This is a genomic window from Ruegeria sp. CF5, assembly GCF_056537325.1.
This window is the reverse complement of record NZ_JBQFRI010000002.1, coordinates 1-55,137: the sequence shown is the minus strand read 5'-3', so window position 1 is coordinate 55,137 and position 55,137 is coordinate 1. Positions and strand designations below refer to the sequence as shown.

At 55.1% G+C, this 55,137-nt stretch carries 61 protein-coding genes and 1 other RNA gene (1 of these 62 only partly in view); 33 read left to right on the top strand and 29 right to left on the bottom strand.

Annotation, left to right across the window (positions count from 1 at the left end):
- From ACR0NW_RS06485 to ACR0NW_RS06475, 3 genes are all read left to right on the top strand, one after another.
- Positions 1-1,018 carry the 3' portion of a hypothetical protein gene (locus ACR0NW_RS06485; RefSeq protein ID WP_480449689.1) on the top strand. The gene continues 197 nt to the left of window position 1, outside the view, so the window shows 1,018 of its 1,215 coding nt (coding positions 198-1,215); its start codon lies beyond the left edge, outside the window; it ends in the stop codon at positions 1,016-1,018.
- The gene (locus tag ACR0NW_RS06480; RefSeq protein ID WP_480449687.1) at positions 1,015-2,364 is read left to right on the top strand and encodes a cytochrome P450; all 1,350 of its coding nucleotides are present in this window, start codon (positions 1,015-1,017) and stop codon (positions 2,362-2,364) included. The genes ACR0NW_RS06485 and ACR0NW_RS06480 overlap by 4 nt, the downstream gene beginning before the upstream one ends.
- A 74-nt stretch (positions 2,365-2,438) precedes the next feature.
- Positions 2,439-3,320, top strand: a complete 882-nt coding sequence (locus ACR0NW_RS06475; RefSeq protein ID WP_480449685.1) for a fructose bisphosphate aldolase — start codon at positions 2,439-2,441, stop codon at positions 3,318-3,320.
- Between the two features lie 29 nt (positions 3,321-3,349).
- On the opposite strand, the gene ACR0NW_RS06470 is transcribed toward ACR0NW_RS06475, so the two are convergent.
- From ACR0NW_RS06470 to fumC, 4 genes are read right to left on the bottom strand one after another with little or no spacing between them, the layout of a single operon-like run.
- A complete protein-coding gene (locus tag ACR0NW_RS06470) occupies positions 3,350-3,958 on the bottom strand; it encodes a DNA-3-methyladenine glycosylase I (protein WP_480449684.1) in 609 nt (202 codons plus the stop codon).
- Between the two features lie 59 nt (positions 3,959-4,017).
- On the bottom strand, positions 4,018-4,239 hold the full coding sequence (locus ACR0NW_RS06465) for a ribbon-helix-helix domain-containing protein (protein ID WP_480449683.1): 222 nt from the start codon (positions 4,237-4,239) through the stop codon (positions 4,018-4,020).
- A complete protein-coding gene (locus ACR0NW_RS06460) occupies positions 4,236-4,412 on the bottom strand; it encodes a DUF4169 family protein (RefSeq protein WP_480449681.1) in 177 nt (58 codons plus the stop codon). The genes ACR0NW_RS06465 and ACR0NW_RS06460 overlap by 4 nt, the downstream gene beginning before the upstream one ends.
- Positions 4,412-5,806, bottom strand: a complete 1,395-nt coding sequence (gene fumC / locus ACR0NW_RS06455; RefSeq protein WP_480449680.1) for a class II fumarate hydratase — start codon at positions 5,804-5,806, stop codon at positions 4,412-4,414. Before fumC ends, ACR0NW_RS06460 begins: the two co-directional genes overlap by 1 nt.
- A gap of 266 nt (positions 5,807-6,072) precedes the next feature.
- Between fumC and ACR0NW_RS06450 the strand changes: the two genes are divergently transcribed.
- The gene (locus tag ACR0NW_RS06450) at positions 6,073-6,576 is read left to right on the top strand and encodes a hypothetical protein (RefSeq protein WP_480450160.1); all 504 of its coding nucleotides are present in this window, start codon (positions 6,073-6,075) and stop codon (positions 6,574-6,576) included.
- A 17-nt stretch (positions 6,577-6,593) separates the two neighbouring features.
- Here the strand turns inward: ACR0NW_RS06450 and ACR0NW_RS06445 are convergent, their stop codons facing one another.
- The 9 genes from ACR0NW_RS06445 to ACR0NW_RS06405 all read right to left on the bottom strand — a co-directional run bounded on the left by ACR0NW_RS06445 (position 6,594) and on the right by ACR0NW_RS06405 (position 13,579).
- Positions 6,594-7,058 carry an SspB family protein gene (locus ACR0NW_RS06445; RefSeq protein WP_480449679.1) on the bottom strand — a complete coding sequence of 155 codons (465 nt, stop codon included), beginning with the start codon at positions 7,056-7,058 and terminating at the stop codon, positions 6,594-6,596.
- Positions 7,059-7,134: 76 nt separating this feature from the next.
- Positions 7,135-8,385 carry a chromate efflux transporter gene (chrA, locus tag ACR0NW_RS06440; RefSeq protein ID WP_480449678.1) on the bottom strand — a complete coding sequence of 417 codons (1,251 nt, stop codon included), beginning with the start codon at positions 8,383-8,385 and terminating at the stop codon, positions 7,135-7,137.
- Positions 8,382-9,197, bottom strand: a complete 816-nt coding sequence (locus tag ACR0NW_RS06435) for a chromate resistance protein ChrB domain-containing protein (protein WP_480449677.1) — start codon at positions 9,195-9,197, stop codon at positions 8,382-8,384. The genes chrA and ACR0NW_RS06435 overlap by 4 nt, the downstream gene beginning before the upstream one ends.
- A 117-nt stretch (positions 9,198-9,314) precedes the next feature.
- The gene (locus ACR0NW_RS06430; RefSeq protein WP_170652453.1) at positions 9,315-9,746 is read right to left on the bottom strand and encodes an ester cyclase; all 432 of its coding nucleotides are present in this window, start codon (positions 9,744-9,746) and stop codon (positions 9,315-9,317) included.
- A gap of 99 nt (positions 9,747-9,845) precedes the next feature.
- Positions 9,846-10,192: a transfer-messenger RNA gene (gene ssrA, locus ACR0NW_RS06425) on the bottom strand.
- Positions 10,193-10,228: 36 nt separating this feature from the next.
- A complete protein-coding gene (locus tag ACR0NW_RS06420) occupies positions 10,229-10,591 on the bottom strand; it encodes a DUF4345 family protein (RefSeq protein ID WP_480449675.1) in 363 nt (120 codons plus the stop codon).
- 60 nt (positions 10,592-10,651) lie between these two features.
- Positions 10,652-11,314, bottom strand: coding sequence for a hypothetical protein (locus tag ACR0NW_RS06415; protein WP_480449674.1), 663 nt, complete (start codon positions 11,312-11,314; stop codon positions 10,652-10,654).
- Between the two features lies 1 nt (position 11,315).
- The gene (locus ACR0NW_RS06410; protein WP_480449673.1) at positions 11,316-12,716 is read right to left on the bottom strand and encodes a selenium-binding protein SBP56-related protein; all 1,401 of its coding nucleotides are present in this window, start codon (positions 12,714-12,716) and stop codon (positions 11,316-11,318) included.
- 131 nt (positions 12,717-12,847) lie between these two features.
- A complete protein-coding gene (locus tag ACR0NW_RS06405) occupies positions 12,848-13,579 on the bottom strand; it encodes a FadR/GntR family transcriptional regulator (protein ID WP_480449672.1) in 732 nt (243 codons plus the stop codon).
- Positions 13,580-13,699: 120 nt separating this feature from the next.
- On the opposite strand from ACR0NW_RS06405, the gene ACR0NW_RS06400 reads away from it, so the two are divergent.
- The 18 genes from ACR0NW_RS06400 to ACR0NW_RS06315 all read left to right on the top strand — a co-directional run bounded on the left by ACR0NW_RS06400 (position 13,700) and on the right by ACR0NW_RS06315 (position 29,778).
- On the top strand, positions 13,700-14,437 hold the full coding sequence (locus ACR0NW_RS06400) for a DUF2182 domain-containing protein (protein ID WP_480450159.1): 738 nt from the start codon (positions 13,700-13,702) through the stop codon (positions 14,435-14,437).
- 13 nt (positions 14,438-14,450) lie between these two features.
- The gene (locus ACR0NW_RS06395; RefSeq protein WP_170652463.1) at positions 14,451-15,137 is read left to right on the top strand and encodes a DUF1326 domain-containing protein; all 687 of its coding nucleotides are present in this window, start codon (positions 14,451-14,453) and stop codon (positions 15,135-15,137) included.
- Positions 15,137-15,643, top strand: coding sequence for a DinB family protein (locus tag ACR0NW_RS06390; protein ID WP_170652465.1), 507 nt, complete (start codon positions 15,137-15,139; stop codon positions 15,641-15,643). The genes ACR0NW_RS06395 and ACR0NW_RS06390 overlap by 1 nt, the downstream gene beginning before the upstream one ends.
- Before the next feature lies 1 nt (position 15,644).
- Entirely contained in the window at positions 15,645-16,739 is a 1,095-nt protein-coding gene (locus tag ACR0NW_RS06385; RefSeq protein ID WP_480449671.1) for a dimethylsulfoniopropionate demethylase, read from the top strand.
- A gap of 74 nt (positions 16,740-16,813) precedes the next feature.
- On the top strand, positions 16,814-17,809 hold the full coding sequence (gene acuI, locus ACR0NW_RS06380) for an acryloyl-CoA reductase (protein ID WP_480449670.1): 996 nt from the start codon (positions 16,814-16,816) through the stop codon (positions 17,807-17,809).
- A gap of 187 nt (positions 17,810-17,996) precedes the next feature.
- Positions 17,997-18,560, top strand: coding sequence for a ribosome recycling factor (gene frr / locus ACR0NW_RS06375; RefSeq protein ID WP_170652471.1), 564 nt, complete (start codon positions 17,997-17,999; stop codon positions 18,558-18,560).
- Between the two features lie 7 nt (positions 18,561-18,567).
- Entirely contained in the window at positions 18,568-19,299 is a 732-nt protein-coding gene (locus ACR0NW_RS06370) for an isoprenyl transferase (RefSeq protein ID WP_480449669.1), read from the top strand.
- Positions 19,296-20,078: a phosphatidate cytidylyltransferase gene (locus ACR0NW_RS06365; RefSeq protein WP_480449668.1), complete on the top strand. Its 783-nt coding sequence runs from the start codon at positions 19,296-19,298 to the stop codon at positions 20,076-20,078. The genes ACR0NW_RS06370 and ACR0NW_RS06365 overlap by 4 nt, the downstream gene beginning before the upstream one ends.
- Positions 20,078-21,250, top strand: coding sequence for a 1-deoxy-D-xylulose-5-phosphate reductoisomerase (gene dxr, locus ACR0NW_RS06360; protein ID WP_480449667.1), 1,173 nt, complete (start codon positions 20,078-20,080; stop codon positions 21,248-21,250). The genes ACR0NW_RS06365 and dxr overlap by 1 nt, the downstream gene beginning before the upstream one ends.
- 4 nt (positions 21,251-21,254) lie before the next feature.
- Positions 21,255-22,607: an RIP metalloprotease RseP gene (gene rseP, locus ACR0NW_RS06355; protein ID WP_480449666.1), complete on the top strand. Its 1,353-nt coding sequence runs from the start codon at positions 21,255-21,257 to the stop codon at positions 22,605-22,607.
- Between the two features lie 94 nt (positions 22,608-22,701).
- A complete protein-coding gene (locus tag ACR0NW_RS06350) occupies positions 22,702-22,836 on the top strand; it encodes a hypothetical protein (RefSeq protein WP_480449665.1) in 135 nt (44 codons plus the stop codon).
- 127 nt (positions 22,837-22,963) lie between these two features.
- A complete protein-coding gene (bamA, locus tag ACR0NW_RS06345) occupies positions 22,964-25,324 on the top strand; it encodes an outer membrane protein assembly factor BamA (RefSeq protein WP_480449664.1) in 2,361 nt (786 codons plus the stop codon).
- A 4-nt stretch (positions 25,325-25,328) separates the two neighbouring features.
- The gene (locus ACR0NW_RS06340) at positions 25,329-25,913 is read left to right on the top strand and encodes an OmpH/Skp family outer membrane protein (RefSeq protein WP_480449663.1); all 585 of its coding nucleotides are present in this window, start codon (positions 25,329-25,331) and stop codon (positions 25,911-25,913) included.
- A gap of 72 nt (positions 25,914-25,985) precedes the next feature.
- A complete protein-coding gene (gene fabZ, locus ACR0NW_RS06335; RefSeq protein WP_170652484.1) occupies positions 25,986-26,459 on the top strand; it encodes a 3-hydroxyacyl-ACP dehydratase FabZ in 474 nt (157 codons plus the stop codon).
- The gene (gene lpxA / locus ACR0NW_RS06330; RefSeq protein WP_480449662.1) at positions 26,456-27,241 is read left to right on the top strand and encodes an acyl-ACP--UDP-N-acetylglucosamine O-acyltransferase; all 786 of its coding nucleotides are present in this window, start codon (positions 26,456-26,458) and stop codon (positions 27,239-27,241) included. The genes fabZ and lpxA overlap by 4 nt, the downstream gene beginning before the upstream one ends.
- A 4-nt stretch (positions 27,242-27,245) precedes the next feature.
- The gene (locus tag ACR0NW_RS06325) at positions 27,246-28,040 is read left to right on the top strand and encodes an LpxI family protein (protein WP_480449661.1); all 795 of its coding nucleotides are present in this window, start codon (positions 27,246-27,248) and stop codon (positions 28,038-28,040) included.
- Positions 28,040-29,197, top strand: coding sequence for a lipid-A-disaccharide synthase (gene lpxB / locus ACR0NW_RS06320; protein WP_480449659.1), 1,158 nt, complete (start codon positions 28,040-28,042; stop codon positions 29,195-29,197). The genes ACR0NW_RS06325 and lpxB overlap by 1 nt, the downstream gene beginning before the upstream one ends.
- Complete coding sequence (locus ACR0NW_RS06315; protein ID WP_480449658.1) at positions 29,197-29,778, top strand: cadmium resistance transporter; 582 nt, start codon at positions 29,197-29,199, stop codon at positions 29,776-29,778. The genes lpxB and ACR0NW_RS06315 overlap by 1 nt, the downstream gene beginning before the upstream one ends.
- Here the strand turns inward: ACR0NW_RS06315 and mnmA are convergent.
- Complete coding sequence (gene mnmA / locus ACR0NW_RS06310; protein ID WP_480449657.1) at positions 29,775-30,920, bottom strand: tRNA 2-thiouridine(34) synthase MnmA; 1,146 nt, start codon at positions 30,918-30,920, stop codon at positions 29,775-29,777. The genes ACR0NW_RS06315 and mnmA overlap by 4 nt on opposite strands.
- Before the next feature lie 129 nt (positions 30,921-31,049).
- Between mnmA and sciP the strand changes: the two genes are divergently transcribed.
- The 5 genes from sciP to ACR0NW_RS06285 all read left to right on the top strand — a co-directional run bounded on the left by sciP (position 31,050) and on the right by ACR0NW_RS06285 (position 36,714).
- A complete protein-coding gene (sciP, locus tag ACR0NW_RS06305) occupies positions 31,050-31,343 on the top strand; it encodes a CtrA inhibitor SciP (protein WP_480449655.1) in 294 nt (97 codons plus the stop codon).
- An 83-nt stretch (positions 31,344-31,426) separates the two neighbouring features.
- Complete coding sequence (gene ctrA / locus ACR0NW_RS06300; protein WP_480449653.1) at positions 31,427-32,143, top strand: response regulator transcription factor CtrA; 717 nt, start codon at positions 31,427-31,429, stop codon at positions 32,141-32,143.
- A 122-nt stretch (positions 32,144-32,265) separates the two neighbouring features.
- Positions 32,266-34,392, top strand: a complete 2,127-nt coding sequence (gene ligA / locus ACR0NW_RS06295) for an NAD-dependent DNA ligase LigA (RefSeq protein WP_480449651.1) — start codon at positions 32,266-32,268, stop codon at positions 34,390-34,392.
- Positions 34,389-36,479 (top strand): ATP-dependent DNA helicase RecG, encoded by a 2,091-nt coding sequence (recG, locus tag ACR0NW_RS06290; RefSeq protein ID WP_480449649.1) that lies wholly within the window; start codon positions 34,389-34,391, stop codon positions 36,477-36,479. The genes ligA and recG overlap by 4 nt, the downstream gene beginning before the upstream one ends.
- 112 nt (positions 36,480-36,591) lie before the next feature.
- Positions 36,592-36,714 carry a hypothetical protein gene (locus tag ACR0NW_RS06285; RefSeq protein WP_480449647.1) on the top strand — a complete coding sequence of 41 codons (123 nt, stop codon included), beginning with the start codon at positions 36,592-36,594 and terminating at the stop codon, positions 36,712-36,714.
- 185 nt (positions 36,715-36,899) lie between these two features.
- On the opposite strand, the gene ACR0NW_RS06280 is transcribed toward ACR0NW_RS06285, so the two are convergent.
- A complete protein-coding gene (locus ACR0NW_RS06280) occupies positions 36,900-37,538 on the bottom strand; it encodes a MarC family protein (RefSeq protein ID WP_170652504.1) in 639 nt (212 codons plus the stop codon).
- Positions 37,539-37,598: 60 nt separating this feature from the next.
- A complete protein-coding gene (locus ACR0NW_RS06275) occupies positions 37,599-38,051 on the bottom strand; it encodes an iron-sulfur cluster assembly scaffold protein (protein ID WP_480449645.1) in 453 nt (150 codons plus the stop codon).
- Positions 38,052-38,099: 48 nt separating this feature from the next.
- On the opposite strand from ACR0NW_RS06275, the gene hisI reads away from it, so the two are divergent.
- Positions 38,100-38,489, top strand: a complete 390-nt coding sequence (gene hisI / locus ACR0NW_RS06270) for a phosphoribosyl-AMP cyclohydrolase (RefSeq protein WP_170652508.1) — start codon at positions 38,100-38,102, stop codon at positions 38,487-38,489.
- Positions 38,490-38,528: 39 nt separating this feature from the next.
- On the opposite strand, the gene gluQRS is transcribed toward hisI, so the two are convergent.
- The 4 genes from gluQRS to ACR0NW_RS06250 form a co-directional block, all read right to left on the bottom strand.
- Positions 38,529-39,374, bottom strand: a complete 846-nt coding sequence (gluQRS, locus tag ACR0NW_RS06265; RefSeq protein WP_480449643.1) for a tRNA glutamyl-Q(34) synthetase GluQRS — start codon at positions 39,372-39,374, stop codon at positions 38,529-38,531.
- Positions 39,371-39,985 carry a class I SAM-dependent DNA methyltransferase gene (locus ACR0NW_RS06260; RefSeq protein WP_480449641.1) on the bottom strand — a complete coding sequence of 205 codons (615 nt, stop codon included), beginning with the start codon at positions 39,983-39,985 and terminating at the stop codon, positions 39,371-39,373. Before ACR0NW_RS06260 ends, gluQRS begins: the two co-directional genes overlap by 4 nt.
- A 37-nt stretch (positions 39,986-40,022) precedes the next feature.
- A complete protein-coding gene (trmFO, locus tag ACR0NW_RS06255; protein WP_480449639.1) occupies positions 40,023-41,363 on the bottom strand; it encodes a methylenetetrahydrofolate--tRNA-(uracil(54)-C(5))-methyltransferase (FADH(2)-oxidizing) TrmFO in 1,341 nt (446 codons plus the stop codon).
- A 254-nt stretch (positions 41,364-41,617) separates the two neighbouring features.
- Complete coding sequence (locus ACR0NW_RS06250) at positions 41,618-42,403, bottom strand: enoyl-CoA hydratase (RefSeq protein WP_480449637.1); 786 nt, start codon at positions 42,401-42,403, stop codon at positions 41,618-41,620.
- Between the two features lie 58 nt (positions 42,404-42,461).
- On the opposite strand from ACR0NW_RS06250, the gene ACR0NW_RS06245 reads away from it, so the two are divergent.
- Positions 42,462-42,905 (top strand): PaaI family thioesterase, encoded by a 444-nt coding sequence (locus ACR0NW_RS06245; RefSeq protein WP_480449635.1) that lies wholly within the window; start codon positions 42,462-42,464, stop codon positions 42,903-42,905.
- Between the two features lie 59 nt (positions 42,906-42,964).
- On the opposite strand, the gene ACR0NW_RS06240 is transcribed toward ACR0NW_RS06245, so the two are convergent.
- Positions 42,965-43,192, bottom strand: a complete 228-nt coding sequence (locus ACR0NW_RS06240) for a DUF1127 domain-containing protein (protein ID WP_480449633.1) — start codon at positions 43,190-43,192, stop codon at positions 42,965-42,967.
- 98 nt (positions 43,193-43,290) lie between these two features.
- On the opposite strand from ACR0NW_RS06240, the gene ACR0NW_RS06235 reads away from it, so the two are divergent.
- The 3 genes from ACR0NW_RS06235 to rpsI all read left to right on the top strand — a co-directional run bounded on the left by ACR0NW_RS06235 (position 43,291) and on the right by rpsI (position 45,810).
- Entirely contained in the window at positions 43,291-44,694 is a 1,404-nt protein-coding gene (locus ACR0NW_RS06235) for an aminotransferase-like domain-containing protein (RefSeq protein ID WP_170652521.1), read from the top strand.
- A 165-nt stretch (positions 44,695-44,859) separates the two neighbouring features.
- Complete coding sequence (gene rplM, locus ACR0NW_RS06230; protein ID WP_039536983.1) at positions 44,860-45,318, top strand: 50S ribosomal protein L13; 459 nt, start codon at positions 44,860-44,862, stop codon at positions 45,316-45,318.
- Between the two features lie 6 nt (positions 45,319-45,324).
- On the top strand, positions 45,325-45,810 hold the full coding sequence (gene rpsI, locus ACR0NW_RS06225; RefSeq protein ID WP_039535473.1) for a 30S ribosomal protein S9: 486 nt from the start codon (positions 45,325-45,327) through the stop codon (positions 45,808-45,810).
- A gap of 77 nt (positions 45,811-45,887) precedes the next feature.
- Here the strand turns inward: rpsI and ACR0NW_RS06220 are convergent, their stop codons facing one another.
- The 8 genes from ACR0NW_RS06220 to ACR0NW_RS06185 form a co-directional block, all read right to left on the bottom strand.
- Positions 45,888-47,048 (bottom strand): ABC transporter substrate-binding protein, encoded by a 1,161-nt coding sequence (locus ACR0NW_RS06220; protein WP_480449631.1) that lies wholly within the window; start codon positions 47,046-47,048, stop codon positions 45,888-45,890.
- Between the two features lie 29 nt (positions 47,049-47,077).
- The gene (locus tag ACR0NW_RS06215; protein ID WP_480449629.1) at positions 47,078-48,964 is read right to left on the bottom strand and encodes an AMP-dependent synthetase/ligase; all 1,887 of its coding nucleotides are present in this window, start codon (positions 48,962-48,964) and stop codon (positions 47,078-47,080) included.
- Positions 48,965-48,981: 17 nt separating this feature from the next.
- Positions 48,982-49,755, bottom strand: a complete 774-nt coding sequence (locus ACR0NW_RS06210) for an ABC transporter ATP-binding protein (RefSeq protein WP_170652524.1) — start codon at positions 49,753-49,755, stop codon at positions 48,982-48,984.
- Positions 49,752-50,516, bottom strand: a complete 765-nt coding sequence (locus tag ACR0NW_RS06205; RefSeq protein ID WP_170652525.1) for an ABC transporter ATP-binding protein — start codon at positions 50,514-50,516, stop codon at positions 49,752-49,754. The genes ACR0NW_RS06210 and ACR0NW_RS06205 overlap by 4 nt, the downstream gene beginning before the upstream one ends.
- Positions 50,513-51,610, bottom strand: coding sequence for a branched-chain amino acid ABC transporter permease (locus ACR0NW_RS06200; RefSeq protein WP_480449627.1), 1,098 nt, complete (start codon positions 51,608-51,610; stop codon positions 50,513-50,515). The genes ACR0NW_RS06205 and ACR0NW_RS06200 overlap by 4 nt, the downstream gene beginning before the upstream one ends.
- A gap of 4 nt (positions 51,611-51,614) precedes the next feature.
- The gene (locus ACR0NW_RS06195; RefSeq protein ID WP_480449625.1) at positions 51,615-52,490 is read right to left on the bottom strand and encodes a branched-chain amino acid ABC transporter permease; all 876 of its coding nucleotides are present in this window, start codon (positions 52,488-52,490) and stop codon (positions 51,615-51,617) included.
- Positions 52,491-52,568: 78 nt separating this feature from the next.
- On the bottom strand, positions 52,569-53,600 hold the full coding sequence (locus ACR0NW_RS06190) for a zinc-binding dehydrogenase (protein ID WP_480449623.1): 1,032 nt from the start codon (positions 53,598-53,600) through the stop codon (positions 52,569-52,571).
- Positions 53,601-53,925: 325 nt separating this feature from the next.
- Positions 53,926-54,447, bottom strand: a complete 522-nt coding sequence (locus ACR0NW_RS06185; protein WP_170652534.1) for a hypothetical protein — start codon at positions 54,445-54,447, stop codon at positions 53,926-53,928.
- Between the two features lie 561 nt (positions 54,448-55,008).
- On the opposite strand from ACR0NW_RS06185, the gene ACR0NW_RS06180 reads away from it, so the two are divergent.
- Positions 55,009-55,137 (top strand): FAD-dependent oxidoreductase (locus ACR0NW_RS06180; protein ID WP_480791520.1); only part of this gene is annotated, 129 nt, incomplete at its 3' end.

The window sequence follows — 55,137 nt, the reverse complement described above, 5'->3', positions numbered from 1 at the left end:
TCAGGACGGCCAGGATGTTCAATCCAAAGTCGAAGTTTTGGTTTGGTCGGACATCGTTCGCAGCAGCATGTCGAATTCCATTCCCGGAACCTATCTGCAGATGCTGCGAACAGCTTGGATATATATGTCTTCCGGTTCGCTTTGGCGTCTGATGCGTCTGCGGAAAGGTCCGGTCATTGCCGCCCTATATCCTGTCGCGATGTTAATATTGCAGTTGGTGGCAGCGGTCCTTGTTGGATGGATACTAGCAACTCTCATTCTCCCACTGGTGGGGTGGTTCGCGTTGGTACCGTCGCTTGCGCTTGGCTATGGGGTGCTGCGCTGGTTTCGAAAAATCGATAATAAGCTGTTTGCTTACTACCTCCTGCACAACTATGCGCATTCCGCCCGTCTTTGGGGGAGGTACTCGCCAGAAATGGAAAGCCGTCTGCAGGATTTCAAAGAGTTGGTCGAGCGAGCCCTACAAGGTGACGAAGACGAGGTTCTGGTCGTTGGCCATAGTTCTGGCGCCAATCTGGGGGTGTCTTTACTGGCCGACCTGATCCGGGATGGGCGGGTTCCGGAAAATGGCCCCAAGCTGGCGTTTCTGTCTCTGGGGCAGGTCGTGCCGATGGTTTCCTTTCTACCGATGGCGCAGCGGTTAAGGGCGGATCTGAACTATCTGTGCACGCGTGACGAGGTGACCTGGATAGATGTGACTGCTCCGGGCGACGGGTGTGCTTTTGCCCTGTGTGACCCCGTTGCCGTCAGCGGCGTCGCGGCACCGGAAAAACGCTGGCCGCTGGTTTTGTCGGCAGCCTTTACACAAACTCTTTCACCGCAGCGTTGGGCGGAATTGAGATGGCGGTTTTTCCGGCTGCATTTTCAATATCTATGTGCCTTTGATCGGCCCGGAGAGTACGACTATTTCCGCATTACCGCCGGGCCGGTTACCCTGGCGGATCGTTTCAAAGGTCGAGCGCCCTCGAAGTCACGGATTGATATCGCCGTGTCAAAACACCGGTCGATAGCTGCATGATCCCCCCCAAACCAAATGCGCGACCCGACAGGGTATCACTCTGGCGTTATCTGAACCTGTTTCGGCAGGACATTCTGTCGGCGCAGCCCGCAAGACTTTATCGCGCGTGGATGGCTGAATTCAGAACCGTGTTCTTTCGCTCCTACCTCATAAATCAACCTGAGCTGGTCGATACGGTTCTGAAGGATCGCCCCGACGATTTTCCTAAGTCGGATCGTATCCGCGAAGGGTTGCGGCCGCTTTTGGGCGACTCGGTATTTCTGACCAATGGCGAGACATGGAAACGGCAACGGCGCATTATTGATCCGGCTTTCGAAGGCGGACGGTTGAAAGATACCTTTCCGGCAATGTGGTCTGCGGCCGAATCCTGTGTGGACCGCCTGCGCCCCTTGGTTGGAGAGGAAACAGAGATTGAGGAGGTGACAAGCCACGCCGCCGCAGACGTGATCTTTCGCACACTCTTTTCGGTCCCTATCGAGGATGAAACCGCCGCGCAGGTGTTTTCCAGATTCCGGGCATATCAACGTGCTCAGCCTCTGCTGAACCTTGCTGCATTTATTCCGGTTCCGGGTTGGTTTCCCAAGTTTCACTCTGGCGAGACCAGAAAAAACGCGGCTCGAATTCGCTCACTGATCCGCAAAATGACAGATGAACGCGCAGCGGCTATCGCCGCGGGAACAGCTCCTGATGATCTGGCAACCAAAATCATGACGACGCGTGATCCCGAAACGGGCGCGGTGTTTGATACTCAGGAAATGGTGGATCAAGTCGCCATCTTTTTTCTTGCCGGGCATGAGACCAGTGCGTCGGCTCTGGCCTGGGCGCTGTACCTGATGGCGCTTTATCCCGATTGGCAGGAAAAGGTGGCCGCCGAGGCCGAGGCACTGGACGAGCGGTCCTTTGCAGTCATGTCAAAACTAAGGGTCAGCCGGGATGTCTTTCGCGAGACGCTGCGGCTGTATCCACCTGTACCTATGATGGTACGTGAAACGACGTGCCCGGAACAATTCAGAGGCAGGGACATTCCGGTGCGGTCGCAAGTGGTTCTCAGCCCATGGCATCTGCACCGCCACGAACGGCTGTGGGAACGCCCGGATGAATTTGATCCGGCGCGCTGGCAGAGCGATAACGTTAGGGAGTGTCAGCGTAAGGCATTCATTCCGTTTTCCACTGGCCCGCGCGTCTGCACCGGTGCCGGTTTCGCGATGGTCGAGGGCCCCCTGATATTGTCGATGTTGTTGCGCCGGTTCCGGGTCGAGCGCGTTGCAGGCCGCGACCCTGTTCCGGTCGCTCATCTTACGGTTCGGGCGAAAGACGGGATTTGGCTTAGGCTTCTTGAGCGCTAACAAACTACCATCCATCAACGCCTTGATGTATGCGAATGCACAAAGCGGAATCAAAATTGAACGGGAAATGTGTTATGTCCAAAGCAGATCAGCGCGAGCAGATGACAAATGGTGCGGGTTTTATCGCTGCACTGGATCAGAGTGGCGGTTCGACCCCCAAGGCGCTGGCGCTGTATGGGGTAGACGCATCGCAATACGGGTCCGAAGAAGAGATGTTCAGCGAGGTGCAGAAGATGCGCGCGCGCATCATCCTTGCGAACGATTTTACCAAGGACAAAGTCATCGGCGCGATCCTGTTTGAACGTACACTGGGAGAAGAGATCGATGGCCGCAAGGTTGCCGATTACCTGTGGTCGGTCAAAGGGGTGGTACCATTTCTGAAGATCGACAAAGGTCTGGAAGACCAGGCCAATGGTGTTCAGATGATGAAACCCATCCCGGGGCTGGCCGAAACTCTGGCCAAGGCAAATGGTGTCTTTGGAACCAAGGAACGCTCGGTCATCCATGAGGCAAATGCCGAGGGCATCGCGGCAGTAGTTGCGCAGCAGTTTGATGTTGCCCGCGAGGTGATTTCAGCGGGCATGGTTCCGATTGTCGAACCCGAGGTGAACATCCATTCTGAAACCAAGGCCGAGGCCGAGGATATCCTGAAGGCGGAAATCCTCAAAAACCTCGATCAGCTTGGTGACGGACAGGATGTGATGCTGAAACTGACCATTCCGACCAACGCCAATCTTTTCGATGAGCTTGCGGATCACCCGCGGGTCTTGCGCGTCGTGGCCCTGTCGGGCGGTTATTCAACGGAAGAGGCTTGTGATCTGTTGAACCAGAACGCCAAGATGATCGCATCTTTTTCGCGTGCACTCACCGAAGGTTTGTCCAAGCAGATGAGCGATGCCGATTTCAACGCGGCTCTTGGCACCAATATTGATAAAATCTATCGCGCGTCGGTGTGATTAATAAATAAGGCGCCCTGCGGGGCGCCTTATTCAGGCTTGGTGAACTCACCGCGCAAACGCGCCGATTTTTCGCGCATGACGCAATCTCTTGCGTGGTCATTGACCAGTCCCATTGCCTGCATAAAGGCAAATACGGTGGTTGGGCCGACGAATTTCCAACCGCGTTTCTTGAGGTCTTTCGACATTGCCACCGATTCCGGCGAGGTGGATACAGTCTGCGGTTCCGGACGACTTTCGGGCGACGGTTCGTATCGCCAAACATAAGCAGCAAGCGACCCCTCGGATGCTACCAGTTCCTGAGCGCGGCGCGCGTTATTGATTACGGCTTCGATCTTGCCGCGATGGCGGATGATACCACTGTCCTGAAGTAGGCGTTCGACATCCGCATCAGAAAACTCTGCTATTTTTTTGAAATCAAATTCCAAAAATGCCTTTCGGAAGTTTTCGCGTTTGGACAGAATGGTGCGCCAGCTTAGGCCTGACTGAAAGCTCTCCAAGCAAAGTTTTTCGAACAGACGCCGATCATCGCCAACCGGGTATCCCCATTCCTGATCATGGTAATCAAAGAATTCGGGCGCGCTTTGACACCAAGCACAACGAAGTTGCCCGTCCGGGCCGGGAATAGCTTTGGTCATAAATGTACCCTTTTTGTTCTAATTGTTATTCAACCCACATGCGTCGGATTTGGCAAGCCTCAATTCCGACTTTGGTACCAATTCAGGATGAATACGCGAATTGCCGAGGCGAGGCCTGTTTCGGGATCTCTTTCAACATCAATTTCAGATGCCAAGGCATTGATCGGAAGGTTTCTTTCTTCGGCGATTTCCCGAAATGCCCGCCAAAATTCCTCTTCTAGAGATACCGAGGTTCGATGGCCTTTGAGCGTTAAGGAGCGTTTGACCGGGCGCCCGCTCATTTGTCTACCTCGTGCCCATCGTGATCGCGAAGCGCTTTTTGATGCCGGGCTTTGTCCAAATCCTTCTCTGCCTTGGATCGGCCGAACCTGACAGCATTCTGGTCTGCGCGGGCCTTTTTTTCAGCCCGCGCTTTTTCTTTTCGAAACCGGTTCAGATTTACCGGCTTGCCCATCAGTCTTTCGGACCGATCATTTGTTCAGGCCGCACCACGGCGTCAAATGTGGCTTCGTCGACAAAGCCCAGCGCGATTGCTTCTTCTTTGAGTGTCGTGCCGTTCTTGTGAGCCGTTTTGGCCACGGTGGTCGCATTGTCATAGCCGATGGTGGGCGCAAGCGCCGTCACCAGCATGAGGGATTCCTTCATCAGCTTGTCGATACGCGGCTCGTTGGCCTGAGTGCCCATCAACATCCGCTCGGTAAAGCTGTCGGTTGCATCACCCAGCAACTGGATCGACTGCAAAAGGTTATAGGACATCATTGGGTTGTAGACGTTAAGCTCGAAATGCCCCTGGCTGCCGGCGAATTTGATGGCGGCATCGTTGCCCATCACATGGGCCGCAACCTGTGTCAGCGCTTCGGCCTGAGTTGGATTGACCTTGCCTGGCATGATCGACGAACCGGGTTCGTTTTCCGGCAGGATCAATTCGCCCAAACCCGAACGCGGGCCAGAACCCAGAAAACGGATGTCGTTGGCAATTTTGTAGCAGCTACCCGCAATCGTTGCCAATGCGCCGGACAGGAACACCATGGCGTCGTGCGCGGCCAATGCCTCGAATTTGTTGGGGGCCGTAACAAAGGGCAGGTCGGTGATTTCAGCCATATTGGCCGCCACGGTTTCACCCCAACCTTTCTGGGTATTTAGGCCGGTGCCAACCGCCGTGCCGCCCTGCGCAAGCTCATAAATTCCCGGCATGGCTGCGTTAACCCGCGCAATACCCTGGCGGATCTGATGAGCATAGCCCGAGAACTCCTGACCCAGTGTCAAAGGGGTCGCGTCCTGCGTGTGGGTTCGGCCGATCTTGATGATATCCTTGAACTCGTCAGACTTCTGCTCAAGCCCGGCAGCCAGTTTTTCCAGCCCCGGCATCAGCACATCCCTAACGCTCATCGCTGTGGCGATATGCATGGCCGTGGGGAACGTGTCGTTTGAGGATTGCCCCATATTGCAGTGATCGTTCGGGTGTACGGGGCTTTTCGATCCGATCACGCCACCCAGAATCTCGATGGCGCGGTTCGCGATGACCTCGTTCGAATTCATGTTGGACTGTGTGCCCGAACCGGTCTGCCAGACAACCAAGGGGAAATTGTCGTCAAACTTGCCTTCTATAACTTCGCCTGCGGCTTGAATGATTGCATCAGCCAGTTCAGGTTCCAGTTTGCCGCTGGCCTTGTTTGCCATGGCGCAGGCCTTTTTGATGACGCCCAGCGCACGTACGATGGCGACGGGTTGCTTTTCCCAGCCAATTGGAAAGTTCATGATCGAGCGTTGGGTCTGCGCGCCCCAGTATTTGTCTGCGGGGACCTCAAGCGGTCCAAAACTGTCGGATTCGGTGCGGGTCTGGGACATCTGTCACTCCGTCATGTATGCGATTGTATGCCGTTTAACCGGGACCATGCCTTGGTGCAATCGGCCAGTTGCGCGCACCATAAACTTAAGCTGTGCAAAGGTATAGGCGAGAGGACAGTTCAATTATACGTGGTCATCGAAACAGCCCCATTGTGCGTAGCCGGGTGGTGGTTAGTATGGGCAGGCCATCTGTGACGGAGACTCTCATGCGTGCATCAAACCGCCCTCAAGCGCTGTTCATCGCATTATACGCATTGACCGTGTCTATGTGGATGGTGGTGCTGACGCTTCAGGCCGCTGCCTCGGGAATCACGCCTTTCGTTGGTGACTATGTAGGATCGGCCGAACTTGTGGATGCCGATGGCACGTCAACCCCACGCGATATGAGTGTGTCAATTTCCGAATTGAAAACCGGGTTCAATGTCAGTTGGTCAACGACGACTTATAAGTCCGATGGACGGGTGAAAGAACAGAAATACTCGATAGATTTCCGTCCTACAGACAGGAACGAGGTTTTTTCCGCCGCGATGAAGCGTGACGTATTCGGGCATGAGGTGCCACTGAACCCGATGAAAGGCGAGCCTTTTGTTTGGGGGCGGATTAAAGGTGACACTCTAACGGTGTTCTCGCTGTTTATAGATGACAACGGTGGGTACGAGTTGCAGCAGTTTGATCGGACGCTTGCGGACGGCGGATTGGATCTGTCCTTTTCACGGTTTCGCAACGGCGAAAAATCACGCTCTGTCGAAACGTTCCTGAAACGGCAATAGCCAGTCTGTTCCGCGCATTATTTCCGGAAGCTGTCCAGTGAAACCACATCGGCGTCGTGATGTGTCTCGGGTTCTTCGGTCTGCAAGTGGTCCGGCTCGTCTTCGATCTGCACGATCTCGTCATCGTCCTCCGAGCTTTCGAAGCGCAGGCCGAATTCCACGGACGGATCCACAAATGTCTTGATCGCAGAGTAGGGGATGTACAGCGGTTCCGGCGTGTCACCAAAATTCAGCGTGATCGAGAACCCTTCATCGCCGACGGTCAGGTTTTCGAACCAGTGCTGCATAACGACGGTCATTTCATCCGGGTAGCGCTCCCGCAGCCAGTCGGCCAATTCCACTCCCGCATGGCGGGTATCGAACGTGATGAAGAAATGATGCGTCCCCGGCAGCCCGTTTTTGGACACGTCGCGCAAGACCGTCTTGATCAGGCCCCGCATGGCCGTGTGCATCAGATTTCCATAGTCGATGTCTTGCGACATGTTTGATCCTCGAAAGTGGTTGTATTCAGCATAGGGGATTCGACTGGAAACAAAAGGCCGTCTTGCGCATTATTGGTTATACGAAGTGAGCAATCAGGCCCGCCAGAATCATAACGGTTAACGCCCTTCCAATCCCGAATTTTAGTCGGAAAATCAATAGCCCGGCGACAAGGGTTAAAATCAATGCGGTGATGTTCAGTGAGTCCATTCCCGGCGCTGGCAGGGAAAGAGGCCCGAATTGAAATTCGGGAACGCTGCTAAAAAGAACATTCAGACCAAACCAAACAGACAGGTTGAGAATCACGCCGACCACGGCTGCCGTGATTCCATGCAGAGCCGACGACAGGCGCGGTCGGGCGGCAATTTGTTCCAGATAAGGTGCGGCAAGAAAAATCCACAAAAAGCATGGAATGAAGGTCGCCCAAAGCGCGATCATCCCAGCGGCGATCGCAAGGGCTGGCCCACCCGCCGTTTGCCCGCTGAGCATGGCGACAAACTGTGTGACCAGTATCAGCGGCCCGGGGGTCGTTTCGGCAAGACCCAGCGCGTCAATCATCTGGTCTGTGGTGATCCAGTTGTATTTTTCCACGACTGTTTGCGTCATGTAAGCCAGAACGGCGTAGGCCCCGCCGAACGTGACAACTGCCAGTCGGGCGAAGAACCAGCCCAGATCACTCAACAATTTGGGACCGGTCATCGAAAGTGTGAACAGAGGCGCAAGCCAGAGGGTCAGCCAGATGATCGCGGTTCGAATTGGCGCGGTTGGTGGCGCGTCTGGGAAACTCCCGTCAGAACCGGATTCAGCCGAAGTCAGATACCCCCAAATGGCGGCACCCAGAATAATCAGTGGGAAAGGGATGTTCAGGGCGAAAATGGCCAGAAAGCCCAATATAGCGATGATCCGATGCTCTCTGTCCGTCAACGCCTTGCGCGATAGGTTTCTGAGTGCCTGCAGGACGATCACGATGACCGTTGCCTTGACCCCAAGAAAGGCCGATTGAACCAGAGGTAGTTCCCCGAACGCAGCATAAAGCCCGACAAGCACCGAAATGATCAGTGCACCAGGCAGTACAAACAGACCACCGGCGATCAGCCCGCCCGCCACACCCCGCAAACGCCAGCCTGCATAAGTGGCCAACTGCATTGCTTCCGGGCCGGGCAGAAGCATGCACAACGAAAGTGCGCGCAAATAGGTTTGCTCGTCCAGCCAGGGTCGTCGTTCCACAAGTTCCTGATGCATCAATGAAATCTGCGCAGCTGGTCCGCCGAATGACAGCAGGCCAATGCGGCCAAATACGGCAACGAGTTCGCCATTTGTCGGGGTCATTTCTTGCGCTCCGACGGCCAGTCGTGCGTTTCAGTGAACCCGTCCCGCGCCCAGCGGTACAAAGCGTCATAAAGGTGCATTCCGGCCGTCAGCTGCTCGTGATCATCCCTGTATTGGCGCGACAGACCGACGGAAACGGCGAGCAGGCCAGCGGCCTCGGGGGCAAGGTCGTGGCGATTGGTGTCTGCTGCGCGAACAACCTCGGACAAGCGATTCAGGGCAGGGGTTCGCAGCCCGAATTCGTCCAACATTGTATCAAAAGTACAATTTTCGCCCCGATGGCTCCAGAATTGGCCTTCGATGTCAAATGGTGTGGCGCCAAACCGTTCGGCCACTCCTTCAACCTCGGAAGGGGAGACAAAAAGGAAGCGTGCAGACGGATCAACAAATCGGCGGATAAGCCAGGGGCAGGCGATCCGGTCGATTTTGGGCCGATGTCGGGTGACCCAAAGTGTGCTTCCCCCTGGAGGCATTGGGAGCGCAGCAAATGGCACTCTCACAGCGTCCGGAGTATCCCGCCACGCAAACATCCCGCCTTCCAGAAATTCGGCGTCGTAACCTTCTCCGCGCAATAAGGAAACCAAACCCTGGCTAAGCTTTTTGCCTTGCTGACATACAATAACGCCGGGTTTGTCCTGAAAAACCTCGCGAATTCCCTTCATGTCGGTGTGCGAAAGGCGAACTGAACCAGGAATCAGATAGGGATCGGCCGAAAAGTCGTCTTCCAGGCAGATATCAACGATGATCGGTGACTGCGGTGTTCCGACTAGACGTAACAGTTGCTGAACCTTGATGGCATTTGGGGCAGCCATGGCATGTCTCCTTCAGACGTGGATACATGCGAAACTTGGGCTGTCGCCTCACGGGGTGTTCGCAACGTTACCCCATGAGCCTTAGGTACAGCGGAATGGTCCGAACCGTCAATATTATCAGACCCAGTCGAGCCTTTGACCGGTCATGCAAACGGGCAGGGTATCCTGTGGCAGCTGACCAAGTTGCTCAAAGAACGAAACGAAGTCGAATTGATTATAGGCCTCGACCATTTTTCCGTCCTTGAACCGAGCCATGACCTGACCAGAGACTTCGACCGCAGCACCGGTGTCGGCGCGAGACGTATGAACATGCAGAATTGCAGAGAGCCAATCATTTTCCTCAATGATTTTCGGCAGCTCCACACGGATATCTCCCAGCAGGTGCCGGAACGCGGTTACCAGATCACGGAAGTCATCTGCCCCAACCTGCATTTCCGGTATCAACCCTTCGGCCATCGTATCCGGTAAAAAGTACTGGTCGATGGCGTCTGTGTTTCCCTGTTCCCAAACTTCAGAGTACCAGGCTTTGAGCAATTCTGATTTCGTCATGTCCGTTCTCCAACCATTGACGAAAACCGTGCAAAAAGAGAGTGAAAAAACCATGAACAAAAGGATGTTCGTGGTCAAAAAGGGCAAACATGAAAGGTAAGTGCAGGTTTCTGTTGCCAGGTACCTGCGAACCCCGCCTTACGCGGCTAGGCGCAAGGGCTTAAGTTTCGGTCTTGTTACTGCTTACGCAGCAACTGCAACCGGAGCACGATTGTCATTTGCAATTGTACTGTTTGGGCCGGTACGGTGGCACCCCGCCGAGACAAAGCTAACCCCTTTAGACGTCCGTCGATCCTGTTTCGACCCCATGATCCCCAAATGAAGGATGTATGGTGGAGTCGCCGGGTACCGCCCCCGGGTCCGATCCGTTTATTACGAGCGCGTTTATGTCCATAGTCCCTAAGGACATGACATATATAGGTGACGGCTTGGAGGGATGCAAATAGAGAATGCTTCGGGGAAAGGTTAATGTTATTAATTAATTATACGGATTTATTGAGGTTTGTAGCGATCAGTAGTGCTGCCAGTACCGCCTCGATTCCTCCAAATAGCAGCGCTTTTGCAATTGGTGGGTTGTCCAGCGCCAAGGAAACAAAACGACCCAGTGCAGTGCCCGCATAGACAATTCCCAACATCAAATACGCAGTCGGGCTGTTGAGCAACAAAACCGCAGCGCCCGTAACGACAAAAAGCCCGCCAACCGAAGCGCGCATTTCGCTCAAACCCATTGTGCTGTTGGTCGGCGCCAGATCCAGCGAAGCGGCTGTCCACGCCGGCGCCAGAAACCCGAACAGTCCGAAACCGATCGTCAAAACAGCAATTGCTGCGTTAATGGTGGGTATCATCCGATCCTCGCAATGTTTGAAGGTTAGCTACTTAGCTCGGTTTTCGGCCTGTGAAAGCCCCTAAAGCGCTGACCACAAGCCCAGGCCTCCGACAACCAAAAGGCTTAAGGCCCAGACGAGCTCCAGATCGAACCAGCCTTGCGACAGGAACTTTAACCCCAGCCAACGATAGACGGCAAAAGCCAGTCCGCCCCCGGCTGTGACCATAGCTAGCGTATGAATCGATGCCACGGCCAGTGTCAGGGCCATGTTGGTTGCCATGATTTCAGAAACGGCCCTGTGGCCGGTGTCCAGTTCGTCAAGGCCACAGAGGCCGAGGTATATCGGAACCAGCATCAATGCGGCTCCGTGAGCCAGTGCCACAAGAAAGGACCACAAGATCAGCTTGCCGGGCGGAATTCGAGACAGCATTCGGGGATGGCGACGCGTGATCATGACATAAAGACCCATCGCGATGACCAATAGGGCGGCGCCGATGCGGATTTCTGACTGGTATTCGACCAACACGGCCATAAGCGCGAATGGTAGCAGGATACCGAGCATGGCCAGAAAGTGCCCGGTGGCCAGTGCACCCAGCGCTTTCCACAGCGCGGCCTGACGGCGCTCCATCATCGCGGCAGACACGGTCAAGGGCCAACCCATACCGGGGTTAAGGCCGTGATAGAGTCCGCTTAACACCACGGCCAGCCAAAGCCCGGCCGTGGTCGTCGTCAGATACTCCAACTCAGGCCGACGGGTAGCAGAAGCTGTCAGTCGAACAGTCTCCGCCTTCGAGCCGGATTTGGTGGCTGCGATAACCCTTTGGGAACTCGACCCAGAAATTCGGATCAAGCGTCAGACCGCCGTTTTCCCCGACATCCGCCTTGACCATCGCAGCGCCGCGATCACCGGGGTAGAACTGGTCATCCCACGTGGAATACAACGAATTGGTCCAGTAAACACGTTTGCCGTCCCGGCTGATTTCGACCATTTGGGGGCCATAACCAAAGTCGTTGCCGTTGGGGTGCTTGGTCTTTTTGACGATCCCACCGATATCAACTTTGCCGGCAAGAGTGGGGTTCATTGGGTCGGAAACGTCGTATTGATGCATCTCGCCGGTCCCCCAGCACGAGACGTAAAGGTATTTGTCGTCCAAGCTTAGATCGATGTCGGTGACCAACGGCGGTACGGCTGAAAACCCTTTGAGAAGCTCGGGCAGGTCGTTCGGATCAGCTGGTTGCGGATCTATCGTAATCGTCTTTTTCGCTTCGAACGTTCCGTCGTCATTCCGCCACCATGTAAATACTGCACCTTGGAGGTTGGTTGTATCTACGACCACTCCGCAAAAACCGTGTTGTTTGACCGGATCATGGGCAGGGCGGATTTCCAGCGCCATCTGGTGGTTTTCGCCCAGATCAATGGTCTGAATATTTGTGCGATTCCGCAGATTCCAGAAATGAATGCGGTGTCCGTATTTATTCGACAGCAGGTCTTCGGCAACGATGCCGTTTTCGAATTGTGGCGGCAGCGCCCATTCGGAACTGACCATGTAGTCGCGTGGCAGGTTCCACCAGAAGTCATAGTGCTTGTCCTGCACGCCCCGCTCAATTTCATACCGGCCGATGATGTCGAAGGTTTCGCAGTCCATGATAAAGATACCCGGTGGGCCGTCAGTGCCATCCGGACCACCGCCGCCGAGTGTGCTGACATATATGCCTTCCGGTCCGCAATGAATGGTATGCGGACGGGAATATCCTGTTTTTGCAAACACTTCTTCCGGTTCGATAATCTTGTGTATCTTCGCTTCCAGCGGGTTTTTGACGTCAACCACGTATATACGGCTGGACCGAATGCCCGGTATGATCAGATACCTCCGCTCAAGAAAGGCGTGACCGCTGAGCGGTGAAAGAGATGAAGAGCAGGCGTTCCAGCCGAAATGATGAAACTCGTCCCCGGTTTCGGGCATGATGACAGTGTGGACGATCTTGCCAAAATCGCCCGAGTTCGGGTCAGTGTTTACCACAGCCAGCCCATCAGGTTGCGAGAAATCCGGGCTGAGCATCAGTGTGAACGCCAATGTTTCCGTTGGTCCTTCCATCGCCAGTTTGGGGGACGGATAGAATGTCGGGTCCGGTCTAAGGTTCATAACTTCCTCCCGTAAATAATTGATATTCAATTTTATTGAGAGTTCCGGTCTTCGTGCCGGGTGTCACGCTGCCTGCCTGATTGTCCGTTTGGGGGGCCAGTTGCGTCAAGTGCCTTTTCCAACTGCCATATTTAGGGGTGTTTGCGGCGGCTTTCCGCGACGTCCCGGGCAAGTTTGCGGGTATAGCCTTCAAGATCGATCAGGGCGGTGTCGACCGCTTTGGCATCTTGCGTTTCAAGAGCGTTTGCGATGGCAGTATGCAACAAGATAATTTCTTCGCGGGAACGAGCCGTGAAGGTAATCATGTTCATCAGGGGTTGCATTGCCTCGACCGCGCCAGCCAACTGATAGGACAGAACTGGATTTGCCGCGCCATCGACAAGGGCACGGTGAAATGCCACGTCTGATGCGCAAAACGCCTCGTCTGTCAGGCCAGGTTGCGATTGGCGGAATATCTCTGCACGCATGGTCGCCAGATGATCGGCTGTACGTCGTTGCGCGGACAAGGGGGCACATGCGCGTTCCAGTGCATATCGGGCCTCGCAGGCCGTATCGAAGCTGACGGCGTTCATCGACAATAGTAACGTCGAGGTCGTAATCTGCTGTGAATACGCATCTTCGAAATTCAAGCGGTTCACGAAGGCGCCACCTGTGGCACCGCGCTGAGTACGGATAAGCGACTGTGCTGCAAGCCTTTTCAGGGCTTCGCGTACAGTGGGGCGCGATACCCGGAATTGGTCCGCCAGTTCCGCCTCGGACGGCAGGCGTTCATCTACGATCAGCTTTCCCGTGACAATAGCATCGCGGATGGCCTGAGCGATTTGCGCCGAAAGATCGGCAGGTTTCAAAGGGTCGATTTTCATGTTTGGCGCACGATTTGTAATTTTTTATTTGTCTGACATTTAAAAGTCTGACATTTGAAAAGCAAGAGATGAGTCGGGAGCGAGGGAGGGAGAGCCATGCTGTCGGAACGCATCAGGGCAATGACCGCGCCGCACTGGCTGGCGCTTTTCATCGGCATAGCTGGAGCGTGGACCGTTTTATATCTGATGTCAGTTCCAGCGGAATTGCGTCAGATCGGAATGGTTTACGGGGCGGACTTCTGGTCAAGTCTGTGCGTTGTCACCCCAGATGCCGCCGGATTTGTCCGGATGGTTTTGATGTGGGTGTTGATGTCGGCCGCAATGATGGCCCCGACTGTTCTACCGGCTCTCGCAACATATGAAGAACTGGGTGAGACTGGTGCGGGCGTCCATATGGGGCACCTGCTTGGCGGATACCTTTTCGTTTGGTTGGGGTTTTCGCTCTTAGCCGCCGGGGTGCAAATGGCGCTGTTTCAGGCCGGTCTGATCGATCCTTTGGGCCAAAGCGGCACCCGTTTTCTGTCCGCAGGGCTTCTGGCTGTTGCCGGTGGCTATCAATTTTCACCTGTTAAGGATGCCTGTCTGGAGAAATGCCGCTCACCCATGATGTTCTTCATGACCCATTGGGATGAAGGTCCGTGGCGCAATGGCATTCGGCTGGGACTGGTTTGCCTTGGGTGTTGCTGGGCACTGATGCTTTTGGCCTTTGTGGGTGGTGTCATGAACCTGGCTTTCATGGGGCTGGCGACCATCATCATGGTTTTTGAGAAACTGCCCGACTTGGGGCGCTGGATTACCCGGCCCTTGGGTGGAGCACTGATTGCCGCGTCGGTTGCAATCGGATTTGGCCTGATTTGAAGGAGGATTAAGAATGGCAAACGACCGACTGGAAGTCGCCGAGAAGATCGACAGCCGACATCCGGCTGCGGATCGCAAAGACCCCGGTTTGACGCCGTGGGCAATTAAAGGCGAGCTTGTACTGAATTGCAATTGCACGGTTTTCTGTCCGTGCGTGGTTTCGCTGGGCAAGCATGAACCAACCGAAGGGCATTGTCAGACCTGGGGTGGCGTGCGCATCGATAGCGGCCATTATGGCGACGAAGATCTGTCTGGTTTGAATATCGGTTTGCTGATCGAAATTCCGGGAATGATGTCGCGCGGCAACTGGAAGGCTGCAGTGTTTATCGACGATCGTGCCAGCCACGCAGCCTATGAAGGATTGGTCAAGATTTTCTCGGGGCAGGCACGAGGTACTACCGGGCTGTTCTCGATTTTGGTGGGTGAGTTCCTTGGCGCCGAACGGCAGCCCGTATCCTACGTGAACGATGGCAAGAACCGGCACATAACTGTTGGTAAGAAAATTCAGGGCACGGTCTTTCCGGTTCAGGGCAAGGATAAGGAAAGCGATATTGTAATATCGAATACCGAATACTGGATGGGTCCGGACATCACTGTAGCCACGGCCAGCAAGGGCCGTGTACGCGCCTTTGGTCGGGTTTGGGATTTTGAAGGACGTTCGGCGGAAATCTGTCAGATCGACTGGCACGGGCCCAAGTGATGATCACCGCGGCCTACGCACAGGAGATGTCGCGATATAATCGGTGGCAAAACAATCAGTTGTCAGGCTTTCTTGAAAAGCTTTCGCTGGCTGAACTGACACGTGATCGTGGCGCTTTTTTCGGTTCGATACTCGGCACCGCGAACCACCTACTGTGGGGCGACTGGATTTGGATTTCCCGTTTTGACAAAGGTCCAGGCCCCGGTGGCGGCATTCCGGAAAGCACTTCGATATGTGGCGATCTTTCTGAATGGTTGCCAATGCGCGAGGAGATTGATGAGCGTATCAAAGGCTGGGCTCATGGCCTTGAAGACGGGCCGTTGACCGGGGATTTTACGTGGTATTCGGCTGCAAAAGAGGCTGATGTAACCAAATCATACGCTCAATGCGTGATTCACATGTTCAATCATCAGACGCACCATCGCGGTCAGTTACACAAAATGCTGACCGAGGCAGGATCAAAAGCACCTGTCAGTGATCTGGTATTCCTTCCCGAGGGGTTTTGATATGGCCGTAATCACGCCCAGTCGCCGCGTCCGCAAAACTCCGTTTACACCCGGCGTCGAAGCCGCCGGAGTTGGTGGATATACTGTCTATAACCATATGTTGTTGCCGACATTTTTTGAAAGTGTCGAAGCAGATGCGGCACACCTCAAGAAACATGTGCAGGTTTGGGATGTAGCCTGCGAACGTCAGGTTGAGATTAAGGGTCCGGATGCATTGCGGCTGATGAAAATGCTCAGTCCGCGCGATATGGAGCGGATGCAGAAAGATCAGTGTTATTATGTCCCGGTCGTTGATCAGAACGGTGGAATGCTGAATGACCCGGTGGCCGTAAAACTGGCTGACGATCACTATTGGCTATCGGTGGCAGATGGTGATTTGTGGCAGTTCGCATTGGGCATTGCTGTCGCGCTTGGTCTCGATGTCGAAGTAGCAGAGCCGGATGTCTCACCGCTGGCGGTTCAGGGGCCAAAGGCGGACGAACTGATGGCCCGGGTTTTTGGCGAGCAGGTCCGGGATATAAAGTTCTTCAGATACAAGCGTCTTGCTTTCGAAGATCGCGAGTTTGTCGTGGCCCGGTCGGGTTGGTCAAAACAAGGCGGATTTGAAATCTATGTAGATGCCTCCGATTATGGCATGCCGCTATGGGACGCTCTTTTTGCTGCCGGACGCGATCTAAAAGTTCGGGCTGGTTGTCCGAACAACATTGAGCGCATTGAAAGCGGGCTTTTGAGTTTCGGATCGGACATGACGCGCGAGAATACGCCGTTTGAATGTGGTCTGGGTCGATATTGCAACTCACCCGAAAGCTACATCGGGAAGGCGGCGCTGGCGGAGCAGGCTCAAAATGGCCCGCCGCGGCAGATTCGGCCCGTTGTGATCGAGGGTGATATTGGACCCTGTTCCGAGTCCTGGCCACTCATGTCCCAGGGAAATCAGGTTGGGCAGATAGCTTCGGCGGTCTTTTCACCCGAGTTCGGGGTTAACGTGGCCATTGGCATGGTTGATCGATCGCATTGGTCACCCGGTACCCGCGTCGAGGTGCTGACAGAACACGGAATGAGATGGGCCGTTGTACAGGAACGGTTTTGGCGATGACTGTGATCATCGATGACGTTTGGAAGATAGATGAAATGCCGGGCGCACCGCGTCCAGATTAGAGGAGTGGCATGATGTTCAACGCATTGGTTGTTGAAAAGAATGAAGAAAGTGGCAAAGCAAGCGCCTCGATTCAGCAGATATCCCAGGATACTCTCCCGCATGGGGAAGTCACCGTCGCTGTGGAATATTCGACGGTAAACTATAAGGACGGCCTGTGTCTGAGCCCCAGTGGTGGTGGGTTGGTTCGAAAGTACCCGCATGTACCCGGAATCGATTATGCCGGAACAGTCGAGTCGTCTTCGGACGACCGTTATAAGCCCGGCGACAAGGTCGTGCTGACCGGCTGGCGTGTGGGCGAGGCGCATTGGGGTGGGTACTCTCAAAAAGCCAACGCGCTGGCGGATTGGCTGGTGCCGCTGCCCGAGGGCTTGGATGCAAGGCACGCAATGGCCGTTGGTACTGCGGGCCTGACCTCGATGCTTGCAGTGATGGCTCTGGAAGATCATGGACTGACACCGGATCACGGCCCTGTATTGGTGACGGGCGCAGCAGGTGGTGTCGGATCAGTTGCAACCGCCATTCTGGCCAAACTGGGTTACGAGGTTGCCGCCGTGACCGGTCGTCCGGAAGCAGCCGATTATCTTAAATCGCTGGGTGCTACGACAATCGTTGCGCGGGAAGAACTGAACGAAACAACCAAGCGACCACTTGAGAGCGAGAACTGGGCAGGTTGTGTTGATGCGGTTGGTGGTGAAATGCTGGCGCGCGTTCTGGGCCAGATGAAATATGGATGTTCGGTTGCCGCAGTCGGTCTGGCTGGAGGGGCTTCGTTACCAGCATCGGTGATTCCCTTCCTTCTGCGAGGCGTGAACCTTTTGGGTATCGATAGTGTGATGCAGCCATATGAAAACCGTGTACGCGCCTGGCAGAGAATCTCGACCGATTTGCCGATGGATAAGCTGGACGCAATGATTCAGCCTGCGAACCTCAGCGACCTGCCACAGCTGGGGGCCGATATTCTGAAAGGTCAGGTAAAGGGCCGCGTTGTTGTCGACGTTAACGGCTGAGCGATCCCTGTAACGAAAGCTGTCCGTTCACTTTTTCGGGCAGCTTTCCTGTTGGGCAGGAAAAACACCAAAAAGCCGTGAAACACCCCTCGCTATCGTCACATTTCCCGTTCATGATTGCTATACATCCCAATTCCGATGTCTTATGACCCATCGGAACAGTACCTGAAAACGGGGAGTGAGCAGCATGTCTGACGATTTCGAACTGGACACCGATGATCTCCAGCGCCGCATGGATGGCGCGATGGCAAATCTGCGGACCGAATTTGCGTCTTTGCGTACCGGTCGTGCGTCGGCGTCGATGCTTGAGCCAGTGATGGTGGATGCCTATGGTTCCATGACGCCGGTCAATCAGGTTGGTACGGTCAATGTACCCGAGCCTCGGATGGTAACTGTCAATGTTTGGGACAAGTCCCTGGTGGGCAAAGTGGAAAAGGCGATCCGTGAAAGTGGGCTGGGCATCAATCCGCAGCTCAACGGTACCATTATCATGCTGCCCATTCCGGAGCTGAACGAAGAACGCCGGCGCGAACTTGGCAAAGTTGCAGGCCAGTATGCGGAACATGCACGCGTTGCGATCCGAAATGTGCGGCGCGACGGTATGGATCAGATCAAAAAGGCCAAAAGTGACGGTTTGTCCGAGGATGACCAGAAATTCTGGGAGGCCGAAGTTCAGGAGCTGACCGACAAGATGATCAAGGTCGTGGACGAAGCGCTTGAAACCAAGCAATCCGAGATCATGCAGGTCTGACCTGATAATGCCCAAAGATCCGGATATCCTGGAGCCTGTCGGCCCGCAGCACGTCGCCATCATCATGGACGGAAATGGACGTTGGGCGCAGGCGCGGGGGCGACCCCGATTGTTTGGGCATCACGCCGGTGCGCGGCGCGTACGCGAGGTCGTCGAAGCGTGCCCGCCTCTTGGCATCAAGTATTTGACGGTATTTGCTTTTTCGACCGAGAACTGGAAACGCACTCAGGTCGAGGTTGCTGGCCTGATGAGCTTGTTCCGGCGCTATATCACCAAGGAAACACGCGCACTGAAGGAAAACGGTGTGCGCGTGCGGTTTATTGGTGATCGCATGCGTCTGGACTCCAAGCTGATCGAGCTTATGGACAAGCTTGAACAGGCGACCAGCCACAATGATCTGGTTCATCTGACAGTAGCGTTGAACTATGGCGGTCGGGATGAGGTTGCCAGGGCGACAAAACGGTTGGCCCGGGATGTCGCCGATGGAAAACTGCGGCCCGAGGATGTGGACGTGGAAACGCTTCCAAAATATCTGGATACTCATGTTCTGCCGGATCCGGATCTGGTGATCCGAACCAGCGGAGAAGCAAGGATTTCCAATTTCCTGCTTTGGCAGTCTGCGTATTCTGAATACGAGTTCATCGACACGCTGTGGCCGGATTTCACAGCGGATGAGCTGGAACGGTTGTGCCGCAGTTATGGATCGCGCGAGCGCCGGTTTGGAGCGGTTCTGGCATGAGTGACGGCAGGTGGTCCGATCTGACCGCTCGGGTACTGTCTGCTCTGGTGCTGGTCGGCATCGGCTCAATTGAAGTTTGGCTTGGCGGGCTGTGGTTCGAGAGTTTCATTGCTGTCGCTTGTGGGTTGATGATCTGGGAATTGGTGCGGATGGTCGACCCCGATCGTATGGGCGTTGCCGTTCAGCTTGCTATTCTGACTGGCGCCGCCATTGCGCTTAGCTATCACGTTCCGCCGCTTTACAAGTTGCCCTTGTTGTTGGCTCCGGCTTTGGTTGGGGCGGGGCAGGTGAAACAGCACAAGGGTTTGTATGCTCTGTTTGCCGTTTGGATTGCCGCAGCAGGGCTTGGCTTTATTTCGATTCGCGAAAACATGGGTCTTGTCTGGATGGTCTGGTTGATCGCGGTTGTCGTGGCTACTGACGTCGCGGGGTACTTTGTCGGCAAGTCGGTTGGCGGACCAAAGTTCTGGCCGAAAGTCAGCCCAAAGAAAACGTGGTCCGGCACCGCCGGTGGCTGGGTCGCCGCGGCGTTGGTTGGGGCAGGTTTTGCGATGCATGCGGGGTTTGGCATTACCTTTGTCATGGTGTCGGTTCTTGCATCCATGGCCAGTCAGGCCGGCGACATCGTTGAAAGTGCGACCAAGAGGAAACTGGGCGTGAAAGACAGTTCGAACCTAATTCCCGGGCATGGCGGGTTTCTTGACAGGTTTGACGGGATGATGGGCGCATCGTTGCTGGTTCTTATTCTGGGGCTGTTTTTCTCTCCCGGAGGAATGTGATGCGTAAGGTATCGATTTTTGGTGCCACCGGCTCGGTCGGGCAGAACACCATCGACCTGATTTCTCGCGACCGGTCATCGTATGATGTCGTTGCGTTGACCGGCGGCAGGAACATTGCACAGCTTGCGCAAGATGCCCGATCATTGGGCGCCAAGGTGGCCGTAACGGCCTATGATGATTGTCTGGAAGACCTAAAAGCCGCGCTTGCCGGGACCGGGATCGAAGCCGCTGCAGGGACAACTGCCTTGAACGAAGCCGCGACTAGGCCCGCCGATTGGGTCATGTCGGCAATCGTCGGCTCCGCAGGTCTGAACCCGGGTCTTGAGGCGCTGAAGCAAGGGGCGACCCTGGCATTGGCCAACAAGGAAACGTTGGTTTGTGCCGGTTCACTGGTGATTGAAACCGCCAAAAAACACGATGCCCGTTTGTTGCCGGTGGACAGCGAACATTCGGCTGTGTTTCAGGCACTTGTAGGCGAAGAGATCGCGTCGGTTGAACGTATCGTCATTACCGCAAGTGGTGGTGCTTTCCGCGACTGGCCTCTGGAGGAACTGTCGAAGGCAACTGTCGAACAGGCATCCAGCCATCCAAACTGGGACATGGGTCAGCGGATCACCATCGACAGTGCCTCTATGTTCAACAAGGCGTTGGAAGTCATAGAAACCAAGGAATATTTCGGGGTGGCGCCGGGTGAAATCGAGGTTCTGATCCATCCTGAATCCATGGTTCATGCGCTGGTCGGTTTCCGGGACGGCGCGCTGATGGCGCATCTGGGCGCGCCGGACATGCGGCACGCTATCGGATACGCTTTGCACTGGCCCGCAAGGCGTGAACTGCCGGTCGCTCGGCTGGATTTGGCCAAGCTAGGCAAGCTGCATTTCCAGGACCCGGATCTTGCCCGGTATCCGGCGCTGAGGCTGGCTCGGAATGTTATGGAGAGAGGCGGGTTGTCCGGAGCTGTATTCAATGCAGCCAAGGAACGCGCACTGGATCTGTTCATCGAAAAGCGGATCGGATTTCTGGATATGGCCATGGTGGTCGAGGCCGTATTGGATCGGTTCGAGGGCACCACCGGCCTGATTGATGCCGACATGACCCTTGATAACGTACTTAAAACGGACCATCTGGCACGTAAGTGGGTGGATGAAGCCGTGATCACGCGAGCAGGATAGACACTTGGACATCATATCTCTGATCCCGCAATTTGGTGGGCTACTTTATACAATCGCGGCGTTTGTCGTGGCACTTTCGGTCATTGTGGCCGTGCATGAATACGGTCATTACATTGTTGGTCGCTGGTCTGGCATTCATGCCGAGGTCTTCTCGCTTGGATTTGGTCCCGTTCTTTGGAGTCGGGTGGATAAACATGGTACCAAATGGCAGGTCGCAGCCCTTCCATTCGGTGGTTACGTCAAGTTTCTGGGCGATGCCAACGCAGCCTCGGGCAAAGACGAGGAAGCGATGGAAGAGCTTTCCGAGCAAAACCCGGAAGAGCTGCGTCGCACTATGCACGGCGCGCCGCTTTGGGCGCGCGCGGCAACGGTTGCCGCAGGTCCGATTTTTAACTTTGTGCTGTCAATTCTGGTTTTCGGCTTGATCTTCTGGTCACAAGGGGTGGCTAAAGAACCGTTAACGGTGGGAAATTTGAAACCGCTGCCTGGGACCGTTCAGGAACTCAGGGATGGCGATCAGATCGTCGCAATCGAAGGCATCCGCACACCCGATTTTGACCAAGGTGGTGAGTGGGGTGATTTTGTCGACGAATTGCCGGTGCAGCCGGTTCTGGACTATTCGGTTCTGCGTGATGGTCAGGAGGTTAATGTGTCCGGGCCGTGGCTGTTCCCGCCGCTGATCCAGCAGGTTGCGCCCAGAAGTGCGGCAATGGACATACAACTACGCCCCGGTGACGTGATCACCGCGGTGGATGGTGAGCCGATCTTTGCCTTTGAACAGTTGAAAGAACACGTTGAATCTTCGGATGGGCGGGTTTTGCTGCTGAATGTATGGCGTGATGGGACGGAACTTGAGTTTGCGCTGGCGCCACGTCGCACCGATGAACCGCAGCCGGATGGCGGGTTTGTAACCCACTGGCGGATTGGCATAGTCGGGGGAATGATGCTGGAACCGGCGACAGAACCCGCCGGGTTGGGGGCATCACTATCTAACGGCGTGAACCAGACCATACGTATTATCGATGGTTCATTGTCGGGCATCTGGCATATGATCACCGGCGCGATTAGCACGTGTAATATTTCCGGACCTATCGGCATCGCCGAAACGTCGGGCGCGATGGCCAGTCAGGGTACTCAGAGCTTTGTTTTCTTTATCGCTGTTTTGTCGACAGCGGTTGGGTTGCTCAACCTGTTCCCGATACCGGCTCTGGATGGGGGGCATCTTGTCTTCTACGCTTATGAGGCCGTTGTGGGAAAACCGCCCAGCGATTCCGCTTTGCGGGTTCTGATGGGAATCGGGATTAGCCTGATTTTGATGCTGATGGTCTTTTCCTTGAGCAACGATCTCTTCTGTTGATTGTGACCCGGCCACCCAAAAAATGACAAAATATCGCCTCAATTGTGGGCTAAATTTGTCTTCGCAAAAAACCTTTGTGGAACAAGAGAAGTAATTGGCGATGTTAAACACGCTGCAGCAATCCTATCAGGGCCTGACCCTTTTGATGACGCTGAACTGGGACCGGTTCCTGAGCGTTGGGGCCATTGCTGTTGCCTGGGCTATTTGCGCCTACGTACTATCTTTGTGATTCCCTGAATATGTTTGGAAATTCAGTTGCGCGGCCCATTGGGCCGCGTTGTCTTTTGGGCTTTTGACAAGCCCCAACAATCCCGGTACTCAACGTTAAAGTCGTATAATTTTGGGTAGAGACAAAAATGACTGACAGGAGAGGCGCGGGCACATCCTGCGGTGTTTACAAACCGCAAGGCAATATTTTGTGGCGGGCACTAGGAATTTTTTTCCTTTTCTTTGCAATGGTGTTTGTGGTTTCGCCGCAGCAGGCGCTGGCCCAAAATTACACGTTCAACTCGGTTCAGGTCGAAGGCAACCGACGGATTGAAACGTCCACCATAATAGCGCGTTCGGGAATCGAACGGGGCCAGCAGGTGACTGCGGGTCAGTTGAACGATGCCTATCAGCGTTTGCTTGACAGTGGTGTTTTTGAAACAGTCGAACTGACGCCAAAAGGCAGCACACTGGTCATTTCGGTCGAAGAATATCCGACGATCAACAAGATCAGTGTCGAAGGCAACCGCAGGGTCAAGGACGATGTGCTGATGGAGGCAATTGAGTCCCAGCCCCGTCGGGTGTTCACTCCGGAAGTCGCTGAAAAAGATGCCAACCTGATTGCTGAAATCTACTCGGCGCAAGGGCGGGTATCGGCAACTGTCATTCCCCAAATCATTCGCCGTAGCGACAATCGTGTTGATCTGGTTTTTGAGGTCTCCGAAGGCACCACAATCGAAATTGAACGTGTGAGCTTTGTCGGTAACCGTGTCTATTCAGACCGGCGTTTGCGCCGCATTCTGGAGACCAAGCAGGCCAACTTCCTGCGTACGTTCCTGCGCTCGGACACGTTTATCGCGGATCGTATCGAGTTCGACAAACAGGTGCTGCGTGATTTCTACCTGTCGCGGGGCTATGTCGATTTTCGCGTCAACAGCGCAAATGTTGAATTTACGCGCGAACGGGATGCCTTCTTTCTGGTGATGGATGTTACCGAAGGACAGCAGTTCAGGTTCGGACGCGTCTCAACAGTCAGCGAGATTCCCGGCGTTGATGCGGCAGCCTATCAGGATGCCCTCAAGATCAAACCCGGCGTGATCTATTCGCCGACCCACGTTGAAAACTCAATCGCACGGCAAGAACGTTTGGGGCTGAAGCAGGGCGTCGATTTTCTGAGGGTCGAGCCGCGTATCACACGAAATGACCGCGATCTTACGCTGGATGTTCAGTTTGTTCTGACTAAAGGTCCACGTATCTTTGTCGAGCGAATTGATATCGAAGGGAACACCACGACCCTGGACCGCGTGATCCGGCGGCAGTTCAACACTGTTGAAGGCGATCCGTTCAATCCGCGGGAAGTCCGTCAGAGTGCTGAACGCATCCGCGCGCTTGGCTTTTTCTCGACCGCTGATGTGGAAACGCGCGAGGGATCGTCGCCCAGCCAGGTCATCATCGACGTGGACGTTCAGGAACAGCCAACAGGCTCGCTCAGCCTTGGTGGTAGCTACTCGATCTCGGACGGTTTCGGGGTTGCAGTCGGTCTGACCGAGTCAAACTTCCTTGGGCGTGGGCAAACTCTGGGCCTCACCCTGTCAACGGCGCAGGACGCGGAACAGTACGTCATCAACTTTTCCGAGCCGTACCTGTTGGGCCGTAGACTTCGTTTTGATCTCGGAATGGGATTGGCTTCGCAAAACTCAAGCTTTGCGACCTATGACGTAGACCGTGTGTTCTTCAATCCTTCACTGTCCTACGCAATCGGCGAACTGTCGTCGGTTAGCCTGCGGTACAGATGGGAAAACAGTGAAATGACAGAGCAGGATGGTCAGACCAGTGGTGCTGTCATCAGCTCGGAAATCGCGCAAGGAGAACGCTCAACGAGTTCGCTTGGACTTTCCTATACCTATGACAGCCGGATTGGTGGTCTGAACCCGAATGCCGGCTTCCTGTTCGAGGTGGGCGTTGATGCCGCGGGTCTTGGCGGTGACAACGAATACTTCAAGACCAGCGCGCGTTCGATTGCTCAGACGCGGGTCTGGAACGAAGAGGTGACTTTGCGCGCGACAGTCGAGGCTGGTGCACTGCATTGGACCGGTGACAACTTCAGCCGTACCATCGACCGCTTTGTTCTTGGGCCGAATACATTCCGTGGGTTTGAACCGGCGGGCCTTGGGCCGCGGGATCTGTCGAACGGTCAGGATGATGCTATCGGCGGCAACTATTACTGGGTAACGCGCTTTGAGGCGGATTTCCCCCTCGGGCTGCCCGAAGAATTGGGCCTACGCGGTGGTTTGTTCTATGACATCGGCAACCTCTACAACCTCTCGAACGTGGATACGTCCGGCGGTACCATCGTTGGTGCAGACGGGTCGATCCGTCAGGTGATTGGCTTCTCCATCCTGTGGACGACAGGATTTGGCCCGCTTCGGTTCAACTTCTCGAAAGCAATCCAGAAAGAGGATTTCGACAAAGAACAGAACTTTGACCTGACGATTCAGGCCCGGTTCTGAGGACATGTTTGGAATACTCAGAGTAGTATCACAGGGCCCCTTGAGGGCCCTGTGTATTCTTTTGGCCCTGATCGGGCCAACTCAGACGTTGCCTCAGCAGTTGGGGGTTCCACAGGCGGCTATTCTCACGATCTCCAGTGATCGGCTTTTTTCAGGCTCGGCATTTGGGATGCGTGTGATCGGGGAAATTGAAGCCGAAGGTGCTCTGCTTGCGGCCGAAAATGAGCGAATCGTGGAAGATCTCAGCCGCGAGGAAAAGGATCTGACCGAAAAGCGCGCAACCATGACTGCTCAGGAATTTCGCCCCCTAGCCGAAGCGTTTGACAGAAAAGTTCAGACCCATCGTGAAAGTCAGCGCGCAAAATTGGACGCTTTGGCAATCCGTAGTGATGAGGCAAGGAGCCTGTTTCTCGAAATGGCGCGACCCATACTGGTTGATCTGCTGCGCGAGACGGGTGCGGGCCTGATTGTCGAAAGAACCGATGTATTTCTAAGCTCGGATGCAACGGATATCACGGATATTGCGATTGCGCGGATCGATGCCGCCATTGGCGATGGCTCGGAGCTGGAGCAGCAGGGCGCAGACTAGCGATGCTTGCCCTTGAGGTAGGAGATTGCTAATCCACTCGTAAAAGAACACCCGGAACAGGACGACCGCACGATGACCACGGAAACCAAAAGTGCCGACATTCAGTTGATTCAGAGGATTCTGCCTCATCGCTATCCGTTTCTGCTGGTCGACAAGGTGATCGATATCAAAGGGTATCATTCGGCCGTCGGCATCAAGAACGTGACCATGAACGAGCCGCATTTTCAGGGCCACTTTCCCGGAACGCCGATCATGCCGGGCGTGACCATCGTCGAGGCTATGGCCCAGACCGCGGGCGTAATGCTGGGTGTAGGTATGGATGTGATCGACAGCGAATTGCTGATCTATTTCATGAACATCGACAAGTGCAAATTCCGCCGCAAAGTGATCCCCGGCGATGTGCTTGAGATGCATGTTGAGACCGTGCGTGGTAAGATCGGTGGCAAGATCTTTAAATTCAGCGGTCGCGCGACCGTTGAAGGCGATGTAGCTGCCGAGGCCGAGTTCGCTGCCTATGTGGACTGGGACATGGAAAAAACAACATGAGCCGCATTCATCCCAGCGCGATCATCGAAGACGGTGCACAGATCGGCCAAGATTGTGAAATCGGCCCGTTTTGCTATGTCGGCGGACAAGTCCGGCTTGGTGATCGGGTCGTGTTGAAATCACATGTCGTTGTCACCGGTCAGACTTCGGTAGACGATGATTCCGTGATCTTCAATTTCGCTGTTATCGGAGAGATTCCTCAGGATCTTAAGTTCAAGGGCGAAAACACGCGTCTTGAAATCGGCAAGCGTAATCGCATTCGCGAGCATGTGACGATCAATGCCGGGACCGAAGGCGGTGGTGGAGTAACCCGGATCGGGGACGATTGCCTGCTGATGGCTGGCGCACATGTCGCCCACGATGTCCAGATTGGTGACCGCGTGATCATGGTGAACCATGCCGGTGCGGCGGGACATTGCATCGTTGGAGATGACGTTATCGTTGGCGGTCTGTCTGGGTTGCATCAATGGGTGCGCGTGGGGCAGGGCGCGATTATTGGCGCTCTGACGATGGTCGCCAATGATGTCATTCCTTATGGTCTTGTTCAGGCGTCGCGCGGTGAGCTGGATGGCCTGAACCTCGTGGGTTTGAAGCGGCGCGGCGTTGCGCGTGAAGATATTTCGGCGCTGCGGGCCGCATTTCGCGAGCTGTCCGACGGCGAAGGAACCTTTATGGACCGCGCCAAACGGTTGGGCGATGGAACCGACAGTGAATATGTTCGCCGGATCGTCGATTTCGTGACTGGCGAGACCGACCGCTCTTTCCTCACACCTAGGAAGTAATGCAATGCTGGCGCTGATTGCGGGAACCGGTGCCTTGCCGGAAGAGTTGGTGGCAAGATTGCCAGAGCGTCCGATGATATGCGCGATGGAAGGTTTCGAGCCTGAAAACCTGACCGCAGATCGTGTCTTTCCGCTGGAACAGCTGGGCAGTTTTATTGCCGATTTGCGCACGCGTGGAATTACCGAAGTCTGCATGGCCGGTGCGGTCCGACGTCCGGTCATCAATCCGGGCCGCATTGATGCGGAAACGATGCCGTTGGTTCCGATCTTGCAGCAGGCGATCATGTCGGGGGACGACGGGGCCTTGCGCGCGGTTATCGGCATTTTTGAAGATGCGGGTCTGGCGGTGCATGCCGCCCATGAACTGGCGCCGGATATACTACCGCCTTTGGGATGTCAGACGGAAACACGGCCTTCGGACAAGGATCTGACCGACGCTGACCGCGCGGCCGGGGTACTGCGGGTCATGAGCGCGGCTGATATCGGTCAGGCCTGTGTGGTTCTGGACAATCAGGTTTTGGCAGTCGAAGGAATTTTTGGCACCGCCTGGATGTTGCAATCGCTGGCGCAGCGGCCCGATGTTGGAGGTGGCGTGCTGTTCAAGGCTCCAAAATCGGGGCAGGACCGGCGCGCTGATCTGCCCGTCATTGGCCCTGATACAGTAACCGCTGCGGTAGCTGCCGGGCTAGCCGGAATCGTTGTCGAAAAAGGCGGTGTCATCGTGTTGGAGCGCGAGCGTGTGATCGAGGAATGCAACCGGCTGGGAATATTCCTTTACGTGCGTGAGCGCGCAGTCTGATGCGGGTATTTCTGGTCGCCGGTGAACCATCGGGCGACCGGTTGGGCGCCGCGTTGATGGAGGGGCTAAAGACCCTGGTTCCCGATCTGAGTTTCGATGGCGTTGGCGGTCCGCTCATGCAGGCGCAGGGATTGGACAGCCGATTTCCGATGTCCGAACTCAGCGTCATGGGGCTGGTAGAGGTTCTGCCCAAGTTTTTTCACCTCAAACGCCGGATATCTGAAACGGCCGAGGCAGTTCTGGCGACAAACCCGGACGTTCTGATCACTATCGACAGCCCCGATTTTTCCTTGCGCGTGGCCAAACAGGTCAAAGCCAGAAGCGATATTCGAACGGTGCACTACGTGGCCCCAAGTGTCTGGGCCTGGCGTCCCGGGCGCGCTGACAAGATGGCGAAGGTCATCGACCACGTTTTGGCGCTGCTGCCCTTTGAGCCGCCCTACATGGAGCGCGCCGGGATGGAGTGCGATTTCGTTGGGCATCCCGTCGTAAATGAGCCGACAGCAACCAACGATGATATTGCCGCATTCCGCGATGAATTCGGTATCGGGGAGGCACCCATACTGCTGGCTTTGCCGGGTTCACGACGGGGCGAGGTTGACAGGCTTGCCCCGGTGTTTGGTGAGGCGCTGACGGTGCTTCTGCAGGACCGGCCGGACATGCGCGTTGTGGTCCCGACCGTCGCGCACATGGCCGATGTGGTGTCAGAACACGTACAGAACTGGCCCGGTTCACCTGTGGTCGTTGATCCCCGCGGGATACCTGCCGATCAGGCAACGGCGCAAAAACGCGCAGCCTTTGCCGCGGCTGAGGTCGCATTGGCGGCTTCGGGCACAGTTTCTCTTGAACTTGCCGCGCAGTCGACTCCGATGGTCATTGCCTACAAGCTGACATGGCTGACCCAGAAAATGGCCGAACGGATGGTCAGGCTCGATACGGTAACTCTCGTCAATCTGGTCAGCGAAACGCGCGCAGTGCCCGAATGTCTGGGTCCGGAGTGTTTGCCGGAGCTCATCGCGGACAAGCTTGCAGGCGTCGCAGCCCATCCTGAAAGTCAGGCTGAGGCGATGCAGAGCACGATGGAACGCCTCGGTCGAGGGGGGGAGGCACCGGGGCTCAGGGCGGCTCGTGCGGTTCTGCAGCGGATGAAGACGTGATGGTTGATCACGTTGTCTTTGCGCTATCGGCCTTTTTGGCGCAGGTTCTGACCAATCTGGATAACCTGGCCGCGCTGATCGCGCTTATGCTGGTGTCAGGCCCGGTGCGGTCTGTATTGGGGTTCTTGCTGGCGCAGATCATCATTATCGGCGCGTCTGTTGCGGTGGCACTGGGTGTCGACGATATCGTTCCACAATGGGCGGGGTATCTGGGGCTGATCCCGCTGTGTCTGGGGGTCGTCGGAGCTATCAGGAGGTTTCGGGACAAAGATGGCGGTGACACCGCCCGCATCTCATCCAGCACCTCAATCCTTGTGACCACACTGATTTTCATCAGCCTGTCCATGGATACGTTTGCTGTTCTCGCTCCGCTGCTGGCGGATTCGGTACCGAGTTTCCGTCTTGCCGGTGCGGTTGGTGCAAGCCTTGCCGCGCTGGCGCTGGCGGCGCTGGCATTGCTGAGTACACGGACGCCCTTTATGACAGGGCGGGTTGCCCGCAGGCTGGAGGGCCTTGTCCCTTATGTGATGATAGGGGCCGGGCTGTATATCCTCAGCAATACATGGACCGACGCGATCTAGTACCCGCGCCAGATCCATCCGCCGCCAAAGATGCGGCTTCCTTCGGTTTCGTAGAACACGCAGGCCTGACCGGGGGAAATGCCTTCTTCCGCGGTCAGAAGTTCGACTTCGGCCGTTGTGTCAGACAGTGGGCGAATGATCGCTTCGCGCGGCGGTCGGGTCGAGCGGACCTTGACCGAAACATGCCATTCCCTTTGCGAGTCAAAAGGGGCATCGCCCAGCCAATTGATTTCGCGAACGGGTACGGTTCGCGTCGCCAGCATTTCTTTTGGCCCGACAACAACCTGCTTTTGGTCAACGTCCAGCTTTACGACATACAAGGGCTCGCTCAGGCCGCCAATTCCAAGACCCCGACGTTGTCCGATGGTGTAGTGGATCACGCCGGTGTGGGTGCCAAGAACCCGGCCATCGGCGTGCACGATCTCACCCGGTTCGGCTGCACCCGGCCGGAGTTTCTCGATTACGCTGGCATAGTTGCCATCAGGTACGAAACAGATGTCCTGACTGTCCGGCTTGTCTGCGACGGCCAGCCCATATTGTGCTGCCATTTCCCGGGTCGCGTCCTTGGAGGGAAGGTGACCAAGAGGGAAGCGCAGATAATCCAGCTGCTCTGGCGTGGTCGAGAACAGGAAGTAGGACTGATCGCGGTTCGCATCCTCGGCGCTGTGCAACTCAGCGCCGTTCGACCCCATCTTGCGTTGGATATAATGGCCTGTTGCCATGCAGTCGGCCTCAAGATCCCTGGCGGTTTCCAGCAGATCCTTGAATTTAACCCGCTCATTGCAGCGGATGCAGGGAACCGGGGTCGCACCGGCCAGATAGCTGTCGGCGAATTCGTCGATCACGGCATCCTTGAAGATGTTTTCATAATCCAGAACGTAGTGAGGGAACCCGCGCTCTTCGGCCACGCGCCGTGCGTCGTGAATGTCAATGCCCGCGCAACAAGCGCCTTTTTTGGCCAGTGCAGCGCCGTGATCATATAGCTGCAGGGTTACACCCACGACGTCATAACCCTGGTCGGCCAGATAGGCCGCTACAACGGAACTGTCCACGCCGCCGGACATGGCTACGACAACCCGCGTTTCCGAGGGTGGCTTGGCAAAGCCAAGCGAGTTCAGCGGGGTCTCGTTATCGAGGGCCATGTCGGATCCTGTGCGGGTTACGAAAGACCGGCAGAATATAGGAAAATTCGAGACACTCTCAAGAGGTGCTTTCATGCAGCGTTAAGTAAGCTGGGATCAGCTTATGGGAAGTAACAAAAGGGGCGCATGATGTATTTGCACAAAGTAGAAGGGCCTCGGTCGGTCACACTTCCGGACGGATCGATTTTGTCACGTGCTGATTTACCTTCTGAGGATACGCAGCGATGGGTTGCATCAAGAAAAGTGACAGTCGTTCGCGGGGTTCTTTATGGGCTGATAACCCTGTCGGAAGTGAAGCAAAAATATGGGGTTAGCGAGGAAGAGTTCAGCTTGTGGGCAACGGCGGTTGTCGAACATGGCGCAGATGCGCTGAAGGTAACTTCGCTAAAAAAATATAGACAACCTCAGGTAGAAAAGACTTAATAGCGATATCGGTAACGTTGGGTTAACCAATCTTGGTCAGATTTGAATTGAAATCTGAGTATTTACGAAACTGGAGCTTTGATATGCGCATACTTCTTGTTGAGGATGACCCGACAACTTCCAAAAGCATCGAGTTAATGCTGACGCATGCCAATCTGAACGTCTATGCGACGGATCTTGGTGAGGAAGGCATAGATCTGGCAAAGCTCTATGACTACGATTTGATTCTGCTGGATCTGAATCTACCGGACATGACGGGGCACGAGGTCTTGCGCCAGCTGCGCATCGCGCGGGTCGAAACACCGATATTGATTCTTTCGGGTGCCGATGACACCGAAAGCAAGATCAAGGGATTTGGTTTCGGGGCCGACGATTATCTGACAAAACCGTTTCATCGGGAAGAGTTGGTAGCGCGAATTCACGCGATTATTCGTCGTTCAAAGGGACATTCGCAGTCGATCATCCGGACCGGGCGCGTTGCCGTAAATCTGGACGCCAAAACGGTGGATGTCGAAGGCACACCAGTGCATTTGACAGGCAAGGAATACCAGATGCTGGAACTACTGAGTCTGCGCAAGGGAACGACATTGACGAAAGAGATGTTCCTGAATCACCTGTACGGGGGAATGGACGAACCTGAACTTAAGATTATCGACGTTTTCATCTGCAAACTGCGCAAAAAACTAAGCAACGCAACGGATGGCGAAAACTATATCGAAACCGTCTGGGGGCGTGGCTATGTCCTAAGAGACCCGCAATCCAACGCGATGGGCGAGGCGCGGCTTGCCGTCGGCGCCTGATGTAATCACGATGCGCCGCTGGCGGTCCGGGGCGGCAAGTTCACTCACGGCTTAGCATGACTGGACCTGATCATGGCCTCGCCCTATCACTGGTTCCCAAGATCAAGTGATAGGGCGAGGCCATGAGCGATACGATTCCCGCTGAGAAACTTACCGAAGCGCAGGCGCATAACGAATTGAAGCGCCTGGCCGACCTGCTCAGCCGTGCCAATGAGCGTTATCACACTGACGATTCACCCGAGATTTCTGATGCCGAATATGACGCGCTGAAGTTGCGCAATCAGCGGATCGAGGACCTTTTCCCGCACCTGAAGCGGAGTGATAGTCCTTCAGAACAGGTTGGCGCACGCCCTGCGGACGGATTTTCCAAGATCACACATTCTGTGCGCATGATGTCACTCGGAAATGCGTTTGATGATGCGGACGTGGTCGATTTCGATCAATCCGTTCGCAAATATCTTGGGCTGACTGAAAATGACGAACTGGCATATACAGCAGAACCAAAGATTGATGGGCTTTCGTTGTCGCTGCGATACGAAAAAGGCGAGTTGATACAGGCCGCAACCCGTGGCGACGGTGAGGTCGGGGAAAACGTTACTGCTAATGCCCGGACAGTCGGGGACATCCCCAAACAAATCTTCGGCGCGCCAGATGTGCTGGAGGTTCGTGGCGAAATCTACATGTCCCACGAAGACTTCGACGCGCTGAATATGCGACAAGCCGATGTTGGAGGAAAAACCTTTGCGAACCCGCGCAACGCTGCTGCGGGATCATTGCGGCAACTGGATGCCGAGATCACCCGTGCGCGGCCACTTCGTTTTTTTGCGTACGCATGGGGAGACGTGTCAGAACGCCTTGCGGCCACACAATTCAAAGCGATCGAGCGTTTACAGGAGTTTGGGTTTCAAACCAACCCACTGACACGGCTATGTGCGTCGACAAGCGAGATGCTGGATCACTATGCAGGGATTGAAGCGCAGCGCTCCACATTGGGCTACGATATTGATGGTGTTGTGTACAAGGTCAATGACTTGACACTGCAATCGCGGCTCGGGTTTCGCTCGACCACACCCAGATGGGCAATTGCGCACAAGTTTCCGGCTGAACTCGCCTGGACCAAACTGGAGGCAATTGACATTCAGGTTGGTCGAACAGGCGCGCTGAGCCCGGTGGCGCGTCTACACCCAGTGACTGTCGGTGGCGTTGTTGTATCAAATGCAACGCTTCACAATGAGGACTATATCGCGGGAAAGGACTCTAAGGGGGAGGAAATTCGCGGCGGCAAGGACATCCGGGTGGGTGATTGGGTCCAGGTATACCGTGCGGGCGACGTAATACCCAAAGTGGCCGATGTTGATTTGTCCAAACGTCCGGAGAGCGCAGTCCCTTTTGATTTTCCGATAAAGTGCCCCGAATGCGGTAGTGATGCCGTACGGGAAGAAGGGGATGCCGTAAGACGCTGTACTGGCGGGTTGATCTGCCCGGCACAGGCAATGGAAAAACTGAAACATTTCGTATCCCGCAAGGCGTTCGACATCGAAGGGCTGGGGGCAAAACAGATCGAAATGTTCTATGATGACCCGGACCTTCCGATAAAGGCGCCAGCAGATATCTTTACGTTGCAGGAACGTGATGGTGCCAACCTGACAAAGCTCGCCAACCGTAAGGGGTGGGGTGCGCAAAGTGCGTCCAACCTGTGGTTGGCGATAGAGGAGAAACGCACCGTTTCATTTGGCCGGCTGCTATTTGCACTGGGTATTCGTCATGTGGGTGAGGCCGCTTCGAACTTGATAGCGAACCACTATGGTACATGGTCCGAGTTCGAAAAGTGCATTACAGCCGCAAAAGGTCTCGAAGGCCCCGAATGGGAGGACCTTCTGGCAATTGATGGCGTGGGCGAGGTTATGGCACACGCGCTTGTCTCGGCCTTTGCGCAAACGGCCGAGCGGGAGAGCATTGATGAACTGGTTGCAATGCTCAATGTACAGGAGGCCAAACGCCCAAATACGTCCGGAAGTCCGGTCGCCGGGAAAACGGTGGTGTTCACGGGGACCCTTGAAAAAATGACGCGCGCGGAAGCCAAGGCGCGGGCCGAAGCGTTAGGGGCCAAGGTTTCGGGCTCGGTCAGCAAGAAAACTGATATCTTGGTTGCCGGTCCGGGGGCGGGTTCAAAGGCGAAAAAGGCCGCAGAGCTGGGCATCGAAACACTGGATGAGGACGGCTGGTTGCAGCTGATCGGGGATGTATGAGCGGGCGGCCTGAATCACTATTTCCGCTATTTTCCAAGCTTGAAACACTGGACGGCGTGGGGCCAAAAACAGCCAGGCTGTTAGCGCAGATCGATATTGAAACGCCTAGGGACGTTCTGTTTTCACTGCCTTACGCCGTGGTAGACAGACGCCGCAGGGATACCATTCAGGGTGCTGATCTGCCATCAACCCTGACCGTTGAAGTCACTGTCGGAGTGCATCGCCCACCAAGAACGAAGGGCGGCGCGTATCGCATTCACGTTGAAGACGCGCGGGCCGAATTCCAGCTGGTTTTCTTTCATGCCAGAGGGGATTATCTGAAAAAAATCTTGCCGCAGGGCGCACGCCGGGTGGTTTCCGGTAAACTGGAACTGTTCGATGGAATGGCCCAGATGGTGCACCCCGATCACGTCCTTCCACCTGAGGAGGCAAGTGAAATCCCTGAGTTCGAACCGGTCTATCATCTGACACAGGGCGTAACCCAGAAAACGGCCTTTAAGGCGGCGCGCAGCGCATTGTCACGCGCCCCGGATTTGCCGGAGTGGATCGATCCTGCCCAGGTGGCCAAAATGAAATGGCCTGACTGGCTTGGGGCAATCCAATCCGGACACGCACCGCAAGGCGCTGATGACGTTGCACTTACGGCGCCTGCGCGTGAGCGTTTGGCATATGACGAGTTCTTTGCCCACCAACTGACGCTAGGATTAGCACGGCAGCGGGAAAGAAAGGCGCGGGGAACGGCAAGCGTGGGGTCAGGAAAGCTGCAGTCGAAAGTACTGAACAGCCTGCCATATCACCCCACCAACGCGCAGTTGCGGGCCATCGATGAGATTGCTGCAGATATGGCATTGGAATCGCGGATGAACCGTTTGCTGCAGGGAGATGTGGGCGCGGGAAAAACTTTGGTTGCTTTCATAGCCTTGCTTGTTGCGGTTGAAGCTGGCGGGCAGGGGGTCATGATGGCGCCGACCGAAATTTTGGCGCGTCAGCATCTGGAAGGTCTCCGACCGCTGGCAGAAGAGGCCGGGGTCGTGTTGGAAATCCTGACCGGTCGCGACAAAGGTGCCGAACGCAAGGCAAAGCTCGCCGCGCTGAAAGGTGGAAACATTCACATCCTGGTTGGAACGCATGCAGTATTCCAGAGTGATGTCGAATTCCATGATCTTCGCATCGCCATAGTGGACGAGCAACATCGGTTTGGTGTTCGGCAGCGTATGGAATTGGCGGAAAAGGGGGTGGCAGCAGATGTGCTTGTGATGACTGCCACGCCCATTCCGCGCAGTCTTGCACTGACACAGTACGGAGACATGGACGTTTCTGTGCTGGACGAAAAACCGCCAGGTCGTAAGCCAATCCGGACTGCAATTCTAAGTACGCAACGCATCGATGAAGTTGTCGCGCATCTGAAGAGAGCGATTGAGGACGGGCGGCAATGTTATTGGGTTTGTCCTCTGGTTGATGAATCCGAGGTCTCTGATCTGACTGCGGCCGAAGAACGGTTCAAACGCCTGCGGGCCATTCTGGGGGACGGCATCGTCGGGCTTGTGCATGGACAAATGCCGCCGCCGGAAAAGGATGCGGCAATGGCTGCATTCCAATCTGGGGAAACCAAGGTTCTGGTGGCCACAACCGTAATTGAAGTTGGGGTAAACGTCCCGAACGCATCAATCATGGTGATCGAGCGGGCCGAGATCTTTGGCCTTGCCCAATTACACCAGTTGCGCGGTCGTGTGGGTCGTGGGGATGCCGAATCCACGTGCTTGCTGATGTATCAGCCACCGCTTAGTGAAGGAGGACGTCGACGTCTGGAAGTATTGCGTGAGACGGAGGACGGATTTCGCATAGCCGAGACCGATCTGGAAATGAGAGGTGCCGGTGACATGATTGGAACCGCGCAGTCCGGCCTTCCGAAATTTCGTGTTGCTGATCTTGAACGTCAGGCCGGTTTAATGGCCGTCGCGCAGTCCGATGCTCGGGCTTTGCTGGCATCTGATCCCAAATTAACCACGGGTCGCGGAAAGGCGGCCCGCACCCTTTTGTGGTTAATGAAACAGGATCAGGCGATACGTTTGATTTCAGTGGGTTAGGGGATATGTAGCTGAAAAGTTCGCAAATGTTCTCAAAAAGTTCTTTACCGAACTGGAAAAATATGAGAACAAAAGGTCAACAAATGATTAAACCCTGACCGGAGGTGAGACCATGCTGACCCAGATCAAGACAGCCTTCAGCCGTTCGCAGAGCACGCTTTTTCAGGATGCTGTCGGTGTGGCGTCTTTGGTGGTCATGCTTGTTGTTGCACTACACATGCCTGCGGGGTTCTGACTTTTCTGCCTGCGATCTCGTGCCGCTGAATCCGCGCCTGTCTTCCCCATTGTTTCAAGGATGACTTACCTGTCCCGTTTTCCTTGAGGGGCCTTGCCTCGGCCCCAGTGCGGATATCCGGACCCCACGCGAGAAACGCAATACCTGCCGCCGCTCTCTCCGCCCGGGAGAAGCGGCGGTTTTTTTTATAACTGGCCCGTTTTGATGATTTCCAGCAAAGCGGACAAAACGGAATTGGCAGCAACCGAAGCCAAGATCATTCCCATCACACGGCTGATGATCGCCGATCCCGAATGGCCGATCAGACGAATGATTGGATCTGCTAGCAACATCAGAACATACGCAATTGCAATCACGGCGAGCATGACCAGCGCTGTAACCCCCTGGTCGGCAACGCTATAGCGGTTGTTGTCGGTTAGAATAACGATGGCAAGCATGGCACCGGGTGACGCCAAAGATGGAACTGCCAAGGGAAAGATTGCCGGATTGGGTTTGTGGGGATCGGCCTGGGATTCTTCTTCTGCTTGCCGCTGCTCTGTATCGGGTTTGCTTTCTCCGAAAATCATCGTCAGGGCAAACAGAAACAGAATGATACCGCCAGCGACCTGAAACGAGTTTAAGCCGATTTCCAGCGCTTCGATAAGAAGCTGTCCGAACACCAGAAAGAAAAGCAGCACACCGGCGCTGACTGCGGCCGCCAACAAAGCCGTGCGGCGGCGTGCCGACGCTTCGATACCAGCGGTTACCGCAATGAACACGGGGATCGTTCCGATCGGATCTATCACGACCCAAAGTGTAACGAAGTGCTCAAGCAAACTATGCAAAACAAAATCCCCCTCTGAAATTAAAGGGAGATTAGTCGCGTTTGTCTCAGATTGCCACGCTTAGGCGCAATTGGCCTGTTCTGCTGTTTCCATGGCCTCGGCCGTGGCCTCGAGCGCAAGCAGGATCGATGCATGACGGTTTTTATAGTCACGCGCAGGCATCAGAACTTCGAGCCCGTCAAACGGGGCATCGGGCGCCGGTCCGTCGTTTCTGAGCATATTCTTCAACTGGTCGCGGGCCGTTTCGATCTGCGCGCGTGTTGCCCCCAGAATCGCGGCACCAACGACCGAAGCTGATGCCTGACCCAATGCACATGCTTTGACGTCCTGCCCGAACTCGGTGACCTTATCACCGGCGACCTTAATGTCCACAGTGACAGTCGAGCCGCACAGAGGTGAGCGTTTCTTGACCGTCGCATCGGGGTTTTCCAGCCGGTCCAGATGCGGGATATCGGCCGCAAGCGCTAGAATGCGACCGGAATAGAGCTTTATCAGATCTGTCTCGCCGGACATGGGTTTCCCTCGTTGTCTGTTCCCCATACATAGTGGTCACGATGAAGGATGCAAAAGGTTTTTACCATGTCGACTTTCGTGCCATTCGACCCCTCGACTTTGAAATACAACGAAGCAGGCCTGATCCCCGCGATTGCTCAGGATCATACCAGCGGAGACGTCCTGATGATGGCATGGATGAATGCGGAAGCAGTGGTGCGAACGCTGGAAACAGGCCGGGTAACCTATTGGTCGCGTTCACGTAAATCCTTTTGGGTCAAAGGGGAAACGTCAGGCCACGTACAGGAGCTGATTGATTTCCGTGTTGATTGCGATCGGGATTGCCTGTTGGTACTTGTTCGCCAGACAGGTCCGGCGTGCCACACAAACCGGCGCAGTTGTTTCTATACTTCGGTGCAGGACGGGGCTGAAGTCGAGCTTATGGCCCCGATGGTGTGACACTGATTTGCACGCAAGGCGAGGGGCCTGAAACCGGGATCAAAGCCCGACCATCGCTCTGACGTCTTCAGGCGTGGCGCCTTCGTCGCGATACTTCTGAATCGCCCGCGCATCATCCCGTTTTGCCAGTCGTTTACCGTTTTCGTCGCGGATGAGGGGGTGGTGATGGTAAACCGGGGTCGGCAAGTCCAGCAGGGATTGCAGCAGGACGTGTATCTGCGTCGCCTCGAACATGTCTTCGCCGCGTACAACGTGGGTGATATTCTGATCGGCGTCGTCGACCACAACTGACAAGTGATACGAGCCCGCCATATTACGACGGACAAGAACAATATCTCCAACTGCCTGAACAAGTGTTTCCGGGTCCAATTGATGCTTTCCTGAGTAAGCAGGACCTGTTTCTTCAAAGGACCGCAAGTTTGCGCAATCGACCGCTTTTTGCATGTCGAGGCGCAAGGCCTCGTTTGCGGATGCTTCAGACAACGGGCGCTTGCGGCAAGTGCCGGGATAAATTCGGCCATCCGGGCCGAATTGAGGAGCACCCTCCTGCGGAGCCCCAGCGGCTGCCTTGATATCTGCCCTGTTGCAGCGGCACGGGTAGACAAGTCCCATCTCCGTCAATTGCTTTACAGCCTGGCCATATCTGTGGAGCCGATCTGATTGACGCAAAACGGGAGATGGCCAGGAAAGCCCTAACCAGCCAAGATCATCATAAATCTGATTTTCCCACTGGATGCGTGATCGTGACTGATCGATATCTTCGATCCTCAACAAGAAGCGCCCGTTAGATTCGCGTGCCATGTCTGCAGCCAAAAGCGCCGAATAGGCATGTCCAAGATGAAGTGGACCTGTAGGCGATGGAGCAAATCGAGTGATGAATTTCACGTTTTCTCAACAACGTAAACGTCGGACTTCAAGTCCATACCTGGCAAGTGTGGACCGTATTCCCGAAACAGCAAACGCGCCGACCCCATATCCAGCCAATCATTGAGACGCCCGGAATAAGCACGATCAGCCAGCGCGTGGTCATTGAAAGAAAAGGCCAGCAATCCACCTTTGGGTAACGCATTCATCAGCAAGTCAAAGGTTTCTGGCGGCGCTGCGCCGACACCGATTACCCCTATGGCGGTGATTGCTTTATAGGCGCCTTGCTGCAGCGGGTCGGGGTCCTCGATTTCAAATGTAGAAAGAGTCCGGTAGACACCTTTGGCCAATGCGCCTTCCAACATTTGTGGTGTTGGGTCTAAGCCATCGATAACTTCGAAACCGACCTTGCTCAGGGCGACGCCGGACAACCCGGTACCGCATCCATAGTCCAGAATTGGGGTCTGTGCTTCGGGCATTTTCGACCACAACGCCTCGGCAACCCGCCCCGGTGTGGCATAGCCATGCTCGCCGACCTCGCTATCGTAGGAGTCTGCCCATTTTTCATAATGCGCACGGGTTTCCTGCGGAGTTGAGAGGTCGTAAGTGTCTTTCAGGAATTTGTCACTCATGCCACCATGTTAGGCGCTTCGGACGCGCGCCGTCCAGTCAGCATTGTTCCAGCCACGTGGTCCATGCGGCCTTGGCGCGGTCTGTATAAGCCTTGTACCGATCCTTGCGACCGCGACGTCCCCCTTTGAGCCCATCGACCGGGCGGAACAGACCAAAGTTGACATTCATCGGTTGAAAGGTTTTGGCCTCGGCTCCGCCGGTGATGTGGTGGATCAGCGCGCCCATGGCGCTGTCCTGAGGAACGTCAGCCAGAGACCGGCCCAGGATTTCAGCAGCAGCCATACGGCCCGCCAGCAATCCCATCGCCGCGCTTTCCACATAACCTTCAACGCCGGTGATCTGACCGGCAAAGCGGATGTTGGCCTTGGATTTCAGCCGCATTTGCGCGTCGAGCAATGTGGGGGAGTTGATGAAAGTATTGCGATGGATTCCACCCAAGCGCGCAAAACCGGCATTTTCCAGACCGGGGATCATGCGGAAAACCTCGGTCTGTGCTCCATATTTCATCTTGGTCTGGAAGCCGACGATATTGAACAAGGTTCCCAGCGCATTGTCGCGCCGCAGTTGGACGACGGCATGGGGTTTGACATCCGGCTGGTGGGGGTTGGTCAGGCCCACGGGTTTCATCGGCCCGTGGCGCAGGGTTTCCCGTCCGCGCTCGGCCATGACTTCGATGGGCAGGCAGCCGTCAAAGTATCCGGCAGTTTCGCCTTCGTGAAATTCCGTCTTATCAGCGGCAAGCAGGGCGTCAATGAACGCCTCGTACTGATCCCGGTTCATGGGGCAATTGAGATAGGCGGTGCGCTCTTCTTCTGTTTCACCCTTGTCATAGCGTGACTGCATCCACGCCTGCGTCATGTCGATACTGTCAGCGTAGACGATCGGTGCGATGGCATCAAAAAAGGCAAGGGATTCGGCGCCGGTTTCCTTGCGGATCGCTTCACCAAGAGATGGGGAGGTAAGGGGGCCCGTGGCAAAGATCCATTTACCGTCGTCAGGCAAGTTGCTGACTTCTTCACCGGTCACCGAAATACGCGGGTGGGCGCGCAGTTTTGCGGTTACGGTTTCCGAAAACGGATCACGGTCGACGGCCAGTGCGCCGCCAGCTGGTAGGCGATGCGCGTCGGCAGAATTCATGATCAAACCGTTCGCCGCCCTCATTTCCCAGTGAAGCAGTCCAACGGCATTCTGCTCGTCATCGTCAGAACGGAACGAGTTAGAGCATACCATTTCCGCCAGATTGCCGGTTTGATGCGCGAAGGTGCCCACATTGGGTCGCATTTCATGGATGACTACATCCACGCCCATTTCGGCGGCCTGCCATGCGGCTTCTGAACCGGCCATGCCGCCGCCAACGATATGTAATGTCTCGGTCATGGGCAGCCACATAGGGCAGCGTGCGTGAATACGCAACGCCATGCTCATTCATTGCTGCTTGTAAGGGAAGTCTTGGGGTCGCCGCTGCGGGAATGTCGACGCCGGTGAGAGAGACCAGCTTGGAGGGACCTTCCGCCCACGGCGACCCAAAAGTACGTTCAAGGTACTAACCTTGTCCAAGCATTGCCACAGTGTTGCCGTTTTGGGAAGTGCAAAAATGCGAACAATCGACACATTTTGCAGAAACAATTGATCTATTGCTTCCAATTTGGCGGTCGCTTTTCGATAAAAGCCGAGATTCCTTCTTCGGTTTCGCGAAAGAGCATATTTTCGGCCATTACGCCTCCGGTATAGGCATAGGCCTGATCTAAAGGCATCTGGAGCTGTTGATAAAAGGCCTGTTTACCTATCTTGACGGCCGATCCAAGTTTGGCCGCAATCTTTTCAGCCAACGCTGCGGTTTCGCTTTCCAGCGTGTCATGGGGTACGACACGGTTGATCAGGCCAAGTTCTGCTGCGCGGTTAGCTTCAATAAATTCCCCCGTAGTCAGCATTTCAAACGCTTGTTTTCGCGGGATGTTCCTGCTGAGTGCGACCATCGGGGTCGAGCAGAACAGTCCGATATTAACACCATTTACGCCAAATCTGGTGCCTTCGGCAGCTACGGCCAAGTCGCAGGTGGCGACCAACTGGCAACCGGCGGCCGTGGCGATGCCGTGTACTTGGGCAATAACGGGTTGGGGCAGGGACTGAATCGACATCATTACTCGTGCGCAACGCTGGAACAGATCTGCAAAATAGGCCTGCCCACCATCTTCAGCCTGCCGTCCAGCTGTCATTTGCTTGAGGTCGTGGCCGGCACAAAAGGCTTTTCCTGCCCCCGACAGAATCACAGCCCGGATCGCGCGGTCCTCTTTCAGGGCATCAAGTTCCGATTGTAGCGCTGCCAGCATCTCGTCACTTAAGGCATTCAGGCGATCCGGCGTATTCAGTTGCAGATGGGCGATAGCATCTGTGTCGTTACGTTCCAGAATTGTCATCTTGCTCTCCCCATATCAGTCAGGGCAACTCTAGGGCTGGAATGTCAGGAGGGAAAGCATGTCGTTGGCCATGACCAAAGAAGAGTTGTCGGAATACATGGCCGTGGTGTTTCCGCAGGTCAAAGAAGATTTTGCCATCGATGATCTGACCGAAGATTCGGTAACAATGCGCCTGCTTACCGCCGAGCGCCACTTGCGCCCAGGAGGGACTGTGTCCGGGCCGTCGATGTTCGCGCTGGCCGATGTCTGCGTGTACGCAATGGTTCTTGCAAGGTTGGGAAAAAAAGCGCTGGCCGTTACTACCAGTTGCTCCATGGATTTCATGCGCAAGCCTGACGGATCATCTCAGATGATTGCGCAGTGCCGGTTACTCAAACTGGGACGCACTTTGGCGGTGGGCGATATTTTGATGTTTTCGGTGGGATCAGAGAAACCGGTCGCCCGGGCAACAATGACCTACTCGATTCCCCCCGAGGGGTCGGCGGCAGCCCTAACCGGATAAAAAAGGGCCGGGGAAAAACCCCGGCCAGGGAAGAGGTCCCTTACGGGACTGGGGATATGTCAAACCTGCCAGAAGTAACGGCGTGTCTCGTTTCTGGCCTGCGGCCGACTCAGGCCCACGTCCATAAGCAGCCTGTCATCCAGTCGGCCAAGATTAATTCGGCTGCGGCGGCGTTGTTCCCATTTTGTGATGACCGCAGCAAAGCGCACTGCCAGAAGGGCGACCACTGGCAGCCGGGGGCTGGTGTTCAGCAACATCAGGGCGGGGTTGTGCATTGCGCGTGTCATGTCAAAATTCCTTTCAATTGTATTGACACAAAGTTGGGTGTTTCGATACAAGGCATTGGTACACCCGGAATTGTCCCAAATTCAAAGAAAGAATTGTAATGGATACAATTTGGCCTGAGGCGTTACCCAAAGCAAAGGGGGCAAAGTACACCCTGGTTGCAGATACGATACGAAAAGCAATCGAAAACAAAGATTTGGAGGTTGGTGTTAAGCTTCCACCCGTGCGCGAACTTGCGTATCGACTGCAAATTACTCCGGGTACCGTCGCAAGGGCCTACACGATTCTCACTGATGAAGGGTTGCTACAGGCAGAAGTTGGACGTGGTACATTTGTTGCCCCACCAAAATCTCCGATACTTGACGATGTCTGGTCGCGACAGCTGCACCTTCGCGACGACAAACATGACGACAGTGTCAGCTTGTTCAGTCCGCGTCTGCCAGATGTGGGGCAGGTTTCGCTGATCCGGGAGTGCATGGCTAAGGTCGCCCAAGGCGATCCGCGCATGTTCATGAACTATCCAACACGCGATGCCTACGTGCCGGTTCGGCAGGCGGTCGTTGATTGGTTGTCGCATTTACCGTTGGGGGGCGTGACCGCCGACGACATTGTTCTGACCCACGGCGGTCAAAGCGGCATTTGTGTGGTTTTCCAAACCATTCTGAAGGGGCTGAAACCCGTTGTTCTGGTCGAGGATCTGTCATACGCCGGATTTCGTCGGGCCGGAGAGCTGATGAGAGCAGATGTCATCGGTGTCAAAATGGATAAGTGGGGGATCAGCGCCGAGGCGTTGGACCATCTGCTGCGTCAGACACCTGCACAGGCAATTTGCGTATCCCCAGAAGTGCAAAACCCAACCGGTGGTCACACGCCGCTGGAGCGACGCAAAGAAGTCGTTGAGGTCGCTCGGCGTCATGATGTCGAGATTGTCGAGGATGACTGTTACCGTATGGGTGAGGCACGGGCTCCGAGTTACAGGGCGCTGGCGCCCGAGCGGGGATGGCATGTGTCTTCCATCTCAAAAACGCTGACGCCGGCCTTGCGTGTTGGATTTGCGATCGCCCCCAAAGAGCGGAGCGGTGATTTGCGGAGGTCCGCCGAATACGGGTATTTCGGTCTGGCACAGCCCCTGGCAGAACTAACAAGGCTGTTGCTTAGCGATCCCCGGGCACAGCAACTGGCCCGTGATGTCAGGACGAAGATGGGAGAGTACGTTCGGGTGACAGTAAATGCACTTGGCGGGTTTGATTTGAACTGGGATTCCGAAGTTCCCTTTGTTTGGCTGAGCCTGCCATCCGGTTGGCGTTCAGCGGCGTTTAGTCGAGCTGCTGAGAGGGAGGGAATTCAACTAAGGTCCGCCGATGAATTTGCATTGCGCGATGGTCGTGCGCCCAACGCAGTTCGAATTGCGATGAACGGGCATGTCACCTTGGAGCAATTCGAGGACGCCATGCTTCGGTTGCGGGCGCTACTCGACAATCCACCCGAGCAAATCAGCGTATAAATGTGGGGTAATATAATACCCAATTTATAATATGCTGATTTTGCTAAATTATATTTGGATTGCTGCGCTTGACGTTGCATTGTCACACATCTAAATACGCTCCATCGAATTCGGACCGGTCGCTTATGCCGACCGGTCTTTCACATCAAACAGGACTATCCTGCCATGAAAACCTTTTCTGCAACACCTGCAGACATCGACAAGAAGTGGATCCTGATCGACGCCGAGGGCGTTGTTCTGGGCCGTCTTGCCTCGATCGTCGCCATGCGCCTGCGTGGCAAGCACAAAGCGTCGTTCACCCCGAACATGGACATGGGCGACAATGTCATCGTGATCAACGCTGACAAAATCCAGATGACCGGCAAGAAGCGCGAAGAGAACTTCTATTGGCACACTGGTCACCCGGGCGGCATCAAGTCGCGCACCAAGCAGCAGATCCTCGAGGGTGCACACCCCGAGCGCGTCGTGACCCAGGCGGTCAAGCGCATGCTGCCGGGCAACCGTCTGGCGCGTCAGCAGATGACCAACCTGCGCGTTTATGCCGGTGCCGAGCACCCGCACGAAGCCCAGGCCCCCGAAGTTCTGGACGTCAAGTCCATGAACAAGAAAAACACCCGGAGCTAATGACCGATGGCTGATCAGATCAATACTCTCGAAGAGCTGAGCGCCGTCGCAGGCGTTGAAACCGTGGCCGAAGAAGTCATCGTGCGCGAACCCGTACGTGACGAGCTGGGCCGTTCGTATGCCACCGGCAAGCGTAAAGACGCTGTTGCCCGCGTGTGGATCAAGCCGGGTTCCGGCAAGGTCACCGTGAACGGCAAGGACCAGGACAAGTACTTCGCACGTCCCGTTCTGCAGCTGATCCTGCGCCAGCCGTTTCAGGTTGCCGGTGTGGAAGGTGAATTCGACGTTGTTGCAACCGTCAAAGGCGGTGGCCTGACGGGTCAGGCCGGCGCGGTCAAGCACGGCATCTCGAAAGCGCTGCAACTGTACGATCCCAGCCTGCGTGGCGCTCTGAAAGCCGCTGGCTTCCTGACCCGTGACAGCCGCGTTGTGGAACGTAAGAAATACGGTAAGCGCAAAGCGCGTCGTTCGTTCCAGTTCTCGAAGCGTTAATTCGCTGCCGAGTGCACAAAATCAAAGGGCTCGCGATTGCGAGCCCTTTTTTGTTGTAAGGACGGAAATTCCGGCCGTTACTCTTCGTGGACCTTCTTCCACGCACCGCCTTCGACCAGATTGACGTAAACGGTATCGGCGCCCTGATGGTCGTCCGGCCCAAAGGTCATGTGGTTGCCGACAAGATCGTCCTGATAATCAAGCGACTCCATCGCAGCGATGAAACTCTCATGTGTCAGGTCCGGGCCTGCGGCCTCTAGCGCTTTGACCATCATTTCGGCAGCTGCATAGCCCAACATGGCAAAGCCAACCGGGTCTTCGCCTGTGGCAGCCTTGTACTCTTCGATGAATGCTTTCGGAGCAGGCTCATCCGCGCGCGCCCACAGGTCCTGCCAGGAGGCTGCCGAATAGAACCCGTCAGTTACGCCGCCGGGCACCTGAGCGACCACTGTCAGGAAACTGGCCGATGTTCCCATGAACTTCATGTCATCCAGGCCCATTTTCTTAGCGGTCCCGACCACGGTGATGGCCTGCCGCACACCCAGAGCGATGGTGACGATGTCACAGCCTTCTTCCTTGAGCTTGCTGAGTGAGCCGACAAAATCCGTCTCATCCGGTTTGTGAGTGGTTTCGGCCGCAAAGGTGATCCCGGCCTCTTCCGCGCCAGCTTTTGAACCTTCGAGGATTTCCTTCCCGAAATCGGTTGGCAGATACATGGTGCAGACTTTTTCGGCACCAAACTCTTCGGCCAGATATTTCACGCCGACCCGGCTTTGGTCATAGTAGCTTGAGAAAGACGTGAACTTGTTGTCCACGGGATCCTGCAGCATCTGACGTGCAGCCGACAACGGCGCCACATTCGGAATCCCTTTGGGATCGAGCAGTTTGAAGCCCGCCAGGTTCATCGGCGTGCCAAGACTTTGCAGCATGGCAAACACTTTGTCGCGATTCAGCAGCTTGTTATAGCCCTGCATCGCGCGCGGCATCTGATATCCGTTGTCCTCGACTACGTAGCGAATTGTTCGACCGTGCACACCACCATCTGCGTTCACCCGGTCGAATACGACGTTTGCACCTTTCACGGCTGGTACACCAACAGCCGCAAAAATCCCGCTGAGATCATTAACCGATCCGATTATCACCTCTTCGTCGGTCACGCCCTGCGTTTCCGCGCTGGCAAGGGTCGCAGCCGCCGTCAATGCAGTGGCGGCTGTCAGCCGCTTGATCATAGTTTTCATGTTTCTCCTCCCTTTGGGTAATCCCGGCACTATTTGTACATATCTTCAATCAGATGTCCGTGTTTCTTTTCGACAAACCCTCGTTTCAGTTTCATTGTCGCGGTCAATTCCTCGTCTTCGGCTGTCAAAAGCACATCGATCAGGCGGAAATCCTTGATCTGTTCAACCCGCGCGAATTCTTTGTTCACTGCCTTAACCTCGTCTTCAATCAGCTGTTTCACCTCCTTGGCGGCGCAAAGCGACGCAAAGTTTGAAAACGGAATCTTGTTGTCCTGAGCGTATTTCTCGACATTCTCCTGATCAATCATAATCAGCGCTGTCAGGTACTTACGCCGGTCACCGATTATTACGGCATCGGAAACGAAGTGGCTGAATTTCAGGCGGCTTTCGATCTCGGCAGGCGTGATATTCTTGCCGCCTGCGGTGATGATGATGTCTTTCAGACGTCCGGTAATCGTAACGAAACCATCGTCATCCATTCGCCCGACATCACCTGTTCTCAGCCATCCGTCGGCAGTGAATGTCTCGGCCGTTTTTTCGTTATTGCGCCAATAGCCCTGGAACGTATTCAAGCCGTGGACCTGTATTTCACCATCATCGGCGATACGGACCTGAATGCCCGGAACGGCCTTGCCGATCGTACCGATCCTGTTTTCCTCAAGCGTGTTGATTGTAGCCAGCCCTGAGGTTTCGGTCATGCCATAACCTTCGACCAGCGGTACTCCGATAGCCCAGTACCATTTCAACAATTCAGGCGAGATCGGTGCCGCGCCGGTACCTCCGCGCCGCATTTTGTCCATGCCCAGCATGCGCCGCAAATTTCTAAGCACCAGCCTGTTCCAGACCCAGAACTGAGCAGATACAATGGCGGGAACAGGTTTGTTATCAATAAGGTATTCGGCGCGCTTCATCCCAGATTTTAGCGCAAGGCCAAATGCCGCGCGGCCGGTTGGCGTGGCCTCCTGCGCCATGATGAGAACCTGAGAATAGATCTTTTCCCATACACGCGGCACAGCAGTGAAGGTTGCCGGTGAAACCTCCTGTAGGTTTGCAAAAACCGTTTCCGGATTTTCTGCAAAGTTCACGGTATTTTTCGCCGCAAGCGGAAAATAGATCGACACATCGCGTTCCAAAATATGGCACAGCGGCAGGAAGCAAAGTTGTTCGTCGCTTGAGAACGTGGGAAGCCGATGCGCACCTGCTTCGATTGCCGCCATGATGTTTTCATGGCTCAGCATTGCGCCTTTGGGCATCCCGGTGGTGCCGGATGTGTAGATTAGTAGCGCCGTGTCCTGAGGGCTGGCTTTGGCGATTTCGAGATCGAACGCCCCGGGATCCTCTTTTTCAGCCAGCTTTCCGATTTCATACAAATCGTTGATCATCATGCATCGATGATGTTCAAGGTCGTGCAGGCCCTCGTCTTCAAGGATGATGACGTTCAAAAGACCGGGAACATCGGCCTCGATTTCCAGGTATTTATCCAGTTGTTCTTCGTTTTCGACGATCAGAAACCGGCTATCGCTGTCGTTTACCAGATACCGAAGCTGACTGGCTGAATCGGTCGTATAGACCCCAGAAGCAATTCCGCCGACAGACTGGATGCCCATATCGAAATAGGCCCATTCCTTTCGATCTTCGGACAGGATCGAAACGACCTCACCGCGCTGCAGGCCCAGTTTGCGCAAGCCAAGGCCAATCCATTTGGCGTGCTGCCAATAATCCGCCCAGGAATACGTCTTCCAGATGCCAAAGTCCTTTTCACGGTGCGCGGTCCGTGTGCCCAATTCCGCGCATCGTTTCTGAAAAAGCCCGGGAATTGTCGTGCAATCATCAACCCTGACGGGGCGCTGCCCGGGGGTGGCGTTGAAAGACACGCCATTGATCACTGTCTGAGGGGGCAGGGTGCTTACATCCATTTTGCTCACCTCTGTTGTCATCGCCAAGTTTTCTTACGTTTCCAGCGGCGGTTTTCACGCGCGCCTTCTTCCTGAACGCCAAGATAGAAGTTCTGGATATCCTCGGATTTCATCAGATCGTCCGCGTCTCCGTCCATAACAATGCGCCCAACTTCCATGACATATCCATGGTGCGCCAGTTCCAGAGCGGCAGAAGCGTTCTGTTCCACCAGCATGATCGTCATGTTCTGTTCTTCGTTCAGGCGTCTGAGTATCGCGAAAATTTCCTGAACCAGAAGTGGTGACAAACCCAGAGAGGGTTCATCCAGCAACATGATTTTCGGGTTGCCCATCAAGCCGCGTCCAATGGCCAGCATTTGTTGCTGGCCGCCTGACAGGGTTCCTGCCTCTTGGTTTCTGCGTTCCTTGAGGACCGGGAAGTAGTTGAACACAAGTTCGCGGTCCCGTTCGATCTGGGCTTTGTCTCGCAGGGTATAGGCCCCGAGGCTCAGGTTGTCATCGACCGTCAGCAGGGGAAAAACCTCTCGTCCCTCCGGAACGTGAACAATTCCCTTTTGCACGACTTTATGCGGTTCCGAGCCTTGTATGTTTTCGTTTTCAAAGGTGATGGTGCCTTTTTCGGGGTCCATAACGCCTGAAACGGTTTTCATCAGGGTAGTTTTTCCAGCGCCATTGGCGCCAAGGATCGAGACGATCTTTCCCGGATGAACATCCAGCGAAACGCCCCGAATGGCCATGATCGGACCATAAAAGCTTTCGATATTTCGGATTTTCAGGATGGGTTCGCTCATGATGCTTTCCCCAGATAGGCTTCGACGACTGCCGGATGAGACTGAACTTCGCTCGGGGTTCCCAAGGCCAGTTTGGCACCGTCTGCCATGGCCAGAACGCGATCAGAAACTCCAGAAACAAGACCCATATCGTGCTCGACCATCAATACGGTGATGCCCATCTGACGGCGGATGTCGTCGATCCACCACCGCATGTCGGTTGTTTCTTCGACCGACAAGCCTGACGCGGGTTCGTCCAGCAGTAGCAATTTGGGATCCGTCGCCAAGGCCCGTGCGACCTCGACAACTTTTCTGACACCATAAGGCAGTCCCGCGATCATTTTGTCGCGGTAGGCCTGAAGATCCAGAAAGTCGATGACCTCCTCGACCTTTTCCCGGTTTTCGATTTCCTGCCGTTTGGCTGAAGGGGTAAAGAACAACTCGGTCAGCAGATTGCTTTTGCGATGGCGATGCCGCCCGACAAGAAGGTTCTGCAAAACCGTGGCGTGTTCGAATAGTTCTATGTTCTGGAATGTACGCGCCACTCCATAGGCTGCGACGCCCGATGGTTTAACCTCCAGAAGATCATGTCCGTCAAACCGGATTGATCCGTTATATGGGTCATAAAAGCGCGATATCAGATTGAATACAGTCGATTTTCCGGCACCGTTCGGTCCGACAATGGCAAAGACCTCGCCCTGATTGACAGAAAATGAAAGGTCATTGACGGCCGTCAGTCCGCCGAATTTTAGCGTGACATTCTCAAAGTCCAGAAAGCTCATCTCAGGCGCTCCGTCTTGAGGTAGGATTTTTGCCTTTTGAACATATCCTTGCGGTAGAAGGGGAACAGCTCGAACCAAGTGCGGATTTTCAACCATCGGCCATAAATGCCCATAGGCTCGAACAGGATGAAGGCGATCAGGATCATCCCGAATATACCGAATTCCAGCCCGGGAATGGCGACAGTGTTTCCGCCAAATACGGCCCCGACATATTCCTTGGATATGGACAGGAATTGCGGCAGGAACCCAATGACGATCGCACCGAAGAATGCGCCGTGGATCGATCCCAGACCACCGATGACGATCATCATCAGCAGCTGAATCGAGATAACAACGCTGAAAGTTTCGTTGTTGAAAGCCCCGGAATACATGCCCATCAATGCACCTGCCCATCCCGTGATCGCACAGGAAATCGCAAAGGAGATGGTTTTGGTCCGCGATATGTCGACGCCCATGGCCTGTGCCGAAACTTCCGAATCCCTAACGGCGATAAAGCTTCGCCCCAATGGCGCACGCAGGAGGTTGATGTATCCAAGCGTCACAAGGACAGTGATGATCAGGACCAGCCAATAGAACAGATCAGGCGTTCCCCAGCGGTCAATTGTCAAACCTAGAACGTCGACGCCACCAATGTATTTTCCGGCAACGCCGCCGGTGATCGGCTCGGCCAGAACGATGATGTCGTCCATCAGAATGGACAGGGCCAGCGTAAAGATAGCCAGATAGATGCCGTGCAGTCGCAGGGCAGGGATGGCAACTGTCACCCCGGCAATACCAGTCATGATACCAGCCAGCGGAAAGGCGATCAGAAAGGGTACACCCGCTTCGACCAGAATGACATTGGCATAGCACCCAAAGGCAAGAAACGCCGCATGTCCAAGGCTGGCCTGTCCCGTATGTCCAGTCAGGATCATCAGGCCAAGCCCTGCAATGGCCCAGATCAGAACATTGGTCAGTTCCCCAAGATAGAATTCATCCAGCCACCAGGGCGCAGCAGCGACCACGGCGAGAAGAATAAGATAGAGGCTAAGCTGATAACCGTCTTTCCAGGGGCGGATATCCTGCATGTAGTCGGTTTTGAATACAATCCGCATCGCTTCAGACCTTTTTCACGCGCACTTGGCTGAACAGCCCGTGAGGGCGGAAAATCAGCACGGCAAGCAACAGCGCATATGGTGCAATCTGACTGTATCCAGCGGCGATATATCGGCTGGCGAATGGTTCGATCACGCCAACGATCAGGCCACCGGCAAGGGCACCATGCAAGCTGCCAAAGCCACCGATCACCGCCGCAGCGAAGGCCTTGATGCCTAAAAGTCCGGTATTGGGATCAACCGAGCCTTTGGCTGCAAAAAGGATGCCGGCGATTCCAGCAACCACACCTGCCAGCGCCCAGATAAAGCTCTGAACCCGTTTGACAGGCACACCCATGTAATAGGCGGCCAACTGGTTCTGAGATGCACCCTGCATCGCGAGCCCAAGTTTAGTTCTGCTGAAGAAAACATACAGTCCCCAGGTGAGCAGTATGGTAACGACGATAACGGCTACGTCCTCCATCCCCAGAACCAACCCGCCAAAGCGGACGTCCTTTCCTGCCAGCGGGTTCTGCAAAGTCTGCGGCTCATGTCCCCAGATCAGCCCGGCCACGAACCGGATCACAAAGCCAAGTGCGATGGTCAGAATGACAACGGCGGTCTGGCTTTCCCCGAACATGCGCCGGATGATCAATCGGTCGAGCAAATATCCCAGTCCCCCCATGATCCCCAGGGAAATCGGAAGCGCCAGCCAGAAAGGCAGACCCATGTATTCGGTATTCGTCAATCCGATGGTGACAAAAGCACCCAGCATCATGAAATCGCCCTGGGCAAAGTTCACGGCTTCGGTCGCTTTGTAGATCAGTACAAAACCTAGTGCGATCAGGCCGTAGACACAGCCATTCGCCAGCCCGCTGATCAGCAGCTGTACGTTGTCCAAATTTTTCCTCCCTGCGCCGGTAAAACCGGCGTCCTTATCCTGCCCCTGCGCTCCTCACTTCGCGGGGGCGTGACTCTACTATGGCGTGATCATTACCTTTCCGTCACTCTTTTTCAGCGCATCTGCCAAACCCGACACAACGTCACGAAGTTTAAGGTGTTCGGATACGTCCGTTTGCCAGCGTCCATCTGCAAAACGCGCCTGCACTTCAGAAACAACGCGCATCTGATCGGCTGGTGGCGTGTTCATCATCCACTCGGTCAGCCAGAATCCTTCAATCCGTTTGCCCATGAAAATGAACTGTCCGACCTGTGTCAGCTTAGGCGGCTCCGTGCTCAATTTTCCGTAGCAGATCCATCGCGCGCGGTTGGGCATGGAGGTGAAAATCTGCTCGGAAATCTGATCTGCCACGGCGTCGAGAAACACCCGGGGCTTCAATTCCTTGCTGATCGACGCAAATTGCCGGGGCATATCCGGGTCGCTGCTGACCAGAACTTCTTCAGCACCCAGAGATTTAAGTGCTTCGACTGTTTCACTCCGGCGGACGATCGCAATAGGCTTCATGCCAAGGTCGCGTCCAAGGCTGCACATCAATTTGCCCAATTGGCTTGTCGCGGCGGAAATGACAAAAGCGTCCCCGTCTGCACGTGCAATATCGACCATGGCCATTGCGGTAAGCGGATTGACGATCTGCGCTGCGCCATCTTCATCAGAAACATCCGGTCGCAGCGGGATGCACATCCGGGCTTGCGTAAGTACATATTCCGCCCACGCACCAGAACCCCCGGCAATAAATGAAACCCGCTGCCCCAGCAGCGCTTCAGCCCCTTCTCCAGCAGTAACAACGTCGCCGCACCCCTCAAAACCGGCAGGAGCACCTTTGACACGGGGTTGTCCGTATTCGCCTTTGATAAAGTGAATATCCGATGGATTGACGGACGCCACACGCAACCGGATCAGCACCTGTCCCGGGCCTGGCGCGGGCAACGGCAACTCCGCCTCAGCAAGCCAGTCCGCTGCATTGTCGATCGTAGGACCGGTTGCCGCATTGGAATACCCATCATGAGTTTGAATAACGGCAAACATTTGAGACGGAAGATCGTCTTTCATTTAATTGTCCTTGGATCAGGATTGCTGTGTAGACATGCGCAAAAGCCCAGCATTTTAAGGGGCCGGGCTTGCCAAAATCTCTGAAACGGCAACACCATTTCTGCACGGCTGACATCTCGCGGGAACTTCGGTGTGGATTTCCGGCTTGCCGGACCGTCGAGCGGGATGTGAATAGCGGGCAAGTGCAAATGCATGTCCAGTCTGGTTGGTGACTTGCTGAATGCAAACATGCCACCAAGGCTTCCGTCAATTTCTTACCGCAATGACGTGGCGGAAAACCCCTGACGAGAAGAGGGCCGGCGAGCACCGCCGACCCGTTTGCTTATTATTGTGTCAACAGTGATCTTAGTTCTTCGATTTTCGCCGCAAAAGTTTCCGGCGCAGCCTTGATGTCGTCCAGAATCTTGATCGCCTGCGACTTAATATCCTGAGACAACTGGCTTTCCTGAACTGCCGCTACGACCTTATCGTAGTCGAACTGTTCTGCGGTCAGCATGCCGCTTTCCACCCACGAGTTCAGAAGTTCCTGTCCCTGATCGCTGAGTGCCGCAACCTGCTCGCCAGCTTGTTGGGCCAGATCATTGGCGGTGTCACTTGCCTGCTGCGCCGCCTCGGACGCCTGATCTGCAACTGACGAAGCCGCTTCGGATGCTTGCTGTGTGGCATTGTTCACAGCTTCGCTGGCTGCTTCCTGAGCTGCAGAAGCCGCTTCGCTCACGGCTTCTCCGGCATCTTCAGCTGCAGACTGCAGTTTTTCGGCTGCGGTGGGTTCGGGCTGGTTGATAAAGAAATAGCCGCCGACAACAATTGCGGCGAGAACTGCGATGATAACGATTACACGCGACATTTGGATCTCCTTTGGAAAATGTGCCGCCCAGATGGTTGATATCTAAAGGGAAAAAAAGGGGAAAGTCCGGATAAACTGTTCACAACCAGAGTTTGAGCCGGGAGGCGCTGGTTATACGCGGTTGCAGTGGCGGGATACTGCCGCTTTTTGACGGCAAGTAATAATGGCTCAATCCTAGTCACAAATTTCCAGATCTGATGGAATTGCTGGCTGGGAAGGACGAGTGTTTGCCAAAATTTGATGGAGAGACGAGGATTCGAGCCTTGGGCGCTTTTCTTAAGCCTAAGATCGGCATCTCCCGCAGCAAGGGTTGGCATGGAAGCACGTCATAGCGTTTAAACTGTATCGGCTCCGTAGGAGTTAATGCAGAATGGAAAGCAGCCCGTCACCGCGCTGAAGCACACTGCTTCCGTAATCGGAAAATTCGTTTTTGGCAGCCGGATAAGCAATTTCACCGGGCAGAAAATTCACGCTTAGAGAATAGTTTTCATGAGGCACACCAGGCCAGTTTAGGTAGTTTGATGCACAGTTTGTTGGGGCGTCCAATTCAAGGTTTCTGAAATGCTAACTAAAAATTGCCAGGCCGTTGTTATCGGAGGTGGTCTTGTCGGTTGTTCGATTCTCTACCATCTTGCCAAGCTTGGCTGGACCGACGTTGTTCTGCTGGAGCGGGACGAGCTGACCAGTGGT

What these genes read in the sequence shown, in the direction of transcription:
- ACR0NW_RS06480 (WP_480449687.1), top strand. Translation starts at nt 1,015, where the DNA reads ATGATCCCCCCCAAACCAAATGCGCGACCCGACAGGGTATCACTCTGG.
- ACR0NW_RS06475 (WP_480449685.1), top strand. Translation starts at nt 2,439, where the DNA reads ATGTCCAAAGCAGATCAGCGCGAGCAGATGACAAATGGTGCGGGTTTT.
- ACR0NW_RS06470 (WP_480449684.1), bottom strand. Translation starts at nt 3,958, where the DNA reads ATGACCAAAGCTATTCCCGGCCCGGACGGGCAACTTCGTTGTGCTTGG.
- ACR0NW_RS06465 (WP_480449683.1), bottom strand. Translation starts at nt 4,239, where the DNA reads ATGAGCGGGCGCCCGGTCAAACGCTCCTTAACGCTCAAAGGCCATCGA.
- ACR0NW_RS06460 (WP_480449681.1), bottom strand. Translation starts at nt 4,412, where the DNA reads ATGGGCAAGCCGGTAAATCTGAACCGGTTTCGAAAAGAAAAAGCGCGG.
- fumC (WP_480449680.1), bottom strand. Translation starts at nt 5,806, where the DNA reads ATGTCCCAGACCCGCACCGAATCCGACAGTTTTGGACCGCTTGAGGTC.
- ACR0NW_RS06450 (WP_480450160.1), top strand. Translation starts at nt 6,073, where the DNA reads ATGTGGATGGTGGTGCTGACGCTTCAGGCCGCTGCCTCGGGAATCACG.
- ACR0NW_RS06445 (WP_480449679.1), bottom strand. Translation starts at nt 7,058, where the DNA reads ATGTCGCAAGACATCGACTATGGAAATCTGATGCACACGGCCATGCGG.
- chrA (WP_480449678.1), bottom strand. Translation starts at nt 8,385, where the DNA reads ATGACCCCGACAAATGGCGAACTCGTTGCCGTATTTGGCCGCATTGGC.
- ACR0NW_RS06435 (WP_480449677.1), bottom strand. Translation starts at nt 9,197, where the DNA reads ATGGCTGCCCCAAATGCCATCAAGGTTCAGCAACTGTTACGTCTAGTC.
- ACR0NW_RS06430 (WP_170652453.1), bottom strand. Translation starts at nt 9,746, where the DNA reads ATGACGAAATCAGAATTGCTCAAAGCCTGGTACTCTGAAGTTTGGGAA.
- ACR0NW_RS06420 (WP_480449675.1), bottom strand. Translation starts at nt 10,591, where the DNA reads ATGATACCCACCATTAACGCAGCAATTGCTGTTTTGACGATCGGTTTC.
- ACR0NW_RS06410 (WP_480449673.1), bottom strand. Translation starts at nt 12,716, where the DNA reads ATGAACCTTAGACCGGACCCGACATTCTATCCGTCCCCCAAACTGGCG.
- ACR0NW_RS06405 (WP_480449672.1), bottom strand. Translation starts at nt 13,579, where the DNA reads ATGAAAATCGACCCTTTGAAACCTGCCGATCTTTCGGCGCAAATCGCT.
- ACR0NW_RS06400 (WP_480450159.1), top strand. Translation starts at nt 13,700, where the DNA reads ATGACCGCGCCGCACTGGCTGGCGCTTTTCATCGGCATAGCTGGAGCG.
- ACR0NW_RS06395 (WP_170652463.1), top strand. Translation starts at nt 14,451, where the DNA reads ATGGCAAACGACCGACTGGAAGTCGCCGAGAAGATCGACAGCCGACAT.
- ACR0NW_RS06390 (WP_170652465.1), top strand. Translation starts at nt 15,137, where the DNA reads ATGATCACCGCGGCCTACGCACAGGAGATGTCGCGATATAATCGGTGG.
- ACR0NW_RS06385 (WP_480449671.1), top strand. Translation starts at nt 15,645, where the DNA reads ATGGCCGTAATCACGCCCAGTCGCCGCGTCCGCAAAACTCCGTTTACA.
- acuI (WP_480449670.1), top strand. Translation starts at nt 16,814, where the DNA reads ATGTTCAACGCATTGGTTGTTGAAAAGAATGAAGAAAGTGGCAAAGCA.
- frr (WP_170652471.1), top strand. Translation starts at nt 17,997, where the DNA reads ATGTCTGACGATTTCGAACTGGACACCGATGATCTCCAGCGCCGCATG.
- ACR0NW_RS06370 (WP_480449669.1), top strand. Translation starts at nt 18,568, where the DNA reads ATGCCCAAAGATCCGGATATCCTGGAGCCTGTCGGCCCGCAGCACGTC.
- ACR0NW_RS06365 (WP_480449668.1), top strand. Translation starts at nt 19,296, where the DNA reads ATGAGTGACGGCAGGTGGTCCGATCTGACCGCTCGGGTACTGTCTGCT.
- dxr (WP_480449667.1), top strand. Translation starts at nt 20,078, where the DNA reads ATGCGTAAGGTATCGATTTTTGGTGCCACCGGCTCGGTCGGGCAGAAC.
- bamA (WP_480449664.1), top strand. Translation starts at nt 22,964, where the DNA reads ATGACTGACAGGAGAGGCGCGGGCACATCCTGCGGTGTTTACAAACCG.
- ACR0NW_RS06340 (WP_480449663.1), top strand. Translation starts at nt 25,329, where the DNA reads ATGTTTGGAATACTCAGAGTAGTATCACAGGGCCCCTTGAGGGCCCTG.
- fabZ (WP_170652484.1), top strand. Translation starts at nt 25,986, where the DNA reads ATGACCACGGAAACCAAAAGTGCCGACATTCAGTTGATTCAGAGGATT.
- lpxA (WP_480449662.1), top strand. Translation starts at nt 26,456, where the DNA reads ATGAGCCGCATTCATCCCAGCGCGATCATCGAAGACGGTGCACAGATC.
- ACR0NW_RS06325 (WP_480449661.1), top strand. Translation starts at nt 27,246, where the DNA reads ATGCTGGCGCTGATTGCGGGAACCGGTGCCTTGCCGGAAGAGTTGGTG.
- lpxB (WP_480449659.1), top strand. Translation starts at nt 28,040, where the DNA reads ATGCGGGTATTTCTGGTCGCCGGTGAACCATCGGGCGACCGGTTGGGC.
- ACR0NW_RS06315 (WP_480449658.1), top strand. Translation starts at nt 29,197, where the DNA reads ATGGTTGATCACGTTGTCTTTGCGCTATCGGCCTTTTTGGCGCAGGTT.
- mnmA (WP_480449657.1), bottom strand. Translation starts at nt 30,920, where the DNA reads ATGGCCCTCGATAACGAGACCCCGCTGAACTCGCTTGGCTTTGCCAAG.
- sciP (WP_480449655.1), top strand. Translation starts at nt 31,050, where the DNA reads ATGTATTTGCACAAAGTAGAAGGGCCTCGGTCGGTCACACTTCCGGAC.
- ctrA (WP_480449653.1), top strand. Translation starts at nt 31,427, where the DNA reads ATGCGCATACTTCTTGTTGAGGATGACCCGACAACTTCCAAAAGCATC.
- ligA (WP_480449651.1), top strand. Translation starts at nt 32,266, where the DNA reads ATGAGCGATACGATTCCCGCTGAGAAACTTACCGAAGCGCAGGCGCAT.
- recG (WP_480449649.1), top strand. Translation starts at nt 34,389, where the DNA reads ATGAGCGGGCGGCCTGAATCACTATTTCCGCTATTTTCCAAGCTTGAA.
- ACR0NW_RS06285 (WP_480449647.1), top strand. Translation starts at nt 36,592, where the DNA reads ATGCTGACCCAGATCAAGACAGCCTTCAGCCGTTCGCAGAGCACGCTT.
- ACR0NW_RS06275 (WP_480449645.1), bottom strand. Translation starts at nt 38,051, where the DNA reads ATGTCCGGCGAGACAGATCTGATAAAGCTCTATTCCGGTCGCATTCTA.
- hisI (WP_170652508.1), top strand. Translation starts at nt 38,100, where the DNA reads ATGCAAAAGGTTTTTACCATGTCGACTTTCGTGCCATTCGACCCCTCG.
- ACR0NW_RS06260 (WP_480449641.1), bottom strand. Translation starts at nt 39,985, where the DNA reads ATGAGTGACAAATTCCTGAAAGACACTTACGACCTCTCAACTCCGCAG.
- trmFO (WP_480449639.1), bottom strand. Translation starts at nt 41,363, where the DNA reads ATGACCGAGACATTACATATCGTTGGCGGCGGCATGGCCGGTTCAGAA.
- ACR0NW_RS06250 (WP_480449637.1), bottom strand. Translation starts at nt 42,403, where the DNA reads ATGACAATTCTGGAACGTAACGACACAGATGCTATCGCCCATCTGCAA.
- ACR0NW_RS06245 (WP_480449635.1), top strand. Translation starts at nt 42,462, where the DNA reads ATGTCGTTGGCCATGACCAAAGAAGAGTTGTCGGAATACATGGCCGTG.
- ACR0NW_RS06240 (WP_480449633.1), bottom strand. Translation starts at nt 43,192, where the DNA reads ATGACACGCGCAATGCACAACCCCGCCCTGATGTTGCTGAACACCAGC.
- ACR0NW_RS06235 (WP_170652521.1), top strand. Translation starts at nt 43,291, where the DNA reads ATGGATACAATTTGGCCTGAGGCGTTACCCAAAGCAAAGGGGGCAAAG.
- rplM (WP_039536983.1), top strand. Translation starts at nt 44,860, where the DNA reads ATGAAAACCTTTTCTGCAACACCTGCAGACATCGACAAGAAGTGGATC.
- rpsI (WP_039535473.1), top strand. Translation starts at nt 45,325, where the DNA reads ATGGCTGATCAGATCAATACTCTCGAAGAGCTGAGCGCCGTCGCAGGC.
- ACR0NW_RS06220 (WP_480449631.1), bottom strand. Translation starts at nt 47,048, where the DNA reads ATGAAAACTATGATCAAGCGGCTGACAGCCGCCACTGCATTGACGGCG.
- ACR0NW_RS06215 (WP_480449629.1), bottom strand. Translation starts at nt 48,964, where the DNA reads ATGGATGTAAGCACCCTGCCCCCTCAGACAGTGATCAATGGCGTGTCT.
- ACR0NW_RS06210 (WP_170652524.1), bottom strand. Translation starts at nt 49,755, where the DNA reads ATGAGCGAACCCATCCTGAAAATCCGAAATATCGAAAGCTTTTATGGT.
- ACR0NW_RS06205 (WP_170652525.1), bottom strand. Translation starts at nt 50,516, where the DNA reads ATGAGCTTTCTGGACTTTGAGAATGTCACGCTAAAATTCGGCGGACTG.
- ACR0NW_RS06200 (WP_480449627.1), bottom strand. Translation starts at nt 51,610, where the DNA reads ATGCGGATTGTATTCAAAACCGACTACATGCAGGATATCCGCCCCTGG.
- ACR0NW_RS06190 (WP_480449623.1), bottom strand. Translation starts at nt 53,600, where the DNA reads ATGAAAGACGATCTTCCGTCTCAAATGTTTGCCGTTATTCAAACTCAT.
- ACR0NW_RS06185 (WP_170652534.1), bottom strand. Translation starts at nt 54,447, where the DNA reads ATGTCGCGTGTAATCGTTATCATCGCAGTTCTCGCCGCAATTGTTGTC.